Annotated in this window: 37 protein-coding genes, 7 tRNA genes and 2 pseudogenes; 30 read left to right on the top strand and 16 right to left on the bottom strand. The window is 64.7% G+C overall.

Going from position 1 to position 44,652, the window contains the following annotated elements:
* Nucleotides 1-188: 188 nt before the first annotated feature.
* Together KUO17_RS12265 and KUO17_RS12260 are read right to left on the bottom strand one after the other, a co-directional pair.
* Nucleotides 189-1,739 carry an MDR family MFS transporter gene (locus KUO17_RS12265; RefSeq protein ID WP_255263552.1) on the bottom strand — a complete coding sequence of 517 codons (1,551 nt, stop codon included), beginning with the start codon at nt 1,737-1,739 and terminating at the stop codon, nt 189-191.
* Nucleotides 1,729-2,769: an HlyD family secretion protein gene (locus KUO17_RS12260; RefSeq protein ID WP_217975830.1), complete on the bottom strand. Its 1,041-nt coding sequence runs from the start codon at nt 2,767-2,769 to the stop codon at nt 1,729-1,731. The genes KUO17_RS12265 and KUO17_RS12260 overlap by 11 nt, the downstream gene beginning before the upstream one ends.
* Nucleotides 2,770-2,913: 144 nt before the next feature.
* Between KUO17_RS12260 and gltX the strand changes: the two genes are divergently transcribed.
* From gltX to KUO17_RS12210, 10 genes and pseudogenes are all read left to right on the top strand, one after another.
* The gene (gltX, locus tag KUO17_RS12255; RefSeq protein ID WP_217975829.1) at nt 2,914-4,395 is read left to right on the top strand and encodes a glutamate--tRNA ligase; all 1,482 of its coding nucleotides are present in this window, start codon (nt 2,914-2,916) and stop codon (nt 4,393-4,395) included.
* 321 nt (nt 4,396-4,716) lie between these two features.
* Nucleotides 4,717-4,792 (top strand) — tRNA-Ala (locus KUO17_RS12250).
* Between the two features lie 77 nt (nt 4,793-4,869).
* Nucleotides 4,870-4,945 (top strand) — tRNA-Glu (locus tag KUO17_RS12245).
* Nucleotides 4,946-4,998: 53 nt separating this feature from the next.
* Nucleotides 4,999-5,074: transfer RNA gene (locus KUO17_RS12240), tRNA-Ala, on the top strand.
* Nucleotides 5,075-5,118: 44 nt separating this feature from the next.
* Nucleotides 5,119-5,194 (top strand) — tRNA-Glu (locus tag KUO17_RS12235).
* 165 nt (nt 5,195-5,359) lie between these two features.
* Nucleotides 5,360-5,899, top strand: coding sequence for a TetR/AcrR family transcriptional regulator (locus KUO17_RS12230; RefSeq protein ID WP_217975828.1), 540 nt, complete (start codon nt 5,360-5,362; stop codon nt 5,897-5,899).
* Between the two features lie 61 nt (nt 5,900-5,960).
* Nucleotides 5,961-6,270 (top strand): annotated as a pseudogene (locus KUO17_RS12225) (alpha/beta fold hydrolase); the annotation flags it as partial.
* A 44-nt stretch (nt 6,271-6,314) separates the two neighbouring features.
* A complete protein-coding gene (locus KUO17_RS12220) occupies nt 6,315-6,752 on the top strand; it encodes an acyl-CoA thioesterase (protein WP_217975827.1) in 438 nt (145 codons plus the stop codon).
* A 49-nt stretch (nt 6,753-6,801) separates the two neighbouring features.
* A complete protein-coding gene (locus KUO17_RS12215) occupies nt 6,802-7,761 on the top strand; it encodes a tRNA dihydrouridine synthase (RefSeq protein ID WP_217975826.1) in 960 nt (319 codons plus the stop codon).
* 114 nt (nt 7,762-7,875) lie between these two features.
* The gene (locus KUO17_RS12210; protein WP_163951014.1) at nt 7,876-8,319 is read left to right on the top strand and encodes an Hsp20 family protein; all 444 of its coding nucleotides are present in this window, start codon (nt 7,876-7,878) and stop codon (nt 8,317-8,319) included.
* 161 nt (nt 8,320-8,480) lie between these two features.
* Here the strand turns inward: KUO17_RS12210 and KUO17_RS12205 are convergent, their stop codons facing one another.
* Together KUO17_RS12205 and KUO17_RS12200 are read right to left on the bottom strand one after the other, a co-directional pair.
* On the bottom strand, nt 8,481-11,777 hold the full coding sequence (locus KUO17_RS12205) for a PAS domain S-box protein (protein WP_217975825.1): 3,297 nt from the start codon (nt 11,775-11,777) through the stop codon (nt 8,481-8,483).
* Nucleotides 11,778-11,841: 64 nt separating this feature from the next.
* The gene (locus KUO17_RS12200; RefSeq protein ID WP_217975824.1) at nt 11,842-12,720 is read right to left on the bottom strand and encodes a LysR family transcriptional regulator; all 879 of its coding nucleotides are present in this window, start codon (nt 12,718-12,720) and stop codon (nt 11,842-11,844) included.
* A gap of 143 nt (nt 12,721-12,863) precedes the next feature.
* Here KUO17_RS12200 and leuC point away from each other — a divergent pair, with 143 nt between their 5' ends.
* The 19 genes from leuC (at nt 12,864) to KUO17_RS12105 (ending at nt 31,683) form a co-directional block, all read left to right on the top strand.
* Entirely contained in the window at nt 12,864-14,297 is a 1,434-nt protein-coding gene (leuC, locus tag KUO17_RS12195; RefSeq protein ID WP_217975823.1) for a 3-isopropylmalate dehydratase large subunit, read from the top strand.
* The gene (gene leuD / locus KUO17_RS12190; protein ID WP_217975822.1) at nt 14,294-14,938 is read left to right on the top strand and encodes a 3-isopropylmalate dehydratase small subunit; all 645 of its coding nucleotides are present in this window, start codon (nt 14,294-14,296) and stop codon (nt 14,936-14,938) included. Before leuC ends, leuD begins: the two co-directional genes overlap by 4 nt.
* Nucleotides 14,939-15,056: 118 nt before the next feature.
* Nucleotides 15,057-15,824: a class I SAM-dependent methyltransferase gene (locus tag KUO17_RS12185; RefSeq protein ID WP_217975821.1), complete on the top strand. Its 768-nt coding sequence runs from the start codon at nt 15,057-15,059 to the stop codon at nt 15,822-15,824.
* Between the two features lie 54 nt (nt 15,825-15,878).
* A complete protein-coding gene (leuB, locus tag KUO17_RS12180) occupies nt 15,879-16,961 on the top strand; it encodes a 3-isopropylmalate dehydrogenase (RefSeq protein ID WP_217975820.1) in 1,083 nt (360 codons plus the stop codon).
* 65 nt (nt 16,962-17,026) lie between these two features.
* A complete protein-coding gene (asd, locus tag KUO17_RS12175) occupies nt 17,027-18,139 on the top strand; it encodes an aspartate-semialdehyde dehydrogenase (protein WP_217975819.1) in 1,113 nt (370 codons plus the stop codon).
* A 199-nt stretch (nt 18,140-18,338) separates the two neighbouring features.
* A complete protein-coding gene (locus tag KUO17_RS12170; RefSeq protein ID WP_217975818.1) occupies nt 18,339-19,349 on the top strand; it encodes an aspartate-semialdehyde dehydrogenase in 1,011 nt (336 codons plus the stop codon).
* Nucleotides 19,350-19,524: 175 nt separating this feature from the next.
* Nucleotides 19,525-22,248 carry a motility hub landmark protein FimV gene (locus KUO17_RS12165; RefSeq protein WP_217975817.1) on the top strand — a complete coding sequence of 908 codons (2,724 nt, stop codon included), beginning with the start codon at nt 19,525-19,527 and terminating at the stop codon, nt 22,246-22,248.
* Between the two features lie 88 nt (nt 22,249-22,336).
* Entirely contained in the window at nt 22,337-23,212 is an 876-nt protein-coding gene (gene truA / locus KUO17_RS12160) for a tRNA pseudouridine(38-40) synthase TruA (protein WP_217975816.1), read from the top strand.
* A 38-nt stretch (nt 23,213-23,250) separates the two neighbouring features.
* Nucleotides 23,251-23,871: a phosphoribosylanthranilate isomerase gene (locus KUO17_RS12155; protein WP_217975814.1), complete on the top strand. Its 621-nt coding sequence runs from the start codon at nt 23,251-23,253 to the stop codon at nt 23,869-23,871.
* A 262-nt stretch (nt 23,872-24,133) separates the two neighbouring features.
* On the top strand, nt 24,134-25,054 hold the full coding sequence (gene accD / locus KUO17_RS12150) for an acetyl-CoA carboxylase, carboxyltransferase subunit beta (RefSeq protein WP_217975812.1): 921 nt from the start codon (nt 24,134-24,136) through the stop codon (nt 25,052-25,054).
* On the top strand, nt 25,051-26,358 hold the full coding sequence (gene folC / locus KUO17_RS12145; protein WP_217975811.1) for a bifunctional tetrahydrofolate synthase/dihydrofolate synthase: 1,308 nt from the start codon (nt 25,051-25,053) through the stop codon (nt 26,356-26,358). The genes accD and folC overlap by 4 nt, the downstream gene beginning before the upstream one ends.
* Nucleotides 26,342-26,980, top strand: coding sequence for an SPOR domain-containing protein (locus tag KUO17_RS12140; protein ID WP_217975809.1), 639 nt, complete (start codon nt 26,342-26,344; stop codon nt 26,978-26,980). Before folC ends, KUO17_RS12140 begins: the two co-directional genes overlap by 17 nt.
* 98 nt (nt 26,981-27,078) lie before the next feature.
* Nucleotides 27,079-27,633, top strand: a complete 555-nt coding sequence (locus tag KUO17_RS12135; RefSeq protein WP_217975808.1) for a CvpA family protein — start codon at nt 27,079-27,081, stop codon at nt 27,631-27,633.
* A 42-nt stretch (nt 27,634-27,675) separates the two neighbouring features.
* Nucleotides 27,676-29,181 carry an amidophosphoribosyltransferase gene (gene purF, locus KUO17_RS12130; protein WP_217975806.1) on the top strand — a complete coding sequence of 502 codons (1,506 nt, stop codon included), beginning with the start codon at nt 27,676-27,678 and terminating at the stop codon, nt 29,179-29,181.
* Nucleotides 29,182-29,197: 16 nt separating this feature from the next.
* Nucleotides 29,198-30,409: an O-succinylhomoserine sulfhydrylase gene (locus KUO17_RS12125; protein WP_217975805.1), complete on the top strand. Its 1,212-nt coding sequence runs from the start codon at nt 29,198-29,200 to the stop codon at nt 30,407-30,409.
* An 11-nt stretch (nt 30,410-30,420) separates the two neighbouring features.
* Entirely contained in the window at nt 30,421-31,179 is a 759-nt protein-coding gene (locus KUO17_RS12120; protein WP_217975832.1) for an SDR family oxidoreductase, read from the top strand.
* Nucleotides 31,180-31,281: 102 nt separating this feature from the next.
* A tRNA-Val gene (locus KUO17_RS12115) sits at nt 31,282-31,357 on the top strand.
* A 77-nt stretch (nt 31,358-31,434) separates the two neighbouring features.
* A tRNA-Asp gene (locus KUO17_RS12110) sits at nt 31,435-31,511 on the top strand.
* A 95-nt stretch (nt 31,512-31,606) separates the two neighbouring features.
* Nucleotides 31,607-31,683: transfer RNA gene (locus KUO17_RS12105), tRNA-Asp, on the top strand.
* A gap of 103 nt (nt 31,684-31,786) precedes the next feature.
* On the opposite strand, the gene KUO17_RS12100 is transcribed toward KUO17_RS12105, so the two are convergent.
* From KUO17_RS12100 to KUO17_RS27180, 8 genes and pseudogenes are all read right to left on the bottom strand, one after another.
* The gene (locus KUO17_RS12100; RefSeq protein WP_255263550.1) at nt 31,787-33,064 is read right to left on the bottom strand and encodes an OprD family porin; all 1,278 of its coding nucleotides are present in this window, start codon (nt 33,062-33,064) and stop codon (nt 31,787-31,789) included.
* 22 nt (nt 33,065-33,086) lie between these two features.
* Nucleotides 33,087-34,409 (bottom strand): MFS transporter, encoded by a 1,323-nt coding sequence (locus KUO17_RS12095; protein WP_217975804.1) that lies wholly within the window; start codon nt 34,407-34,409, stop codon nt 33,087-33,089.
* Between the two features lie 59 nt (nt 34,410-34,468).
* Nucleotides 34,469-34,993 (bottom strand): gamma carbonic anhydrase family protein, encoded by a 525-nt coding sequence (locus tag KUO17_RS12090; RefSeq protein ID WP_217975803.1) that lies wholly within the window; start codon nt 34,991-34,993, stop codon nt 34,469-34,471.
* A 13-nt stretch (nt 34,994-35,006) separates the two neighbouring features.
* Nucleotides 35,007-36,191 (bottom strand): CaiB/BaiF CoA transferase family protein, encoded by a 1,185-nt coding sequence (locus KUO17_RS12085; protein WP_217975801.1) that lies wholly within the window; start codon nt 36,189-36,191, stop codon nt 35,007-35,009.
* Nucleotides 36,192-36,217: 26 nt separating this feature from the next.
* The gene (locus KUO17_RS12080; RefSeq protein ID WP_217975799.1) at nt 36,218-37,135 is read right to left on the bottom strand and encodes a hydroxymethylglutaryl-CoA lyase; all 918 of its coding nucleotides are present in this window, start codon (nt 37,133-37,135) and stop codon (nt 36,218-36,220) included.
* Nucleotides 37,136-37,325: 190 nt separating this feature from the next.
* Complete coding sequence (locus KUO17_RS12075; protein ID WP_217975798.1) at nt 37,326-38,225, bottom strand: LysR family transcriptional regulator; 900 nt, start codon at nt 38,223-38,225, stop codon at nt 37,326-37,328.
* Between the two features lie 61 nt (nt 38,226-38,286).
* Nucleotides 38,287-39,012, bottom strand: a complete 726-nt coding sequence (locus KUO17_RS27185) for a methyl-accepting chemotaxis protein (protein ID WP_425274852.1) — start codon at nt 39,010-39,012, stop codon at nt 38,287-38,289.
* A gap of 156 nt (nt 39,013-39,168) precedes the next feature.
* A pseudogene (locus tag KUO17_RS27180) lies at nt 39,169-40,119 on the bottom strand (methyl-accepting chemotaxis protein); the annotation flags it as partial.
* Between the two features lie 365 nt (nt 40,120-40,484).
* On the opposite strand from KUO17_RS27180, the gene KUO17_RS12065 reads away from it, so the two are divergent.
* Nucleotides 40,485-41,348 (top strand): DUF2242 domain-containing protein, encoded by an 864-nt coding sequence (locus KUO17_RS12065; protein ID WP_217975796.1) that lies wholly within the window; start codon nt 40,485-40,487, stop codon nt 41,346-41,348.
* Between the two features lie 271 nt (nt 41,349-41,619).
* On the opposite strand, the gene KUO17_RS12060 is transcribed toward KUO17_RS12065, so the two are convergent.
* From KUO17_RS12060 to KUO17_RS12045, 4 genes are all read right to left on the bottom strand, one after another.
* Complete coding sequence (locus tag KUO17_RS12060) at nt 41,620-42,660, bottom strand: AraC family transcriptional regulator (protein WP_217975795.1); 1,041 nt, start codon at nt 42,658-42,660, stop codon at nt 41,620-41,622.
* Between the two features lie 4 nt (nt 42,661-42,664).
* Nucleotides 42,665-43,786 (bottom strand): nitrilase-related carbon-nitrogen hydrolase, encoded by a 1,122-nt coding sequence (locus tag KUO17_RS12055; RefSeq protein WP_217975793.1) that lies wholly within the window; start codon nt 43,784-43,786, stop codon nt 42,665-42,667.
* A 97-nt stretch (nt 43,787-43,883) separates the two neighbouring features.
* Entirely contained in the window at nt 43,884-44,264 is a 381-nt protein-coding gene (locus KUO17_RS12050) for a RidA family protein (protein WP_217975792.1), read from the bottom strand.
* Nucleotides 44,265-44,304: 40 nt separating this feature from the next.
* Nucleotides 44,305-44,652, bottom strand: a 348-nt coding sequence (locus tag KUO17_RS12045) for a hypothetical protein (protein ID WP_217975791.1), incomplete at its 5' end; no start/stop codon positions are given.

Here is a 44,652-nt window from a genome sequence, read left to right as displayed (position 1 = left end):
CGGTCACCGGTGCATGCCCAAAAATACGCTTCTGGCCGGCAGGCCGTGGGGAGCTGGCTTGCCAGCGAACGAGCGCGCAGCGGTCGTAAAACCCCTGCATGCACGGTGCATCAGACACCCCGCGTGCACCAGTTCTACTGCCGCTTCGCACCCGTCCCCAGGCGTGCCTGTGATGCATTCACCGCACACTAATGCGCCTCGCCGGCTTTCAATCCCTGTGGCAGCTTTTTCGTCAACAACACCGCCACCATGCTCACCGCCAAGCCGATCCCCACGAAATGGAAGGCATCGTTGTAGGCCATGATCATCGCCTGCTGATGGGTGATCTCACTCAACTTGGCCAATGCTGCACCTTCGCTGCCCAGCTTCTCTGTCAGCAACGCCAAGCGCTCGGCCACTGCAGCATTGGTCGGCACCACGGCCTCGCGCAGGTAATCGAAATACACCTTGGTGCGCGCATCCAGCAGCGTGGCCAGCAACGCAATGCCAATAGCCCCACCCAGGTTGCGCAGGATGTTGAACAGGCTCGACGCCGAGCCCGCGTCTTGCGGCTGAATGTACGCTGTGGCAATCAGCGAGATGGTCACCATGATCATCGGCTGCCCAAGCGCCCGGATGATCTGGATGTGGTTGAATTGGGTGCCGGCGAAATCCGGGTTCAACACCCCCGAGCTGAAACTCGCCAGTCCGAACAGCCCGAACCCGATCGTGCAAAGGATTTTCGGCGAAATCACCTTCATCAGTTGTGGCACCAGCGGTATCAGAAACAGCTGCGGCACCCCCATCCACATGATCACTTCACCGATCTGCAGCGCGTTGTAGTTCTGGATCTGCGCCAGGTACAGCGGCAGCAGGTAGATCGAGCCATACAGCCCGACCCCCATGCCCAGGCTGGCAATACTCGACAACCCGAAATTGCGGTTCTGCAGGATGCGCAGGTTGATCAGCGGGTTGGGTTTTGAAAACTGCACGATCACGAAGGTAATGAGGCTGACCAGGGCGATGCTGCCCAGGCTGACAATCAGGCCCGACTCGAGCCAGTCCTTGCGGTGACCCTCCTCAAGAAACACCTGCAGGCAGCCGAGCCCGACGCCGAGGGTGACGATGCCGGTGTAGTCGGTGCGCTTGAGCAGTTCCCAGTGGGATGCCTTCTTTTCCAGCCCGTACAGCAAGCCGCCGATCATGATCAGCCCAGGCGGAATGTTGATGTAGAAGATGTACTCCCACCCCCAGTTCTCGGTCAGCCAGCCGCCCAGCGTGGGGCCGATGGAGGGCGCAAAGGTGGCCGTCATGGCGAACATTGCCATGCCCTTGGCGCGATGGTGCTCGGGCAGCTTGATCAGCGTCAGGGTGAAGGCCAGCGGGATCAGCGCGCCGCCGGTAAAGCCTTGCAGGGCGCGGAACACGATCATGCTTTCCAGGTTCCAGGCCATCGAGCACAGCAGCGAGGAGGCCAGAAAACCCGCCGACACCCACACCGCCAGGCGTCTGGCGGACAGCAACTGCACCAGCCAGGCGGTGAGCGGGATCATGATGATCTCGGCCACCAGGTAGGAGGTGGAAATCCACGAGCCTTCCTCCAGGGTGGCCGACAGCGCGCCCTGGATGTCCTTGAGCGAGGAATTGGTGATCTGGATGTCGAGTACCGCCATGAACGCGCCAAGCATCACGCTCATCACCGCGATCCAGTCGCGCCGGCTTGGTTCGCCGGCGGGGCGGATCAGTTGATCACCGGCCATCGGCGCGGATATCGACGGTCGCAGTTACCGACATGCCCGGGCGAATCTTGCCGTGCAGCGGGTTGTCGGCGGCAAAGGTGAGCTTGACCGGGATGCGCTGCACCACCTTGGTGAAGTTGCCGGTGGCATTGTCCGGGGGCAGCAGGCTGAACTGTGCGCCGGAGGCCGCGAACAGGCTGTCGACGCGGCCTTCGATGGGGGTGTCGGGGTAGCTGTCGAACAGAAGTTCGGCGCGTTGGCCGGGCTGCATCCTGCCGATCTGGGTTTCCTTGAAGTTGGCCTGCACCCAGATGTCCTGGTCGGGCACGATCGACAGCAGGTAGGCGCCGGCCTGCACATATTGGCCATTGCGCGCCGCGCGCTGGCCGATCATGCCGCTGATCGGCGCATGGATTTCACTGCGGCTCAGGTTGAGCTCGGCCTGGGCCAGGTCGGTCCGTGCGGTGGCGATCTGTGCGTCCAGGCGCTTGAGTTCGGCAGCCAGCGCATTGACCTGCTGGCGTTGGCCTTGCAGATCCGCCTGCGCCTTGCTCACCTGCGAGCGCGCTACATTGCTTTCGGCCGACAGGGTGGTCACCCGCTCCTCCGAGACGAAGCCGGGTTTGCGCAGCGCCTGGGCTCGATTGAGGTCCAGTTGGGTGCGGCCCAGCGTGGCCTGGTTGGCTGTGACCTGGGCCTGGCCTGCAGCGATCAGGCTGGCCTGCTGGGTCAATCGGCTGTCAGCCTGCAGGCGCTCGGCCTCGCGGGTGGCCAGGGTGGCGCGGGCGCGCTCCACGGCAAAGCTGAAGTCGTCGGCTTCCAGGCGCACCAGCAGGTCGCCCTTGGCCACGTGCTGGTTGTCTTCGACCAGTACCTGGTCGATGCGCGCGCCCAACTGGCTGGATACCCGTGTGATTTCGCCCTGGACATAGGCGTTGTCGGTGCTCTCGTAGAAACGCCCCTTGAAGTACCAGTGGGCGAGGAAGGCGAGGGCGATGAGCAGGACCAGGGTGAGGAAAATCAGCAGGCGACGCTTGAGTTGGGCAGGCATGGGGTACGGTCGTTCTAAAAATGTAAGCAAATTTAACAAGGTTTGGATCCGTTAACACAAGCGCTGATCGTGCCCATTGCTGGAGCAGGGTGGCCCCGTGCTGTTAACATCCAGCCTTTGTTTCATCTCTTGTCCGAGACTCTCATGACCACCGTTCGCACGCGTATCGCGCCTTCGCCGACTGGCGATCCCCATGTCGGCACCGCCTACATCGCCCTGTTCAACTACTGCTTCGCCAAGCAGCATGGCGGCGAATTCATCCTGCGTATCGAAGATACCGATCAGTTGCGCTCCACCCGCGAGTCCGAGCAGCAGATTTTCGATGCCCTGCGCTGGCTGGGTATCGAGTGGAGCGAAGGCCCGGATGTCGGCGGCCCGCACGGCCCTTACCGGCAGAGCGAGCGCGGCGACATCTACAAGCAGTACGCGCAGCAACTGGTCGACCTGGGCCATGCCTTCCCGTGCTTCTGCACCGCCGAAGAGCTGGACCAGATGCGTGCCGAACAGATGGCCCGTGGCGAGACCCCGCGCTATGACGGCCGCGCCTTGCTGCTGTCGCCTGAAGAAGTGCAGCGCCGCCTGGCCGCAGGCGAGCCGCACGTCATCCGCATGAAGGTGCCGACCGAAGGCGTGTGTGTGGTGCCGGACCTGCTGCGTGGCGATGTCGAGATCCCGTGGGACCGCATGGACATGCAGGTACTGATGAAGACCGACGGCCTGCCGACCTACTTCCTGGCCAACGTGGTCGATGACCACCTGATGGGCATCACCCACGTGCTGCGCGGCGAGGAGTGGCTGCCATCGGCGCCCAAGCTGATCAAGCTGTACGAGTACTTTGGCTGGGAGCAGCCGGTGCTGTGCTACATGCCGCTGCTGCGCAACCCCGACAAGAGCAAGCTGTCCAAGCGCAAGAACCCGACTTCGGTGACCTTCTACGAGCGCATGGGCTTCATGCCCGAAGCCATGCTCAACTACCTGGGCCGCATGGGCTGGTCGATGCCCGACGAGCGCGAGAAGTTCTCGCTGGCCGAAATGGTCGAGCACTTCGACCTGTCGCGTGTGTCGCTGGGCGGTCCGATCTTCGACATCGAGAAGCTGTCGTGGCTCAACGGCCAGTGGCTGCGTGAACTGCCGGTACAGGCGTTCGCGGCGCGCGTGCAGCAGTGGGCGTTCAACAGCGACTACATGATGAAGATCGCGCCGCACGTGCAGGGCAGGGTAGAGACCTTCAGCCAGATCGCGCCGCTGGGCGGGTTCTTCTTCGAAGGTGCGTTGAAACTCGATGCCAAGCTGTTCGAGCACAAGAAGCTCTCGGCCGACCAGGTGCGCCAGGTGATGCAGTTGATCCTGTGGAAGCTCGAAGGCCTGCGTCAGTGGGAAAAAGAGCGGATTACCGGGTGCATCCAGGCGGTGGTCGAGGCTCTGGAACTCAAGCTGCGTGACGCCATGCCGCTGATGTTCGCTGCGATTTCCGGCCAGGCAAGTTCGGTGTCGGTGCTCGATGCCATGGAAATTCTCGGCCCGGACCTGACCCGCTACCGTCTGCGCCAGGCGCTGGACCTGCTGGGCGGCGTGTCGAAGAAAGAAAACAAGGAATGGGAAAAGCTGCTGGGCAGCATCGCCTGACAGTGGGCTGCTTGTGCGGCCCTTCGCTGGCAAGCCAGCTCCCACAGGATTTTGCGGCATACACAAAAACCTGTGGGAGCTGGCTTGCCAGCGAAGAGGCCCGTGCAAGCAACCGAGAAACCAGAGTTTCACCCCGCAAAACCGGGGTGTTTCCCTTGGTAAAACGGTAAGTGATTGTTATCTCGGAAATTTCTTTTGGATTTTGTTGAAAATATATTTGACAGGTCTTCAATCCGATCTTAATATGCGCCCCGTCCACAGCGATGAACGAAACGAAGCGCGAAGCACCCAGCCAAGCGATTCAGTTCAACGCGACATTGTGGGGCTATAGCTCAGCTGGGAGAGCGCCTGCATGGCATGCAGGAGGTCAGCGGTTCGATCCCGCTTAGCTCCACCAAATCCCCTATCCGGAGTTGGTGACAACTCAGGATTCAATCTGGCTCCAGCGGCCGGGTTGTCGTGGTAAGAAGGTTCGTCCCCTTCGTCTAGTGGCCTAGGACACCGCCCTTTCACGGCGGTAACAGGGGTTCGAGTCCCCTAGGGGACGCCAGTTTCATACAAGTGATGTTGCAAGATATCACTGGGCCGCGAGGCTAGAAATCTGGGGCTATAGCTCAGCTGGGAGAGCGCCTGCATGGCATGCAGGAGGTCAGCGGTTCGATCCCGCTTAGCTCCACCAATTTTGCCAGGGTTCGTGAAAACGGATCTCTACGAAGGTTACAAGTCCCCTTCGTCTAGTGGCCTAGGACACCGCCCTTTCACGGCGGTAACAGGGGTTCGAGTCCCCTAGGGGACGCCATTTTACCCGCTTTGCGGGATTTCAAGGCTCATTCGCTTATTGAATGAGCCTTTTGTTTTTTCCCCTCCGAAAAGTTTTCTCCTGCAGCGACGGCCTGCAGGAGAAAGTGCTTGTCAATAAATATTACGAGCATAATATTGCCTCCATAATATTTGGAGGCCCGCCATGCTCGACAAAAAAGCCCAGACCCGTGAGCGCATTCTCGATGCGGCGCGTAGCGCCTTGATCCAGAAGGGCCCGGCAGACCCCAGCGTGCAGCAGGTGATGGGCGCTGCCGGGCTGACGGTAGGCGGGTTCTACGCGCATTTCGAAAACAAGGACGCGTTGATGCTCGAGGCGTTCTGCCAGTTGCTCGGCGAGCGCCGGGCGCTGCTGTCGCAGGTAGACCCGGCACTCGATGGCGAGGGGCGGCGTGCCCTGGCGGCGGCGTTCTATCTGTCACGCAAGCACCGTGACGCCACCGATCATGCCTGCCCGTTGCCGGCCTCCCTGAGCGAGATTGCGCACCTGCCGCAGGCGTTTCGCAGCGTGCTGGCCGAGCATATCGAACTGATGATGGCGCAGTTGGCCGATACCCCCGAAGACGCCGACAAGGTGCTGGCCGACCTTGCCCTGATGGTGGGAGGGCTGGCGCTGGCAAGGGCGCTGGGTGGTGATGAGTTGTCTGACCGTGTATTGCGTGCCGCCAAGTCCGCGGTGATCTGATCTGGAGCGATGCGATGAATAGCCTGAGCTGGATTCGTGGCGGTGAGCATTGCCGCGCCGGCACCTGGGCTTGCCGGCGCGTGCGAGCGCCGCGTTCATCCGCCAGGTCGAGCGTGATGTCGGGGTGCCGGTGGCGCGCCTGGACGTGAGCGCCTACCAGTTGGCGCTGCCGGGCTTCATCGTGCATGCCGAAGACGACCCGCTGGTGGCCGTCAGCGAGGCGCGGCTGATCCACCAGGCGTGGTTCGACAGCCAGTTGCTGTTGTTGCCCGAAGGGGGGGCACCAGCGTGTGCTGGCCAACCCGCAACGGGTGCAGGGCGTGCTGGCGCTGCTGCAGCGCAGCGTCCTGCCGGCACGCCAATCGGCCTGAGCATCCGTTACACTCTGCCCGTTCACTTAAGATCGGGAGCGGGCATGAACTGGGATCGGGCAACGCCATTTACCATTGACCTTCAGGTCGGGGCCGAGGACATCGACGGCCTCGGCCACGCCAACAACGCGGTGTACGTCACCTGGCTGGAACGCTGCGCCTGGCGCCACTCGCAGCGCCTGGGCCTGGACCTGGCCGAGTACCGCCGCCTGGACCGCGCCATGGCCGTGGTACGCCACGAGATCGACTACCTGGCCAGCGCCTATGAAGACGATGCCTTGCAGCTGGCCACCTGGATCGTCGACTGGGACCAGCGCCTGAAGATGACCCGGCACTTCCAGCTGATTCGCCCAAGTGACGGCACCACCTTGCTGCGCGCGCAAACCACCTTCGTGTGCATCGAGTTGTCCTCCGGCAAACCCAAGCGCATGCCGGCCGAATTCATCGAAGGCTACGGCGCTGCGATGGCCGGAGCACGGTAGGCTGCGGTTTTTGCTAGACTGCCGGCCTTTTTCGCGCGAGACCCACGCCATGCAAATTGCCCTGGCCCCCATGGAGGGGCTGGTCGACAACATCCTTCGCGACGTACTGACCCAGGTGGGCGGCATCGACTGGTGTGTCACCGAGTTCATCCGCGTGTGTGACCGGCTGTTGCCGGCGCACGTGTACGAAAAGCTTGCCCCCGAGTTGAACCACGGCGCACAGACGGCGGCCGGGGTGCCACTGCGGGTGCAACTGCTGGGCTCCGACCCGGTGTGCCTGGCCGAGAACGCTGTGCTGGCGTGCGAGCTGGGCGCGCCGGTCATCGACCTCAATTTCGGCTGCCCGGCCAAGACCGTGAACAAGTCCCGCGGCGGTGCGGTGCTGCTCAAGGAGCCCGAGTTGCTCCACGCCATCCTGCGCGAAGTGCGCCGGGCGGTGCCGGCGCATATCCCGGTGACGGCCAAGATGCGCCTGGGCTTCGACAGCCCCGATGGTGCGCTGGACTGCGCCCGCGCGCTGGCCGAAGGCGGCGCGGACCAGTTGGTGGTGCATGCGCGCACCAAGGTCGACGGCTACAAGCCGCCGGCGCACTGGGAGTACGTGGCGCGGGTGCAGGAGGTGGTCAAGGTACCGGTGTTCGCCAATGGCGAGGTGTGGACCGTCGAGGACTGGCGGCGCTGCCGCGAGGTCAGCGGGGTCGAGGACATCATGCTCGGTCGCGGGCTGGTGTCGCGCCCGGACCTGGCCCGGCAGATCGCTGCCGAGCGTCAGGGCATCGAGTTCGTGCCGCTGGACTGGCAGGCGCTGCAGCCCCTGCTGCAGGGCTTCTGGCTCCAGGCGCGTGCGCAGATGACCGAGCGCCAGGCGCCGGGCCGCTTGAAGCAGTGGGTGGCGATGCTGACCCGCACCTACCCCGAGGCGACAGCGTTGTTCACCGAACTGCGCCGTGAGACCGACTGCGACCGCGTGGCGCGGCTGCTCGGCGTGCCGGTCAGCGCGGCGGCCTGAAATTTTTTTGCGGTGGATGCTTGAAATGGTCTGGCGGGTCCTTATCTAGGGAGTACGCGATGCCGAAGTCGGGTCGCGCGACAACTGACTCGCTGATCTTTCAGGAGATGTACCATGACTACCGCATTTTCTCTGGCTCCACTGTTCCGTCATTCCGTTGGCTTCGACCGTTTCAACGACCTGTTCGAATCCGCGGCGCGTAATGAGTCGGGTAGCACCTACCCACCCTACAACGTGGAAAAGCATGGCGAAGACCATTATCGAATCGTCGTGGCTGCGGCCGGCTTCCAGGAGCAGGATCTGGACCTGCAAGTGGAAAAAGGCGTCTTGACCGTGACCGGCGGCAAACGTGACAGCAGCGGCGAAAGCGTCACCTACCTGCACCAGGGCATTGCCCAGCGGGCCTTCAAACTGTCGTTCCGCCTGGCTGACCACATCGAAGTGAAGTCGGCGGGGCTGGCCAACGGCCTGCTCAGTGTCGATCTGTTGCGTGTCGTGCCTGAGGAAGCCAAGGCCAAGCGCATCCCGATCAACGGTGACAAGCCTGCGCTGAACTGAGTGCAACTGAGTGAAAACGGGCACCTTCGGGTGCCCTTTTCTGTGCTCGTCTTTCAGGCCCTTTCGCTGGCAAGCCAGCTCCCACAGGTACACCATGCTTCTCAAGAACGGTGGGGGCCCTGTGGGAGCTGGCTTGCCAGCGAAGGCCGCGCCGCGGTCTTTCAGTAATCCGCCGGCGCCTGCAGCAGCATCGCCCTGAACTCGTTCAACGGCAATGGCCGACTGTGCAGATACCCCTGGTACAGATGGCACCCCAACTGCTCCAGAAACTCCAGTTGCTCGGAAAGCTCCACCCCTTCGGCAATCACCGCCAGGTCCAGGCTGCGTGCCATGGCCACGATCGCCTTGACGATCTCTGCGTCGTTGGGGTCCAGCGGAGCATCGCGCACGAACGACTGGTCGATCTTCAGCGCATCCACCGGTAGCCGCTTCAGGTACGTCAGCGACGAATACCCGGTGCCGAAATCATCCATCGCGAAGCTCACGCCCAAGGCTTTCAGCTCGCGCATCTTGCTGATGGTGTCTTCCAGGTTCTGGATCACGATGCCCTCGGTGATCTCCAGCTTGAGCATCGGGTAGGGCAGGCGGTAATCGTCCAGGCTGCGCCGCACCCGCTCGACGAAATCGTTCTGGCGGAACTGGCGCGGGCTGATGTTCACGCACAGGCTGAAGTCCATGGCGTCGATCAGGCCATCCTGCAGCATGCGCGAGCAGGCATCGCAGGCTTCATCAAGGATCCAACTGCCCACCTCCAGGATCAGTCCGCTTTCCTCCAGCACCTGGATGAACTGGCTGGGCGGCTGTTGGCCCAGCAGCGGATGGTGCCAGCGCAGCAGCACTTCGGCGCCGACGATACGGTTGTCACGGGCGTCCACCTGAGGTTGGAAGTGCAGCGCCAGTTCACCGCGGGCCAGGGCCAGGCGCAGGTCGCTCTCCATGCGCAGGCGTTCGCTGGCGGCCTTCTGCATGGTGCTATGGAACAGCTGCGTGGTATTGCGCCCCGAGTCCTTGGCGCGGTACAGCGCGATGTCGGCACGCTTGAGCAGGTCGGCCGGGGTTGAGCCGTGGTCGGGGATCAGTGCCACGCCGATGCTGGGTGTCACCTGCAGGCGCTGCCCATCCAGCGACATCGGCTCGGCCAGCAGCTCGCGCAGGGTATCGGCCAGTTGCCGGACCTTTTCGGTCACCTCGTCGCGGCTGCCTTCCAGGCCGCTGAGCAGCACCACGAACTCGTCGCCGCCCAGGCGCGCCACGGTGTCTTCCAGGCGTACGCTGGCCTCCAGCCGTGCGGTGATGACCTTGAGCACCGTATCGCCCACCGGATGCCCCAGCGAGTCGTTGATGTGCTTGAAGTGGTCCAGGTCCAGAAACAGCAGCGCACCGCGCAGGTTGTGGCGCTTGAGCAAGGCGATCTGCTGGCTCAGGCGGTCCATCAGCAGGGCGCGGTTGGGCAGGTTGGTCAGCGGGTCGTGATAGGCCAGGTGGCGGATCTGCGCCTGGGCGTTCTTCAACTGGCTGACGTCGCGCGCGGTCAGCAGCAGGCACGCGGTTTCGTTGAGCGTGATGGGCTCGACCGAGACCTCCACGGTGAGGATGTCGCCGTGCTTGCTGCGCCAGAGCATTTCGCGATGGTGCACGCGCTCGCGTTCCTGTACCTCGTTGAACAGCAGCACCTGCTGCTTGTCATCGGCCCACAGGTCGATCTGGGCCATGCTCTGGCCGAGCACGCCGTCGGCGCTGTAGCCGGTCAGGCGGCAGAACCCGTCGTTGACCTCCAGGTAGCGCCCGCTGTCGCGCTCGGTGATGGTGATCGCGTCGGGGCTGGAGTGAAAGGCCTTGGCGAACTTCTCTTCACTGGCCTTGAGCGCCGCTTCGGCACGCTGCTGCTGGGTGATGTCGCGCAGGGTGGTGACGCTGCAGGGCTGGTTGTCGACCTTGATCAGGCGGCTGGAGATCACGCAGGTCAGGGCCTGGCCGTCCTTGTGGTTGATCACCACCGCCACATTGTTCAGCGCCTGGTCGCGAATCACCTGTTCGATGCGCCGCGCGCGCGCCGCCGATTCGGCCCACAGGCCCAGCTGTTCGGCGGTGCGCCCCAGCACCTGCTCGGCGCTCCAGCCGAAGGTCTGGGTGAAGGCCTGGTTGATCTCGATGAACTGCCCGGTGTCCTGGCGGGTGACGCAAATGGGGTCGGGGCTGACCTGGAACAGGCTGGCGAACTTTTCTTCCGAGCTGCTCAGGCGCTGCTCGCGCTCGACCTGCTCGGTGATGTCCAGCAGCGTGCCAGCCATGCGCAGCGGGTTGCCGGTGGCGTCGCGATACAGGCGTGCGCGGCTTTCGATGTAGCGCGAGGCGCCGTTTTCCAGTTGTATTCGGTAGGTGATCTGGTAATTGCCCGCCGGGCCTTCGCGCAGGCTGCGGTAGGCTTCGCGCATGCCGCTGCGTTCAAGCTCTGGCACGCCGTCGAAGAAGGCCTCGAACGGCTCGTGAAAGGGCACCGGCTCCAGGCCGTGCAGTTGCGCGGCGCGGGCCGAGCCATAGAGCATGCCGCTGGGGATGTGCCAGTCCCAGGTGCCTAGCTGCGCCGAGTCCAGGGCCAGGTCCAGGCGCTCCTGGCTGTCCTTGAGGGCCTGTTCGGCACGTTTGCGCTCACTGGTGTCGACAAAGGTGCTGAGCAGGTAGACCTCGCCCTCCAGTTCGATGGCCTGGGTACAGAGGATGCCGTCATGGATCTGCCCGCTGCTGGCACGAAACTGCACCTCCAGGGTCACCGGGCCGTCGGTGCTGCGGGTGGCCTCCAGCACGTGCTGGCGTTGCTGCGGGTCGGCCCACAGCCCCAGTTCCAGGGTGGTGCGCCCGATCACCTGGGCGCCCGGCCAGCCCAGGGTCTTCTCGAAGTGCTGGTTGACCTCGTGGATCAACCCGTCCACGCGACGGGTCAGCAGCACCACGTTGGGGCTGAGGTGGAACAGCGTGGCAAAGCGCTTTTCGGAGTTGATCAGCGCGGTCTCGCGTTCACGCTGGCGGGTGATCTCGCGAATCACCCCGATCATCTGCGGCCGGCCATCACGGTCGCGGGCCAGGCTGCCGTTGATCTCCAGCCAGTGCAGGCTGCCATCGGGCCAGCGGATGCGATGGCGCAGGGCCTGTTCGACCGGTTCACCGCTGAGCACCGCATGAAACGCCTGGCGGGTCCGTGCGCGGTCTTCTTCGGGCAGCAGGTCGAGGTAGTCGAGGTCGTTGGGCAGCGGTTGCTGGGGGTCGAAGCCGAACAGTGCCTGGGTGCCCCGTGACCAGCTGATGCGCCCGCTCCCCACGTCCCACATCCAGGCCCCCAGGCGCGCAGCGTTCAGCGCCGCCAGCAGTTGCGGCGCATTCTCCCAGGTTTGCTCCAGCTCTTGAGGGTCTGCCGCAGGGATACGGGGCAGGCGCGGAAAGCGTTTCGCTGATTTGGGCATCGGTACCAGACCTTTGGCGGCTTACGTCCTTTGGGTCAGGCCGCCCGGGGCAGGGAGGGCGGCCTTACGCGTGTCTCGCATGGCTGTCGAGCAGGGCCATGAAGGCTCTGGCCGCATTCGATAGCGTTCGTTCCGTGTGCAGAATGTAGCCTAGCTGGCGCGACAGCTGTACGCCCGGCAAGTCGATGGGTGCAACCTGCTCATCGAGCATAGTCCGTGGCAGCACACTCCACGCCAGACCGATCGAGACCATCATCTTGATGGTTTCCAGGTAGTTGGTGCTCATGGCGATGTTCGGCGTCAGGCCCTGGCCTTCGAACAGGCGCTGCACAATATGGTGGGTAAAGGTGTTGCCACCGGGGAACACCGCCGGGTGATGGGCGATATCGGCCAGGCTCACCGCGCCGTTGCTCGCCAGCGGGTGCTCGGGGGCGGCGACGAAATCCAGCGGGTCGTCCCACACCGGCACGGCGCGCACCAGGCTGTGGGGGTCGGGGGCCAGGGTGATCACCGCGATTTCGGCGCGCCCGTGCAGGATTTCCTCATAGGCCACTTCCGAATCGAGAAACTGGATGTCCAGGGCCACCTGCGGGTACTGCCGGGTAAAGGCGCGCAGCAGCGGCGGCAGGCGATGCAGGCCGATGTGATGGCTGGTGGCCAGGGTGAGGCGCCCGCTGACCTCGCCGGTCAGGTTGGTCAGGGCGCGGCGGGTGTCGTCCAGCACATTGAGGATCTGATACGCCCGCGGCAGCAGCGCCCGCCCGGCCTCGGTCAGGCTTACCTCGCGGCCCAGGCGGTCGAACAGGCGCACGTCCAGCTGTTGTTCGAGGCCGGCGATGCGCTTGCTGATGGCCGGTTGTGTCAGGTGCAGGCGCTCGCCGGCACCCGAGAAACTGCCGGTTTCGGCGATGGCGATGAAGGCGTTGAGGTTGGCCAGGTCCACAGCTAGAGATCCCCGTACTTCAGATTCCTGAAAGTTATCCAAAGCATAAAAATTATGAATTTGAGTTATTCAATCTAACCCCATAGCATCGTCCGTACAAGCCAAGGGGTTATTGGCATAGAAAGACTGATGAGGAAAGTCTGATGGCTGGCAAAACGCTCTACGACAAGCTCTGGGATTCGCACTTGGTCAAGCAGCGCGACGATGGTTCGGCGCTGATCTACATCGACCGTCACATCATTCACGAAGTGACGTCGCCGCAGGCCTTCGAGGGGCTGCGCCTGGCCAATCGCAAGCCCTGGCGCATCGATGCCAACATCGCCACGCCCGACCACAACGTGCCGACCACGCCTGAGCGCAAGGGCGGCATCGAGGCCATCGCCGACCAGGTGTCGCGCCTGCAGGTGCAGACCCTCGACGAGAACTGCGATGAGTACGGCATTACCGAATTCAAGATGAACGACGTGCGTCAGGGCATCGTTCACGTCATCGGCCCGGAGCAGGGCGCGACCCTGCCGGGCATGACCGTGGTCTGCGGCGATTCGCACACCTCCACCCACGGCGCCTTCGGTGCGCTGGCGCACGGCATCGGCACCTCCGAGGTCGAGCACGTGCTCGCCACCCAGTGCCTGGTGGCCAAGAAAATGAAGAACATGCTGGTGCGTGTCGAAGGGCAACTGCCGTTCGGCGTGACCGCCAAGGACATCGTGCTGGCTGTGATCGGCAAGATCGGCACCGCCGGCGGCAACGGGCATGCCATGGAGTTTGCCGGCAGCGCGATCCGCGATCTCTCGGTCGAAGGCCGCATGACCATCTGCAACATGTCCATCGAAGCGGGCGCACGGGTAGGCCTGGTGGCCACCGACGAAAAAACCGTGGCGTACGTCAAGGGTCGCCCTTATTCGCCCAAAGGCGAGCAGTGGGACCTGGCCGTCCAAGCCTGGAAAGACCTGGTGTCCGACAGCGACGCGGTGTTCGACACCGTGATCGAGCTGGACGCGGCGCAGATCAAGCCACAGGTCAGCTGGGGCACCTCGCCCGAGATGGTCCTGGCGGTTGACCAGCGTGTGCCGGACCCGGCGGCCGAAGCCGACCTGGTCAAGCGGGGTTCCATCGAGCGCGCCTTGAAGTACATGGGCCTGAACGCCAATCAGGCGATCACCGATATCCAACTCGACCGCGTGTTCATCGGCTCGTGCACCAACTCGCGGATCGAAGACCTGCGCGCTGCGGCGGTGATCGCCAAGGGTCGCAAGGTGGCCTCGACCATCAAGCAGGCGATCGTGGTACCGGGCTCGGGCCTGGTCAAGGCGCAGGCCGAGCGGGAAGGGCTGGACAAGATCTTCCTCGAAGCCGGTTTTGAATGGCGTGAGCCGGGCTGCTCGATGTGCCTGGCGATGAACCCGGATCGTTTGGAAAGTGGCGAGCACTGCGCGTCCACCTCCAATCGCAACTTCGAAGGGCGCCAGGGCGCCGGTGGACGTACCCACCTGGTGAGCCCGGCGATGGCGGCAGCTGCCGCGGTAACCGGTCGTTTTGTCGATGTACGCGAGTTGATCCAAGGGAGCGCAGCATGAAAGCCTTTACCCAGCACGCCGGCCTCGTCGCGCCACTGGACCGTGCCAACGTCGACACCGACCAGATCATCCCCAAGCAGTTCCTGAAGTCGATCAAGCGCACCGGTTTCGGTCCGAACCTGTTCGACGAATGGCGTTACCTGGATGTGGGCCAGCCCTACCAGGACAACAGCAAGCGCCCGTTGAATCATGATTTCGTGCTCAACCATGCGCGCTACCAGGGCGCCAGCGTGTTGCTGGCGCGGGAGAACTTCGGCTGCGGCTCGAGCCGCGAGCATGCGCCGTGGGCGCTGGAAGAGTATGGCTTTCGCAGCATCATCGCGCCGAGCTATGCCGATATCTTCTTCAACAACAGCTTCAAGAACGGCCTGTTGCCGATCATCCTGGAGGACGCCGAGGTCGATGAGCTGTTCAAGCAGGTCGAAGCCGACCCGGGCTATCAGCTGACCATCGACTTGCAGGCGCAGACCGTGACCCGCCCTGACGGCAAGGTGCTGGGCTTCGAGATCGATGCATTCCGCAAGCACTGCCTGCTCAACGGCCTGGATGACATCGGCCTGACCTTGCAGGATGGCGATGCGATTGCAACGTTTGAAGCCAGGCACCGTGCCAGCCAGCCCTGGTTGTTTCGCGACGCCTGAATGATGCAGTGAATGTGCCGACGCCTTCGCCGGCACGCCGGCTCCCACAGGGTCGGTGTTGCGCCACAAAACCCTGTGGGAGCTGGCTTGCCAGCGAAGCAGGCACCGGAGATCCATGATGACCCGCACCACCGCCCACACCGAAGTCGTCCAGCGCCAGTTCGGCGAGCAGGCCTCGGCCTACCTGAGCAGTGCCGTGCACGCCCAGGGCAGCGAGTTCGCCCTGCTGCAGGCCGCGCTGGCCGGGCAGGGCGGCGCACGCCTGCTGGACCTGGGCTGCGGCGCCGGCCATGTAAGCTTCCACGTTGCACCGCTGGTGGCCGAAGTGGTTGCCTACGACCTGTCGCAGCAGATGCTCGACGTGGTCGCCGCCGCCGCTGCCGAACGCGGCCTGAACAATATCGTCACCGAACGCGGCGCCGCCGAGCGCCTGCCGTTCGCCGATGCTTCGTTCGACTTCGTCTTCAGCCGCTACTCGGCGCATCACTGGAGCGACCTTGGCCTGGCATTGCGCGAAGTGCGCCGGGTACTCAAGCCCGGTGGCGTAGCCGCGTTCGTCGACGTGATGTCGCCGGGCAGCCCGTTGCTCGACACCTACCTGCAAAGCGTCGAAGTGCTGCGCGACACCAGCCACGTGCGCGATTATTCTGCCGGTGAGTGGCTGGCCCAGGTCAGCGAAGCCGGCCTGTACACCCGCAGCCATACCCGTCAGCGCCTGCGCCTGGAATACACCTCGTGGGTGGAGCGCATGCGCACCCCCGAGGCGATGCGCGCGGCGATCCGCCAATTGCAGCAGGCGATGGGCGAAGAAGTACGGCAGTATTACCAGATTGAAGCCGATGGCTCCTTCAGCACCGACGTGCTGGTGCTGTGGGCCGAACGCTGAGCTTTTTCCGGTGGGCCATCGCGGCACGCCGCTTGAATTGAATAAGAGGACCCCATGAGCAAGCAGATTCTGATTCTCCCAGGTGATGGCATCGGCCCGGAAATCATGGCCGAAGCGGTCAAGGTGCTGGAACTGGCCAACGACAAGTTCCAGCTCGACCTGAGCCTGTCCCACGACGTGATCGGTGGCGCGGCCATCGACAAGCACGGCGTGCCGTTGGCCGACGAGACCCTGGAGCGTGCGCGCCAGGCCGATGCAGTGCTGCTGGGCGCCGTAGGCGGGCCGAAGTGGGACAAGATCGAGCGCGACATTCGCCCCGAGCGCGGCCTGCTGAAGATCCGTTCGCAACTAGGCCTGTTCGCCAACCTGCGCCCGGCGATCCTGTACCCGCAACTGGCCGATGCGTCCTCGCTCAAGCCTGAAATCGTTGCCGGCCTGGACATCCTGATCGTGCGCGAACTGACCGGCGGCATCTACTTCGGCGCCCCGCGCGGTACCCGCGAGCTGGAAGGCGGCGAGCGCCAGGCCTATGACACCCTGCCGTACAGCGAAAGCGAGATCCGCCGTATCGCCCGCGTCGGCTTCGACATGGCCCGTGTGCGCGGCAACAAGCTGTGCTCGGTGGACAAGGCCAACGTGCTTGCCTCCAGCCAGCTGTGGCGTGAAATCGTCGAAGACGTGGCCAAGGACTACGCCGATGTCGAGTTGAGCCACATGTACGTCGACAACGCTGCCATGCAACTGGTACGTGCACCCAAGCAGTTCGACGTGATGGTCACCGACAACATGTTCGGCGACATCCTGTCGGACGAGGCTTCCATGCTCACCGGTTCCATCGGCATGCTGCCGTCGGCCTCGCTGGATGCCAACAACAAGGGCATGTACGAGCCGTGCCACGGGTCGGCGCCGGACATCGCCGGGCAGGGCATCGCCAACCCGCTGGCAACCATTCTGTCGGTGTCGATGATGCTGCGTTACAGCTTCAACCAGCACGCCGCCGCCGAGGCCATCGAGCAGGCCGTGAGCCTGGTGCTGGACCAGGGCCTGCGTACCGGCGACATCTGGTCGGCCGGCTGCAGCAAGGTAGGCACGCAGCAAATGGGCGACGCAGTAGTCGCAGCGCTGCGTAATCTGTAATCTCTCGGGCCCGCCGCTGATTTTCCGTCAGGCGGCGGCCCACTTTTAGCGAAGGTGTAGTTGCGATGAAACGTGTAGGTCTGATCGGTTGGCGCGGTATGGTCGGTTCCGTGCTCATGCAGCGGATGCTCGAAGAGCAGGATTTCGATCTGATCGAGCCGGTGTTCTTCACCACCTCCAATGTCGGGGGCCAGGGGCCGTCCGTGGGCAAGGACATTGCTCCGCTCAAGGACGCTTACAGCATTGACGAGCTCAAGACCCTCGATGTGATCCTGACCTGTCAGGGTGGCGACTACACCAGCGAGGTGTTCCCCAAGCTGCGTGAGGCCGGCTGGCAGGGTTACTGGATCGATGCCGCCTCCAGCCTGCGCATGCAGGATGACGCGGTCATCGTACTCGACCCGGTCAACCGCAAGGTCATCGACCAGCAGCTCGATGCCGGCACCAAGAACTACATCGGTGGCAACTGCACCGTCAGCCTGATGCTGATGGGCCTGGGCGGGCTGTTCGAAGCCGGCCTGGTCGAGTGGATGAGCGCCATGACCTACCAGGCGGCCTCGGGCGCCGGTGCGCAGAACATGCGTGAACTGATCAGGCAGATGGGCGCCACCCATGCCGCCGTGGCCGATGACCTGGCCAACCCGGCAGCAGCCATCCTCGACATCGACCGCAAGGTCGCCGAGGCCATGCGCAGCGACGCCTACCCGACCGAGAACTTCGGCGTGCCGCTGGCCGGCAGCCTGATTCCGTGGATCGACAAGGAACTGCCCAACGGGCAGAGCCGCGAAGAGTGGAAGGCCCAGGCCGAGACCAACAAGATCCTGGGCCGCTTCAAGAGCCCGATCCCGGTCGATGGTATCTGCGTGCGCATCGGTGCCATGCGTTGCCACAGCCAGGCGCTGACCATCAAGCTGAACAAGGACGTGCCGATCGCCGACATCGAAGGGATGATCAGCCAGCACAACCCATGGGTGAAGCTGGTGCCCAACCAGCGCGAGATCAGCATGCAGGAGCTGAGCCCGACCAATGTCACCGGCACGCTGAACATCCCGGTGGGGCGTCTGCGCAAGCTGAACATGGGGTCGCAGTACCTGGGCGCGTTCACTGTAGGCGACCAGCTGCTGTGGGGCGCGGCCGAACCGCTGCGCCGCATGCTGCGCATCCTGCTGGAGCGCTGATCGCTGCTGTGCAGTAAACCAGGCCCCCTCGTCTTGCGACGCAGGGGGCTTTTTCATGGCGGCTGTGATGCCTTCGCCGGCAAGGCAGCGCCGCATCGGCAGCGCCTGCCCATGCTGTCGTACCCGCAGGCGTCGGGTGGCCTCGAGGGGGCAATCCGAGTAAAGTGCCGCTCCCCCCGTTCTGCCAGAGGCACAGCCCATGACCCAGACTTTCGATATCGCCGTGATCGGCGCCACCGGTACCGTCGGCGAGACCCTGGTGCAAATCCTCGAAGAGCGCGATTTCCCGCTGGGAACCTTGCACCTGCTGGCCAGCAACGAGTCGGCGGGCAGTTCGGTGAATTACCGCGGCAAGAACCTGCGTGTGCGTGAAGTGGATGCCTTCGACTTCAGCCTGGTCAAGCTGGCGTTCTTTGCCGCTGGTCCGGCAGTCACCCGCAGCTTCGCCGCCAAGGCGCGCGCCGCCGGCTGCGCGGTGATCGATCTGTCGGGCGCGCTGTCGGCCGAGCAGGTCGCCGCGGTGGTGCCCGAAGCCAACCCGCAGGTCATCCAGGGCTTGAGCAAGCCTGCCCAACTGGTCAGCCCGAGCGCGGCTGCCGTGGCCCTGGCCGTGGTGCTGGCACCGCTCAAGCACCTGCTGGAACTGGAGCGGGTCAACGTGACCGCGTGCATGGCGGTGTCGGCCCAGGGCCGTGAAGCGGTGGGCGAACTGGCCCGGCAAACCGCCGAGCTGCTCAATGCGCGCCCGCTGGAGCCCCGCTTCTTCGACCGCCAGATCGCCTTCAACCTGCTGGCCCAGGTCGGTGCCAGCGACAGCGAGGGGCATGGTGCGCTGGAGCGTCGCCTGGTCAGCGAGTTGCGTGAAGTGCTGGGCTTGCCTTCACTCAAGATTTCCGTGACTTGCGTTCAAGTCCCGGTATTTTTTGGCGATAGCTACACTGTGGCCGTGCACAGCCGCACGGCGGTCGATGTGGCGGCGGTCAACGCGGTGCTGGAGGCTGCCGACAGCGTCGAGCTGGTGGACGCCGGCGATTACCCGACCCCGGTTGGTGACGCGGTGGCGCAGGATGTGGTCTACGTTGGGCGGGTGCGTGGCGGTATCGACGAGGCCGAGCAACTGAACCTCTGGCTGACCACCGACAATGTGCGCAAAGGCGCGGCCTTGAACGCTGTGCAGTTGGCGGAGCGGTTGATAAAAGACCTTGCGTAAAAGATACTTGCCGACGATTTGCATCATGTTTCTGAAATGCTGGAAGTGAGCTGCCGTGTGGCGCTTGCGGGGCATCTTGCCAACATGGCCCCTGCGGTCATGCCAGTCAGTGCCTCACGGCGGTTTTTCACTTTCTTCTCGGTAGCCGGGGAAGGTTCATACAAAGGATGAGGACATGCTTCGAATTCGCAAACTGGTGTTAGCAATAGCCGCGGCATCGGCGCTGTCCTCCGGTATGGCGCATGCCCTGGGCCTGGGCGAGCTGACCCTGAAGTCGGCGCAGAACCAGCCCCTGGATGCCGAGATCGAATTGCTCGATGTGCGCGACCTGACCGCTGCCGAGGTGGTGCCAAGCCTGGCGCCCGTCGAAGAGTTCAGCAAGGCCGGTGTGGAGCGCCAGGCGTTTCTCAACGACCTGACCTTCACCCCGGTGATCAACCCCAGCGGCAAGAGCGTGCTGCGGGTGACCTCCAGCCAGCCGCTGCCGGCACCGATGGTCAAGTTCCTGGTGCAGGTGATGTGGCCCCAGGGCCGGCTGCTGCGCGACTACAGCGTACTGATCGACCCGTCCAAGTTCTCTCCCGAGGCGGCCAAGGCTGCCGCGGGCGTCACCCCTGCGGTGACTGCAGCGGGCCAGCACACCACCGTGCGCCGCGACACCCTGTGGGAAATCGCCGCCAAGGCACGCCAGGGTGGTTCGGTGCAGCAGACCATGCTGGCGATCCAGGCGCTCAACCCCGACGCCTTCTTCAACGGCAACATCAACCAGCTCAAGGTCGGCCAGGTGTTGCGCCTGCCCGACGCGCAACAGGTCGCCGCCATACCCCAGGGCCAGGCCGTCAAGGAAGTGGCCGAGCAATACGCCGCCTGGCGTGAAGGCCGGCGCCTGGGGCCGCGTGCGCGCCAGTTGGATGCCACGCGGCGTGCCGCAGCCGCAGCCGCGCCTGCGCGCATCGCCAACCAGGACAACCTCAAGCTGGTGGCGCCCGGTGGCAAGGGCGCGGCCGGTGACAGCAAGGCGCTGGCCGACAAGCTGGCCATGACCGAAGAAAGCCTCGACACCACCCGGCGCGACAATGCCGAGCTGCAAAGCCGCGTGGCCGACCTGCAAAGTCAGCTGGACAAGCTGCAACGCCTGATCGAACTGAAAAACGACCAGCTGGCGCGTCTCGAAGCCCAGAGCGCTGCGCCGGCCAGCGTGCCGGCACCCGAGCAACCCGCCATCAACGCCCAGTTGCAGCAGCCGGTGGCCAGCGAGCCTGTGGTGACCCCGGCGCCTGCGGCCGTCGATACCGCGCCTGTACCCGAAGAGCCGCCGGTAGTGGCCACAGCGCCGAGCGACTCGGACAAGATGCTCGACGACCTGCTTGGCAACTCGTGGTTGCTGGCGGCGATTGCCGGCTCGACCTTGCTGGTGCTGCTGTTGCTCCTGCTGCTGTTGGCGCGCAAGCGGCGTGCCCAGCAGGAGTCCGAGAAACACATGCGCATGGCGCGCGCGCTGGCCGAGGAAAGTGACCTGGGCCCGGACCTGGAATTGCCGCAAAGCAGCTTCGAAGGCCTGGAAGTGTCGGCGCCGACCGTGACCCTGGCGCCTGGCGTGGTCGCCGCCTCTGCTGCTGCGGCCACCGCTGCCGAGCTGCCACCGGTCTATGAAAAACCGGTGCCGCCTGCGCCTGAGCCCGAGCCTGCCCCGCTGATCGTGCCAGAGCCAGAGCCCGTCGTGGTCGCGCCGGTCGCGGCCCCTGTGCCGGCCACCGACACCCTGTTGGCAGAAGTGGAGCAGAGCATTGCGCAAGGCCGCCTGAACCATGCGGCCGAGCTGCTCGAGCCTGCCGTGGAGCAGGCGCCGGAGCGTAGTGACCTGCGCCTGAAGCTGATGGAGGTGTACGCGCGCCAGGGTGATCGTGACGCGTTTGTCGGTCACGAGCGCCAACTGGTCGCCAATGGCCAGAACCATGCCGACGTCGAATCGCTCAAGGAGCGCTTCCCGGCCATGCTGGGCGTGGCTGCGGCGGGCGTCAGCGCTGCGGCGCTGGCGGCCGAGCTGGACGCCCAGTACGTGCAGGAACTGCTGCAGGATGATCTGGAGCCAGACCCGGAGCCTGAGGCGGAGCTTGCCGCCTTGCCGGGCGACGACGACCTGGACAGTGCCTTCGACCTGAGCCTGGATGACCTGGAGGGCCTCGAAGGCCTGGAAATGGATGACCCGCAGGCGCCGCAAGCCACGCCGCCCGCCGATATCGCGGCGCTCGACGACCTTGATTTCGATACCCTGCTGCAAGAACAGACCCAGGCACAGGCCGAGCCGCAGCCTGAACCGCAGCCCGAGCCCCTGGCCGCGCCTGCGCCTGCCGAGGTGCCAGTGGAGGCTGCTGTCGAGCCTGCACCGACCCTCGATGACCTGGCCGACTTCGACCTGGACATGGGCCTTGAGCCTGCGCCCGCGGCGGCCGAGCCTGAGCCTGACGCGCCCCTGGATATCGAGGCCGAGCTTGCCGCGTTCGACGAGTCGCTGGGGCTGGATGACGGCTTCCCCGACCTGGCCCTGGCCGACGATTTCGACCTGTCGCTGGCTGACGAGCCGGACCCGCTGGCCGACAGCTTTGCCGCCGAGCTGGACGACGTCAACGCCGAGCTCGAAAAGCTCTCGGGCAGCCTGGAGCAGCCGTCCATCGCGCCGCACTTCACCGCCGATGACGCGGCCGACCTGCTGCTTGACGAGCCGGAGTTCGACTACCTGGCCGGCACCGACGAGGCGGCGACCAAGCTCGACCTGGCGCGTGCCTACATCGACATGGGCGACAACGATGGTGCCCGTGACATCCTCGACGAGGTCATGAAGGAAGGCACCGAAGCGCAACGCAAGGAAGCCATCGACCTGCGCTCGCACATGAGCTGAACCCGCTCCTGAAAGGCCAACGGCAGCCCTTGTGGCTGCCGTTGTCGTTATAATCTGCGCCATTGTGCATATCGACAGGCTGTATCCCTTGGAAATCATTGATAACGCCGCTGCTGAAGCGGCGGCCGAAGGCTATTTCAGAATCGCGCTGGGCGTGGAATACAAAGGCACCCGCTACCGCGGCTGGCAGCGCCAGGCCAGTGGCGTGCTGAGCGTGCAGCAGACCCTGGAAGAGGCGTTGTCCAAAGTGGCCGACTCGCCGGTGTCGCTGCACTGCGCCGGGCGTACCGATGCCGGCGTGCATGCCAGCGGCCAGGTGGTGCACTTCGATACCCAGGCCGTGCGCAGCATGAAAGCCTGGACCATGGGCGCCAACATCAACCTGCCGCACGATGTCAGCGTGTCCTGGGCGCAACAGATGCCGGCGCATTTCCATGCGCGCTTCAAGGCCATCGCCCGGCGTTATCGCTATGTGATCTACAACGACCAGATTCGCCCTGCGCACCTGGGTGACCAGATCACCTGGAACCACCGCCCGCTGGACGCCGAGCGCATGGCCCAGGCCGCAGCCTACCTGGTCGGCACCCACGACTTCAGCGCCTACCGTGCCGGCCAGTGCCAGGCCAAGTCGCCGGTCAAGCAGATCCACCACCTGCGCGTGAGCCGGCACGGACGCATGATCGTGCTGGACATCCGCGCCAGCGCCTTCCTGCACCACATGGTGCGCAACATTGCCGGGGTGCTGATGACCATCGGCGCCGGCGAGCGCCCGCCCGAGTGGGCGCTCGAGGTGCTGCAAAGCCGCGTGCGCCGCTCCGGCGGTGTGACCGCGCACCCGTTCGGCCTGTACCTGGTGCAGGTGGAGTACCACGACGAGTTCCAGTTGCCCGAGCGTTTCATCGGGCCCCACTTCCTCACCGGCTACGAGTCTTTGACGGCTGACGGCCCGCAAGGCATTTGCTAACATCCGGGGCTTTCCGGTTCAGCTGAGGTTCACAGGCCATGTCCGCTGTTCGCAGCAAGATCTGCGGGATTACCCGTATCGAGGATGCGCTGGCCGCGGTCGAGGCGGGGGCCGACGCCATCGGCCTGGTGTTCTATGCCAGGAGCCCGCGCGCGGTGACCGTGCAGCAGGCGCGGGCGATCATCGCCGCCTTGCCGCCGTTCGTGACCACCGTGGGGCTGTTCGTCAATGCCAGCCGCTGCGAACTGACTGAAATACTCGAGGCGGTGCCCCTGGACCTGCTGCAGTTTCATGGCGATGAAACCCCGGCCGAGTGCGAAGGGTTCAACCGGCCGTGGATCAAGGCCCTGCGCGTGCGACCGGGCGACGACCTGGAGGCGCAGTGCAGGCACTACGCCAATGCCAGCGGTATCCTGCTCGACACCTATGTGGCCGGCGTGCCGGGCGGCACCGGCGAAGCCTTCGACTGGTCGCTGATCCCCGAGCGCCTGAGCAAGCCGATCATCCTGGCCGGTGGCCTGTCGGCCGACAATGTCGGTGCGGCCATCGCCCAGGTGCGGCCGTATGCGGTGGATGTCAGCGGCGGGGTAGAGCAGGCCAAGGGCGTCAAGGATCCTGCACGTATCGCGGCGTTCATGCGTGCGGTGCGCCAGGCATGAAGGGCGGCTGCATGGCCGATGTGACGGCTGGCGGTGCGCCATCGTCCATAGCTTTCGCAGCCCGTTGCTGCCGGAAATTATCGGGTGGCGCCGCAGGCGTCGCCTTTACAGGTTGGCGATCGAGCGAGACCGGGGTGGTACAGCGCTGAACGCGCATCACCGGGTCCGCTTGATCATCGCGTCATACACGAATTGAGCTCAAGGGCATACGCGCGACCTGGCAACTTTTGCCTGCCGGTCGCCGCTACTGGAGAAAGAAAGCATGAGCAACTGGTTGGTAGACAAACTGATCCCTTCGATCATGCGTTCCGAGGTGAAGAAGAGTTCGGTACCCGAAGGCCTGTGGCACAAGTGCCCGTCCTGCGAAGCCGTACTGTATCGTCCGGAGCTGGAAAAGACCCTGGATGTGTGCCCCAAGTGCAACCACCACATGCGCATCGGCGCACGTGCACGCATCGACATCTTCCTGGATGCCGAAGGCCGTCACGAGCTGGGGGCAGAGCTGGAGCCGGTCGACCGTCTGAAGTTCCGCGACGGCAAGAAGTACAAGGACCGCCTGGTCGGCGCGCAGAAGCAGACCGGCGAGAAAGATGCCCTGATCTCCATGAGCGGTACCCTGTTGGGCATGCCGGTGGTGGTCAGCGCCTTCGAATTCTCCTTCATGGGGGGGTCGATGGGGGCCATCGTTGGCGAGCGTTTCGTACGGGCCGCCAACCATGCCCTGGAACACCGTTGCCCGATGATCTGCTTCTCGGCGTCCGGTGGCGCGCGCATGCAGGAAGCGCTGATCTCGCTGATGCAGATGGCCAAGACCTCGGCCGTGCTGGCGCGTCTGCGCGAAGAAGGCATTCCGTTCATTTCGGTGCTGACCGATCCGGTCTACGGCGGCGTTTCGGCCAGCCTGGCGATGCTGGGCGACGTGATCGTCGGCGAGCCCAAGGCGCTGATCGGCTTTGCCGGGCCACGCGTGATCGAACAGACCGTGCGTGAAAAACTGCCCGAAGGCTTCCAGCGCAGCGAGTTCCTGCTGGAGCACGGCGCGATCGACATGATCATCGCCCGTTCCGAGCTGCGTCCGCGCCTGGGTAACCTGCTGGCACAGATGATGGGCCTGCCGACGCCCACGTTCGTCGCCCCGGTGATCGAGCCGATCGTGGTGCCGCCGGTGCCTGCCAACGTATGACCCAGCGTACCCTGGGCGAGTGGCTCGCCTACCTCGAGCAGTTGCACCCGTCGGCGATCGACATGGGCCTGGAGCGTTCGCGCCAGGTCGCAACACGGCTCGGGCTGGGCCAGCCGGCGCCTCGGGTAGTGACCGTGACCGGCACCAACGGCAAGGGGTCTACCTGCGCCTTCGTGGCCAGCCTGATGCGGGCCCAGGGCCTGCGCGTCGGCGTGTACAGCTCGCCGCACCTGCTGCGCTACAACGAGCGCGTGCAGATCGACGGCGTCGAGGCCAGCGATGCACAGCTGTGCCTGGCGTTCGAAGCCGTCGAGGCGGCCCGTGGCGAAATCTCCCTGACTTATTTCGAAGCCGGCACCCTCGCGGCGTTCTGGCTGTTCAAGCAGTCGGCACTCGATGCGGTGGTGCTTGAGGTGGGGTTGGGCGGGCGCCTGGATACGGTCAACCTGGTGGATGCCGACCTTGCCGTGGTGACCAGCATCGGCGTGGATCACTGCGACTTTCTTGGCGACACGCGTGAGTCGGTGGCGTTCGAGAAGGCCGGGATTTTCCGCGCGGGCAAGCCGGCGCTGTGCGGCGACCTGAACCCGCCGCAGCCGCTGCTGGACAAGGCCAAGGCCTTGAACTGCCCGTTCCTGCTGCGTGGTCGTGACTTCGACCTGGCCAGTACCGATACGCACTGGCAGTGGCGTGGGGTCGATGCGGCGGGCAATGCCGTAGCGCTGCATGACCTGCCGTTGCTCGACCTGCCCATGGAAAACGCCGCGCTGGCCTTGCAGACCTACCGGTTGACCGGCCTGGCGTGGGAGCCTGCGCGTATCGCCCAGGCCTTGCGCGATACCCGCATCGTCGGGCGTCTGGACCGTCGCACGTTCACCTGGCAGGGCAAGCGCCTGAGCATTCTGCTCGATGTCGGCCATAATCCTCATGCAGCCCAGTACCTGGCCCGGCGTCTGGCCTCGCGGCCGGTGTCGGGCAAGCGCCTGGCGGTGTTCGGCCTGCTGGCCGACAAGGACCTGGCCGGGGTGATTGAGCCGTTGCATGCGCAGGTAGCCAACTGGGCGGTTGCCCCGCTGGACACCGCGCGCAGCCGGTCGGCCACTGAGTTGCAGTCGGCGCTGCAGAACCTTGGCGCGCAGGTGCAGTCGTATGCAAGCGTCGCCAGCGCCCTCGAGGGCCAATGCGCGCAAGCGGCGGCAGGCGATGAGATTCTGCTGTTCGGATCATTTTTCTGTGTCGGTGAAGCCTTGCAGTGGCTGAGCCGGCAGACCATGGAGGACGGGGCAAATGGCGTTGCTGGATAAAGTCGTCAAGCAGCGGATGGTGGGTGCGCTGGTGCTGGTGGCACTGGCGGTGATCTTCCTGCCGATGCTGTTCACCCGTGAAGACGAGTTGCGCCAGGTGCAGGTCGAGGCGCCTGCCGCTCCGGCCGTGCCGGCCTTGCCGCAAGTGCAGGTAGAACCGGTTGCGGTGCCCGAGCCCCAGGTCATCCCGGACGAAGCGCTGGCTGCCCAGCAGCCGTCGGCGCCGAGCACGCCGATCGCGCCTGCGCCGGTGGTCGAGCCGGAACCGGCCCCCGCGCCGGCAGCCCCGCAGGCCCAGCCTGCCACGCCGGCCCCGGCCAAGCCTGTGGCAACGCCACCCAAGGCCGCGGCCACCGCGCCGTCCAAGGTCGACGTTAACGGTCTGCCGGTGAGCTGGTCGGTGCAGCTGGCCAGCCTGTCCAATCGCGCCAATGCCGAGAACCTGCAGAAGACCCTGCGCAGCCAGGGTTACAACGCCTATATTCGTGCCGCCGACGGCACCAATCGGGTGTTCGTCGGGCCGCTGATCGAACGTGCCGAGGCCGAGCGCCTGCGCGACGTGATCAACCGCCAGCAGAAGCTCAAGGGCTTCGTGGTGCGCTTCCAGCCCGAGCGCAGCTGAAATCCGCCGTCCGACCGCTACCGGACGGCAAATCACCGCTTACCGATAGCCCATCGCTCTGGTAAAATGCGCCGCCTTATCCGTTTGCAGGCAACACTGTGGCATTTACCTGGGTCGACTGGGCGATATTCGCGATCATCGCCGTTTCATCGCTGATCAGTCTCAAGCGCGGTTTCGTGAAGGAAGCCTTGTCGCTGCTTACCTGGATCATTGCCGGCGCCGTTGCCTGGATGTTCGGTGGCGGTATCTCGCAGTACCTCGAAGGTTACATTCAGACGCCATCGGCGCGGGTGATAGCCGGATGCGCCATTCTTTTCGTCGCCACCTTGCTGGTGGGGGCCATGATCAATTTTCTGATCGGCGAGCTGATTCGCGTCACCGGGTTGTCCGGGACCGACCGCTTCCTGGGCATGGCGTTTGGCGCTGCCCGTGGGGCTCTGCTCGTCGTGGTAGCGGTCGGGCTGCTGAGCCTGGGGCCGGTACAACAGGACCCGTGGTGGCAGGAGTCTCGCCTGCTGCCACAATTTCTATTGGTGGCTGACTGGTCGAAAAACCTCATTCTGGGGCTGACCAGCCAGTGGCTAGCCAGCGGGATCAGCGCACCGGCTGATCTCCCGTTCAAAGAACAGCTGCTTGGGCCCAAAACGCCCTGAGTGGCTGATCCGTCAAGTTTCATAATGTAGGGGTTGCGTCGCATGTGTGGCATCGTCGGTATCGTCGGTAAGTCGAACGTCAATCAGGCGCTGTATGACGCGCTAACCGTGCTTCAGCACCGTGGGCAGGATGCTGCCGGTATCGTGACCAGCCATGATGGCCGGTTGTTCCTGCGCAAGGACAATGGCCTGGTGCGTGACGTGTTCCAGCAGCGTCACATGCAGCGTCTGGTCGGCCACATGGGCATTGGCCATGTGCGTTACCCGACGGCGGGCAGCTCGACCTCGGCCGAGGCCCAGCCGTTCTACGTCAACTCGCCGTATGGCATCACCCTGGCGCACAACGGCAACCTGACCAACGTCGAGCAGTTGGCCAAGGAGATCTACGAGTCCGACCTGCGTCACGTCAACACCAACTCGGACTCCGAGGTACTGCTCAACGTCTTCGCCCATGAGCTGGCGGTGCGCGGCAAGCTGCAACCGACCGAAGAAGACGTGTTCGCCGCCGTCACCGACGTGCACAACCGTTGCGTGGGCGGCTATGCGGTCGTGGCGATGATCACCGGCTACGGCATCGTCGGTTTCCGCGACCCGAACGGCATCCGCCCGATCGTGTTCGGCCAGCGTCACACCGACGAAGGCGTGGAATACATGATCGCCTCCGAAAGCGTCTCGCTGGATGTGCTCGGCTTTACCCTGATCCGCGACCTGGCCCCGGGCGAAGCGGTGTACATCACCGAAGAAGGCAAGCTGCACACCCGCCAGTGCGCCATCGCGCCAAAACTCTCGCCGTGCATCTTCGAGCACGTCTACCTGGCACGCCCTGACTCGATCATCGACGGCGTTTCGGTGTACAAGGCGCGCCTGCGCATGGGCGAGAAGCTGGCCGACAAGATCCTGCGCGAGCGTCCCGAGCACGACATCGACGTGGTCATCCCGATTCCGGACACCAGCCGTACTGCGGCACTGGAACTGGCCAACCACCTGGGCGTCAAGTTCCGCGAAGGTTTCGTCAAGAACCGCTATATCGGCCGTACCTTCATCATGCCCGGCCAGGCCGCGCGCAAGAAATCGGTACGCCAGAAGCTCAACGCCATCGAGCTGGAGTTCCGCGGCAAGAACGTGATGCTGGTCGACGACTCGATCGTGCGTGGCACCACCTGCAAGCAGATCATCCAGATGGCCCGCGAAGCCGGCGCGAAAAACGTCTACTTCTGCTCGGCTGCACCCGCGGTGCGTTTCCCTAACGTCTACGGCATCGACATGCCGAGCGCTCATGAACTGATCGCCCACAACCGCAGCACCCAGGATGTCGCCGAACTGATCGGTGCCGACTGGCTGGTCTACCAGGACCTGCCAGACCTGATCGAGGCGGTTGGGGGTGGCAAGATCAAGATCGAGCATTTCGATTGCGCGGTATTCGATGGCCAGTATGTGACTGGCGACATCGACGCCGCCTACCTGGACAGGATCGAGCAGGCGCGCAACGACGCCTCCAAGGTCAAGAACCAGGCGGTCAGCGCGATCATCGACCTTTACAACAACTGACAAGGGGAGCAACGGCATGACACAGGAATGGGATGCCGGGCGCCTGGACAGCGACCTCGACGGGGTCGCTTTCGATACGCTGGCGGTACGTGCCGGCCAGCATCGCACGCCGGAAGGTGAGCACAGCGACCCGCTGTTCTTCACCTCCAGCTACGTGTTCCGTACGGCGGCCGATGCCGCCGCGCGGTTCGCCGGCGAAGTTCCAGGCAACGTCTATTCGCGCTACACCAACCCGACCGTACGGGCCTTCGAAGAGCGCATCGCCGCCCTCGAGGGCGCCGAGCAGGCGGTCGCCACCTCCACCGGCATGTCGGCCATCCTGTCCATCGTGATGGCCCTGTGCAGCGCCGGCGACCACGTGCTGGTGTCGCAGAGCGTGTTCGGTTCGACCATCAGCCTGTTCGAGAAGTACTTCAAGCGCTTCGGCGTGCAGGTTGACTACGTGCCGCTGGTGGACCTCGCTGGCTGGGAACAGGCCATCAAGCCCAACACCAAGCTGCTGTTCGTCGAGTCGCCGTCCAACCCGCTGGCCGAACTGGTGGACATCAGCGCGCTGGCCGAGATCGCACACGCCAAGGGCGTGCTGCTGGTGGTCGACAACTGCTTCAGTACCCCGGCCTTGCAGCAGCCGCTGAAGCTGGGTGCCGACATCGTCATGCATTCGGCGACCAAGTTCATCGACGGTCAGGGCCGTTGCATGGGCGGCGTCGTGGCCGGGCGCAGCGAGCACATGAAGGAAGTCGTGGGCTTCCTGCGTACCGCCGGCCCGTCGTTGAGCCCGTTCAACGCGTGGATCTTCCTCAAGGGCCTGGAGACGCTGAACCTGCGCATGCGCGCGCACTGTGCCAACGCCCAGGCGCTGGCCGAGTGGCTGGAGCAGCAGGACGGCATCGAGAAGGTGCACTACGCCGGCCTGCAGAGCCACCCGCAGCACGAACTGGCCAAGCGCCAGATGCGTGGCTACGGCGCGGTGGTGAGCTTCGAGGTCAAGGGTGGCAAGGAGGGCGCCTGGCGCTTCATCGACGCCACGCGGCTGATCTCGATCACCGCCAACCTGGGCGACAGCAAGACCACCATCACCCACCCGGCCACCACCTCCCACGGCCGTCTGGCGCCGCAGGAACGTGAAGCGGCGGGGATTCGCGACAGCCTGATCCGGGTTGCCGTGGGCCTGGAAGATGTGGCCGACCTGCAAGCCGACCTGGCGCGCGGCCTGGCGGCGCTGTGATCGACTGGTCGGTGAGCGAAAGCAGCCACAACGGTCGTGTGGCGCTGGTGACCGGCGCTGCACGCGGGATCGGCCTGGGCATTGCGGCCTGGCTGATCAGTGAAGGCTGGCAGGTGGTACTCACCGACCTTGACCGGGCACGTGGCGCGACAGTGGCCAGGGTGCTCGGTGACAACGCCTGGTTCATTGGCATGGATGTGGCCGATGAAGCCCAGGTGATCACCGGGGTGGCCGAGGTGCTGGGCCAGTTCGGGCGCCTGGATGCGCTGGTGTGCAACGCGGCCATCGCCGACCCGCACAACATCACCCTCGAAAGCCTCAGCCTGAACCACTGGAACCGCGTGCTGGCGGTCAACCTGGGCGGGCCGATGCTGCTGGCCAAGCACTGTGCGCCTTACCTGCGCGCGCATTGCGGGGCCATCGTCAACCTGGTGTCGACCCGTGCGGCGCAGTCGGAACCCGATACCGAGGCCTATGCGGCGAGCAAGGGCGGGCTGCTGGCCCTGACCCATGCCCTGGCCATGAGCCTGGGGCCGGAGATCCGTGTGAACGCTGTGAGCCCCGGCTGGATCGATGCACGTGATCCGTCGGCACGGCGTGCCGAGCCGTTGAGCGAAGCCGACCATGCGCAGCATCCGGCGGGCAGGGTAGGGACCGTGGAGGACGTGGCGGCGATGGTGGCGTGGTTGCTGTCCAGAAATGCAGGGTTTGTCACCGGCCAGGAGTTCGTGGTGGACGGCGGCATGACCAAGAAGATGATTTACACCTGAGCGATACGTTGAGGTTTTTTCGACTTTTTGAAAAAAACTTCAACACTGGTATTGACTTAGGTTCGATACCTGCGTAAATTTCACCACCTCAGCGAAGCACACGGGTGATTAGCTCAGCCGGGAGAGCATCTGCCTTACAAGCAGAGGGTCGGCGGTTCGATCCCGTCATCACCCACCACTTCCTGAGATGTTCCTGGCTCGACACAATCGAAAGAGCGTGTTACCAGAGAGGAACGGGACGCAAGTCCACTATGCGCAGCGGTAGTTCAGTCGGTTAGAATACCGGCCTGTCACGCCGGGGGTCGCGGGTTCGAGTCCCGTCCGCTGCGCCACTTTTCTCCAGATCGGTTTAACCACCGGTTTGAGGTCCGAAGCTCAGGCTTCTGGCCAGATCCCAGTTTCAAACAGGCGAAAGTCTGTGCGATACGCAGCGGTAGTTCAGTCGGTTAGAATACCGGCCTGTCACGCCGGGGGTCGCGGGTTCGAGTCCCGTCCGCTGCGCCATATCCGCCTCGAGGCCCTTGAACTCCTCGAAGCAACAAAGAAAGCGACCTTCGGGTCGCTTTTTTTGTGCCTGCACAAAAGCTTCGCCGGCAAGGCCGGCGCCTCAGAACCCGATGCTGTAACTCACGATCACCCGGTTCTCATCGGCTCCCTCGGCATAATTCGAGCGCGCTGTGGCATTGCGCCAACGCAGCGAGAGGTTCTTCAGTGGCCCGCCCTGCACCCCATACGCAATGTCGGTGGTGCGTTCCCACTCCCGGCCTTCGCTGCCCCTGGCGCGCGCCAGGGCCGCCTTGCGACCGCTCACGCGCTGCAGGTCGACGTTGTCGCCCGTCACATAGCGAAAGGTGAAGCTCAGCCCCGGTATGCCCAATGCCGCAAAATCGTAGTCGTACCGCCCATGCCAGGCACGCTCGTCTTTCTGCGCAAAGGCATACACCTGCTGTTCGCTGAACAGGTAGGTGTCGGTGCCGCCCAGATAGGCGTAGGCGGTATTCCCGGCAATGCGCTGATACCCCCCGCTGAGCCGATGTGCGCCCAACTGGTAGCCCAGGTTGCTGCTGATCACGCGGTTGTCCACAACGCCGATGTGCTCGGCCCCGGTCTGCTTCGCGCTGAACAGGCGCAGTTCGCCCAGCAGGGTGCCAGGCCCTGACGGCTGGCGCAGCTGCGCGCCGAGAAACCCGCGCCGGTAGAAGTCCTGCAGTTCGCTGGCATGCGCACTCAGGGTCAGCGCCTTGAACGGCTGCACGTCGATGCCGCCATAGGTGTAGCTGTCGCTGGTCAGTGCACCCGACCAGGCGCCCATCTGCGCCATGGTGGTCAGGCCCTCGCTGTCGGTGGAGTCGCGCTGCCTGACCCTGTCGACCCGGCCCAGGTGCAGCGTGACCTTGTCCAGGTCCCGCGAGATCAACTGGCCGCCATTGAAGTACTGCGCGAACAGGCGGCTGCTGTTGGACGCGATCAATGGCAGCACCGGGCTCAGCCCGCCGTAGCGCAGCTCGGTGTCGCCCAGCTTGAGCTTGGCGGTGGCCAGCAGCTTGGCGTAGTCGTCTGCGGCGCGCCCATCGGCGCCACGTGGCAGCAGGCCGGTGCCGCCGCGCTCGGGGCCCGCGTCGAGCTTGACCCCGAGCATGCCCACGGCGTCCACGCCAAACCCGAGCGGGCCCTGGGTGTAGCCCGATTGCAGATTCAACTGCAGGCCCTGGGCCCATTCCTCACGTTTGGACTGGCTGGGAAAACCATCGCGAAAATCGCGACTGAAGTAGAAGTTCTTCAGCTCCAGCTTGCCGCGGAACTCACTGAAACCGTCGGCGAAAACGCCGGGTGCGCACAGGCCGATGCCCAGCGCCAGGCCCATGCGGGCCGGTCGTCTCATCATGGTCTTGTACCTGGCGAAGGGCTTAGTGGCTGCGCGGCGGGTTCTTCACGAACACGGCGATCAACACCACGCTGAGCAGAATCAGCGGGGCGATCGACAGCATGCCCATGTAACTGATGCCGGTGAGGTCGTTGATATAGCCCACCATGGCCGGCGCCACGATGCCGCTGAGCTGGCCCAGCGAGTTGATCGCCGCCGTGCCGGTGGCGATGGCCAGGCCCGAGAAGGTCGATTGCGGCAGCGTCCAGAACAGCGGGATGGCGATGAACGTACCCGCCGTCGCCAGCACCAGCGCACCCATCATCGCCACCGAGTTGTCGGCGTAGAAGCATGCCAGCAGATAGCCCAGCGCCGAGGCGATCATGCAGCCGAGCAGGTAGCTCTTGCGATCGCCGCTGCGGTCCGACAGCCGCGTCACCACGATCATGCCGACGCAGGCAATGATGTACGGCGAGGAGGTCAGCAGGCCGATCAGGGTCGAACCGTTCACGCCCGACTTCTCGATCAGGTGCGGCATCCAGAAGTTGAGCCCGTAGCTGGCCGACTTGATCACGAAGTAGATCATCGCGAATATCGCCACCTCGCGGGTCAGCAGCACGTTCCACAGCGAGCCGTGCTTGCTGTCGCCGGGTTTACGGTCACTGTCCAGGTTGCGTTGCAGGGTGCGCTTCTCTGCATCGCTGAGCCAGCGCGCCGAGGCGATGTCGTTGTCCAGTTTCCACAGCACCAGCACCCCGAGCACGATGCACGGCAGCCCCGAGAGCAGGAACAGCCAGTGCCAGCCGGCCAGCCCCGCCACGCCGTGCATGCCCTGCAGGATCAACCCTGCGGCGGGGGCGCCGATTGCGCCTGCCAGCGGCACCGCCAGGAACCACAGGCCGTTGACCCGCGCCAGGTACTTCTTGGGGAACCAGCACGCCAGGTAGAACAGGATCGCCGGGCCGAAACCGGCCTCCATCACGCCGATCAGAAAGCGCAGGAAGTACAGCGTGTACTGGGTGTAGGCGAACACCAGGGCGGCGGTGGCCAGCCCCCACGACACCATGATCCGGCAGATCCACGCCGGCGCGCCGTACTTCTTCAGGCCCCAGCTGCTGGGCACCTCGAACAGGACGTAGCCGATGAAGAACATGCTCGCGGCCAGGCCGTAGGCGGCATCGCTCAGGCCCAGCTCGGCCTGCATCTGGGTCTTGGCGAAGCTGATGTTGATACGGTCGAAATAGGAGAACAGGAAGCAGATGATCGCCAGCGGCATGATGCGCCAGGCGACGCGGCGGTACAGCAGCAGTTCATCGAGCTGTGCAGGGGTACTGACAACCCGGGTGGCACCAAGGGTCGAACTCATGTCGTACATCTCCATTCTTATAGTTGTCGGAGAAGCGGTGGGGCAGGGGCTGGCTGCGCTCAGCCGATACGCACCAGGGTCTGCCTGTGACGCTGGGCATGCTCGATGTAATGGCGGGCGTTGTCGCGCAACGCGGCGATGGCCTGTTCATCCAGCTCGCGCACCACCTTGGCCGGGGCACCGAGAATCAGCGAATTGTCGGGGAACACCTTGCCTTCGGTGACCACCGCGCCGGCACCGACCAGGCAGTTGCGCCCGATCACCGCACCGTTGAGCACCACCGCCTGGATGCCGATCAGGCTGCCATCACCGACCGTGCAGCCATGCAGCATGGCCTGGTGGCCGATAGTCACCTCGACGCCCACCTGCAGCGGGAAACCGGGGTCGGTGTGCAGCACCGCGCCTTCCTGCACATTGCTGCCGGCGCCGATCATGATCGGTTCATTGTCGGCGCGCAGTACGGCCTGGGGCCATACGCTGCTGCCCTGGGCCAGGTTCACCTGGCCGATCACGGTGGCGTCTTCGGCGATGTACACGCTGTCGTGCCAGTGTGGCCGCAGGCCGTCGAATGCATAGAGTGCCATGGGGTGGTCCTTGTCAGTGGTCGGTGCGCAATACGCCGGCGGCTGCCAGCGCGTCGATCTGGGCCAGGCTGTAGCCCAGGCCCTGCATCACCTCGCGGGTGTTTTCGCCAATGCGCGCAATGGCCCGGCGCGGCCCCAGGCGCTGGCCGTCGAGGGAGAAGGGCAGCAGCGGCATCGCGGTGTGGCTGCCGTCCTCCAGTTGCAGCTCGCTCAGGCCGCCGCTTTGCAGCAGGTGCGGGTCGTCGAACAGTTGCTCGGGCGTGCAGATGGGCGCGAACGGGATGCCGTTGGCCTCCAGTTGCGGTGCCAGGGCCTGCGCGTCCATCGTGGCGAACACCTCGGCCAGGTGCGCCAGCAGGCGCGGGCGTTGCAGCACCCGGTCGTTGTTGCTGGCCAGGCTCGGGTCGGCCATCAGGTCATGCTGGCCGAGCAGTGTGCACAGCGTGCGCCACTGGCTGTCGCCGGTGGCGGCAACGAACATCTGCTCGCCGCCGGCAAAGCTGAACACGTCGTAGATGGCCCAGGCACTGATGCGGTTGGGCATGGGCGCGGCGGCTTCACCGGTGACCACGTACTGCTGCATGTGCTGGGCGGCCAGCAGCACGCAGTTCTCGTACAGCGCGCTCTGCACCTCGCGCCCGCAACCGCTGCGCTGGCGCTCGGTAAGGGCGGCGAGCACGCCGATGGCACCGAACATGCCGCCCATGATGTCGTTGACCGAGCTGCCGGCGCGCAGCGGGCGGCCCACCGGGCCGGTCATGTAGGCCAGGCCGGCCATCATCTGCACCACCTCGTCCAGCGCCAGGCGCTTGTCGTAGGGGCCGGCAAGGAAGCCCTTGTGGGTGGCGTAGATCAGCCGCGGGTTGCGCTGGCTGAGAGCGGTGTAGCCAAAGCCCAGGCTGTCCATGCGCCCCGGCTTGAAGTTCTCGATGAACACGTCGGCACGGTCAAGCAGCTTGAGCACCGCCTCGCGGCCGGCCTCGCTCTCGACGTCCACCGCCATGCTCTGCTTGTTGCGGTTGAAGGTGCGGAAGAAGCCGGCGCCGGCGCCGAGCAGGCGGCGGGTACCATCACCCTTGGTCGGTTCGATCTTGATCACTTCGGCGCCCAGGTCGCCGAGGATCATGCCGCAGGTGGGGCCCATGACCATATGGGACATTTCGACGACACGAATGCCGTCCAGTGGGAGGTTGGACATCAGCTGTACTCCGCTGCAAAGGCGATTCAGGCGAGTGGGGCGTGCGTTGGCAAGCCCGCGCGGGCGATGTAGCCGTACAGGGTTTCACCCGGCAGGCCGGTCTCGAGCACCGTGCGCGAGGCGATCAGTGCCGGCAGGTCGATGCCGGTGGCAAAGCCCGAGCCATGCAGCATGAACACCAGGTCTTCGGTCACGGTATTGCCCGAGGCGCCGGGGGCGAAGGGGCAACCGCCCAGGCCGGCGAGCGAGGCGTCGAGTTCGCGAATGCCGTGCTGCACCGCCACCAGGCTGTTGACCAGGGCCAGGCCGCGGGTGTCGTGAAAATGCGCCGCGTGCAGCGTGTCACCGGCGATCAGGCGCACGGCATCGACCGTTTCAGCGACCTGGCCGGGTGTGGCGTAACCGGTGGTGTCGCCGAGCGAGACCTGATCGCAGCCGGCCTCCAGCACCAGGCGGGTGAGGTCGCACAGGTCACTCAAGGGCACTTCACCCTGGCGCGTGCAGCCGAAGGCGGTGGACATGCCGGCGACCATGATCACCTCGGGGCGCCCGGCGCTATTGCGCAGGTCGCACATACGGGCGAACTCCTCGACCATCTGCTGCGGGCTGCGGCGCACGTTGGCCTGGCTGTGGGCCGCGCTGACCGAGATGGGCGCGATGATGCGGTGGGCGCCGCTGGCCAGGGCATTTTCGGCACCGCGCAGGTTGGGCGCCAGCACGCTCACCTGCAGGCCGGGGTAGGTCAGGGCGTGGGCCACCACGGCATCGGCATCGGCCATTTGCGGCAGCAGGCGGGCAGGCACGAAGGAGGCAACTTCCATATGGCGGATGCCGGCGGCGTAGGCGGCGTCGATCCAGCGCAGCTTGTCGGCGGTCGGCATGCTGCGCTGCAGGCTTTGCAGGCCATCACGCAGGCCCACTTCATTGATCGTTATTGTTGTCATGGTGGTCTCGTTCAGGCTTGGGGCTCAGGCAAGACTAGGAGGGTGGGGCGGGGTGGAAAAGACGTTTTTGGCGGGCTTATCCATCGTGGATGGCGATGGATGGAGGTGGCCCCTTCGCTGGCAAGCCAGCTCCCACAGGGTCTGCAGTCCAACCTTGTGGGAGCTGGCTTGCCAGCGAAGGGGCCTGCAGCTACACCACCGGTGCCCGCGCCAGCAGATGATTGAGCAGCCGCCGCGCCGCGAGCGACAGGCTCTCGACATCGCGCACGCAGATGACGAACTCCCCCAGCGCCCAAGCATCCAGCAGTGGTATCACCCGCAGGTCGAACAGCCGGGCGTAGCGGCTGACCGCCTCCATCGGCAGGATGGTCTGCCCCAGCCCGGCCTTTACCAGGCTGTAGGCACCATCGAACGTGGACACATACGCGCGAAAGCGCAGCTCGCGCCCGGCTTGGGCGGCGGCATGGTTCATGAAGCTGTTGAGCGTGGCAAAGGCCGACAGGCCAATGTGGTCATAGTCCAGGGTGTCGCTGAAGCGCACACTCTGGCGCCCGGCCAGCGGATGTGCGGCATTCACCACCAGTGCCAGGTGGTCGCGGCGATAGGGCAAAAACTCCAGGTTGCCCACCGCCATCGATTTGCGGCAAACACCCAGGTCGGCCTGGCCCTCGAGCACCCCGCGCACCACATCCGGGCTGAAGCGCTCTTCGATATCGACCTGAATGTGCTCGTTGGCCAGCATGAAGTCCGACAGCTCTTCGGGCAGAAACTCCATGATCGAGGAAATGTTGGCGAGGATCTTCACCTGCCCACGCCCACCTTCGGCGTACTCGCTCAGTTCGCCCTGCAGGCGCTCCATGCTGCGCATCAGTTGCCGCGCATGGCGCAGCAGGGCCTGGCCGGCAGGGGTCGGTACTGCACCGCGCTTGCTGCGCGACAGCAGGGGCACGCCCACGTCGGCCTCGATGTCGGCCATGCGCTTGCTCACCGCCGACGGCGCAATGAACTCGCGCTCGCTGGCGCGGGCAATGCTGCCTTCCTCGCACACGGCGATGAACAGACGCAGCGAAATCGGGTCGATGTGCCACATGGCAGTCACTCACTTTCAGGCTGGGCTCGGCCTGCATGGTGCCAGACTGCGCGGCGTTGCATCAGACCCGGAAGCGCGAAAGCAGCCCCTGCAGCTCGCTGCCCAGGCGTGCCAGCTCACCTGCAGAGGTGGCGGTCTGGGTCGAGGCGGTCGATGACTGCTCGGCTACATCCCGCACATTCAACACGCTGCGGTTGATCTCTTCGGCCACTGCACTCTGCTGTTCGGCGGCGGTGGCGATCTGCACGTTCATGGCCTGGATGCTGGTGACGGTGGCGGTGATCGCCTGCAGTTCGACACTGGCCTCGTTGGCCAGCCCCACCGTGGTACCGACCATGCCGTGGCTGGCGTGCATGCGATCGGCAGCCTGCAGTGCGCCATGCTGCAGCGAGCTGATCAGGGTCTCGATTTCGGCGGTCGATTGCTGGGTGCGCTGGGCCAGACCGCGCACCTCGTCGGCCACCACGGCAAAGCCGCGCCCGGCCTCCCCGGCGCGTGCCGCCTCGATGGCTGCATTGAGCGCCAGCAGGTTGGTCTGCTCGGCGATGGCATTGATCACCGTCATCACGCTGCCGATCCGTTCGCTCTCATGGGCCAGTTGGCCCACCGCCTCGGCCGACGAGCCGATGTCGTCGGCCAGTTGGCCGATCTGCTGCAGCGTGCGCTGTACCACCCGGTTGCCTTCATTGGCCTGGCTGTTGGCCTGGTCGGTCGCGGCGCTGGCGGCTTCGGCATTGCGCGCCACCTCCTGCACGGTGGCAACCATCTCGCTCATGGCGGTCGCCACCTGATCGGTCTCGACCTTCTGGCTGTTGACCCCGGCGCTGGTCTGTTCGGTGATGGCCGACAGTTCTTCGGCAGCCGCCGACAGCTGGGTGGTCACGTTGCCCACCTGGCTCAGCACGCCACGCAGGTTGTCGCCGCCCAGCGACAAGGCCTCCAGCAGATGGCCAAACTCATCGCGGCGCGGTGTACTGGCGCTGTCGGTCAGGTCGCCCTCGCCGATGCGTCGTGCTATCTGCACCGCTTGCTGCAACGGCTGGGTGATCTGGCGGGTGATGACCCAGCCGATCAGCGTGCCCAGTATCACGGCCAGCAGCAGCAAACCGAGCATCAGCGCGCGGCTTCGCCCCGACTCCTCGGCACTCAGGTGGTTCTGCCGGGCGATCAGGTTGTTGGTCGCTTCCAGGCTGCTGTCGATGTCCTTGATCAGTACGGTGCGGTTCTGTGCCTGCTGGGCGACATCCTTGCCATAGCGCTCGGCCAGTTGCAGATACTGGGTGAACTCGCCCGCCAGCGTGCGCAACGCCGCCTGGCGATTGTCTGACAGCTGCGTGCCCAGCTGTTGCAAGCTGGTGTTGGCGCGTGCCTGTGCATCACGCACGTTGCCCAGCCGGTTGGCGCTACCCTCGCGCATCATCGCCAGGTTGTTCTGGCGCAGGTCACTCAGTGCATTATTGAGGTGGCCGAGCGCCGGTTGCACGGCACTGACTTCATCGCGCAGCAGGCCCTGGGTCAGTTCGCGCACGCCCTCTTGCAGTGCCTCGCCCAGGCGGTCGGCGTCGGTCTGGATGCGCCCGATGTCCTGCTGGGCCAGTTGCAGTTGCTGGAACTGCTCCATGTAATCCTTCATGTGCTCGAACACGGTTTCAAGGTGCTGCCTCGATTGCGGGTCCTGGATGCGCTGGCGATTCAGTTCGATCAGCGGCACCAGCGCGTTGTACGACGCTTGCAACTGGGTGGCATATGTCTGATCGCCATGGTGTTCGAACGACAGCCGTGCGGCACGGATATCGTTGGTGTGGTCAAGCAGGTGGTTGACCGACACCAGGCGATCGGCGCGGGTTGTCAGGGTGCTCAGGCTGTTGATGCCGATGACGGCCAGTAGCGCCATCACCAGCAGAATGCTGGCGAAACCGAGGGCCAGCTTCACCCTCACCGATATGTCTTTCACCTTGTGTGCTCCCCGGAGGTTGATGGTCTGTGGCTGCATTGGTGGCGTATTGCCATATTGCGAGTGAGTCCGGGAAGTATTGATTGGGTTATCACGCTGGGAGTAGGCAGGCGCTTCCCTAAATCCTGTGGGAAAAGGGAATAGCTAATGAGTGAAAAAAGACGCGACCAATGGTTGGATGCGCTGCAAAACCCCGGTTCATGGGGCGCGCACGTGAAAATTTGCGCAGGATGAGGCTGCTATGGTTTCAGTCCTTCGCGGATGTGATGCACAATAGGCGCCGACCGTTTTCCTCAGGATTTGCAATGTCAAAGTCAACCGTCTTCAGTGCGCTCGGGCTGGCCCTTGTGCTGGCGGGTGTTGCCGGCTGTTCGTCAAAGAAGGCCGCGATCTACGAGCACGAGAATTTCGACGACTCGGGCACGTTTTCGCGCAGCTTTGCGGTCAGCGAGGCGGGCACCTGCGAAGCGGCGCGGCGTGCCTTGCTCAGCCAGGGCTACATCATCACCACCAGTGAGCGCGGCCAGGTCAATGGCAACAAGAGCTTCCAGCAGACGGGCGATTCGCACCTGCAGATCAGCTTCAACGTGGTGTGCGCCGATGACAGCGGTTCGGGTCAGCGTTCGACCATGTTCGCCAATGCCCTGCAAGACCGCTATGCCCTGAAAAAGTCCAATACCTCGGCCAGCCTGGGCGTGGGGGTATTGGGGTCGGTGTCGATGCCGATCGGCTCCTCGGACGACTCGATGGTCAAGGTGGCCAGCGAAACCGTGACCTCGCCCAAGTTCTACGAGCGTTACTTTGCGCTGGTCGAAAGCTTCCTGCCCAAGCCGAGCCAAAAGGCCAAGGCCGAACCGCCCAAGCCTGCGGTGGACCTGGGTGTGCCTGAGCCGGCGCCTGCCCCAGCCCCGGCCGCCCTGAGTGCGCCGGTGGCTGCGCCTGTCGAAGCGGCGCCCGCCGAAGCGCCGGCGCCGGTGCCGGCTGCCGAAGTGGTGGCCGCCCCGGTGGTCGATGACAGCAAGAGCTCGCAACCGGTCGCGCCGCCGCAGGATGCGGCGCCCATCAGTGTCGAGCAGCCGGCACCGGCAGCCGAGCCTGCACCGGCCCAGACCACGCCGGTGGTCACCCCCGAGCCTGCCCCCGCCCCGAGCGAGCCTGCGCCACTCTGACGCAGCGGATAAATCGTCCGTGACCTGCTACGTTGTTTACCTGTAGGAGCCGGCCTTGCCGGCGAAGGGCGCACCGCGCTCTTTCAGGCGAGTCATGCGCTTGTCATTTTTTCTTCATCCGGGCACTTTAGGGTGAAGGTCGAATCAATGAGATGAACGCGCATACAAGGAGCAGGCAATGGACGACTATCAAGAAGAACTTCTGGAATACCACGCTTTCGAACTCGACCCGCTCGAGCCTGCCGACGACGCTACCGAACTCTGAGGTGGCTCAGGCGCTACGCCGCTGGCTGCGCCGGAACGCCCCTGGCGTGACCCCGCTCCAGCGCTTGAACGCGCGCTGGAAGGCTTCGGCCGAGGCAAACCCCAGCAGGTAGGCGATTTCCCCGAATGCCAGCTCGGTGTCCCGGATGTAGGTCATTGCCAGGTCACGCCGCGTATCGTTGAGGATCGCGCGAAACTGAGTGCCTTCTTCGGCCAGCTTGCGCCGTAGCGTCCAGCTCGGCAGTTGCAGGTGCGCTGCCACTTCCTGCAGGTCCGGCTCGCGTCCGCCATTGAGCAGCGGCCCCAGCAAATGCGCAATGCGCTCGGCCAGGCTGCGCATGCGCGTGCGTTCAGCCAGCTGCTGTTCACACAGCTGCAGCAGGTGCTGCCAGGTGCTGGGGCAGTGTGCGGGGTTGCGCAGCGCCAGGCTGGCGCGGCTCAGGCGCAGTTGATTGGCCGGTGCATCGAACGCTACCGGGTGGTTGCTCAGGCCCTGGTAAAGGGCGGCGTAGGCGGGGGGTGAAAACTCGATTTCGACGCGTTCTGCCTGCAAGGGCGCGCCCACCAGCCCACCCAGTTGCGTCAGCCAGCCGGCCAGTACCGAGTCGACCACAAAACGGTTGTAGTCGTTGTACGGGCTGATCGAGTAGAAGCGTAGCCAGGCGCCCTGCTCATCCTCTTCGAAGCGCGATTGCCCGCGGTAGTTGGCCGCGTACAGCGGTTCGAAACGCAGCAGTGCGCACGCTGCGTCACCCAGGGTCGGCGCCTGGGCCGCAGTGACCCCGGCCAGGCCGGCCTGGCTCAGGTGGCTCAACCGCCCCATGTGCAACCCCAGTGCCGGCGTGTGGCTGAGCAGGATGGCGGCATGCCCCAGGTGCATGTAGCGCGGGATCGACAAGCGTGCGCCCGCTTCGGCCAGCCGCGCAGGTGTCAGGCCGTAGCGTTCGAGCAGGCCGCCAGGGTCATGGCCCAGTTGCTGCAGGGCCTGGGCCAGGCTCTGCACGAACCCCACCGACAGATCACCCAGGCGTACCCGTGGCCGGCTCACGCGGCTACAGCCATTGGTTGAGCAGGCGCGCGCCCGGGTGCGCGCTGGCGCTGAGGGCCTGGCCATCACGGCTGACGAAGCCCAGACCGTCACCGGCGACCTCCCAGAACTGCCCTCGCAGGAACACACTCAACAGGGTGGTGTCCGCTGTCTGGCCATGGCGCACCAGTTGCTGCCAGGCCTGGCCCTCATCCACGTCGCCGGCCTTGAGCGGCAGGCTCACGGCCATGGGCTGGTGGCGATTGCCACGCCAGGGGGCGCCCCAACTGCCCTTGCCGTTGACGAAGGCAGGCACGGCGATCACCTGCACCGCCTGCGCGGCCAGGCGCTGATAGTTGGCCGGGTACCAGCTGTCGCTGCCCACCAGCACGCCCAGGCGACCGGCGGGGGTTTCCAGCACCTGCAACGGGTAGGCCTCGCCGCTGCGAATGAAACGACGCACTTCGCTGTCGGGGTATTGCTGGCGTTGCGGTTGGCCCAGCACCTTGCCGTTGCTGGCGAACACCACACTGTTGTTGTACAGCGCGCCATTGCCACTGTGCAGGATGCCCTGCTCGACATAGGGTTCGGGCAGCACGATGGAGCCGGCCACCAGGGTCACCCCGAACTCCTTGGCCAGGCCGCCGAACAGCTGTTGATAATCGGCGGCCATTTGCGTGGCCTTCATGCGCAGGTGGGCGTCGGAACGGCGATCGTCGCCTTCGGCGTTGAGCATGGCCAGGCCGTAGCGCAACGGGTTGCTCAGTTCCAGCCATTGCCAGGCTTCCTGCAGGCGGGTGACCTGGTACAGCTCTTTCTTCTCGCCACGGGCCCATAGCCAGGTGCCGATATGCTCGGGCAACACCACGATGGTGCGCGGGCCCACCAGGCCCTGGCTGCGAGCCTGTTCGAGGTAGGCGGCGAGTTTGCGGTGCAGGCGGGTGAGGTCCTGGTAGTCGCCGGGGTACAGCAGCGGCTCGATGCCCAGCAGGTTGCCCTTGTCGGCGGGCACCCCTTCGCTCAGCGCCAGCTCCACACGCAGGTCGGACAGGTAGTGGCCGGCCGGGCGCTGTTCGGTCCACAGGCCGTAGCCGCAGAGGATGGCGATGACAACAAGCGCCAGGGCGCCGAGCAGAAGTCTTTGCATGAATAAGGTGTGCGTCCGGATTTGCGTCGAGCGTACTGCAAACAAGGGGCAGGCGAAACACGTCGCGACCTTGTGGCGCACGCCAGGGGCCGTGACTTCAGCCTTTGGCCGCCATGGCCGTGACTTCCACCCGCATGCCTTCGACCGCCAGTGCGGCCACGCCGACAGCGGCGCGTACTGGCCAGGGCTTGGCGAAAAAGCGCTGGTAGACCTCGTTGAACGCGGCGCGGTCGGCCATGTCGGTGAGGTAGATGGTCAGGTGCATGACGCGGTCCATCGAGCTGCCGGCGCGTTCCAGCGCGACCTTCAGTGCTTGCAGTGTGCACTCGCTCTGCAGGGTGATGTCGCCCAGCTCCAGGCTGCCGTCGGCACGGGTCGGGATCTGGGTGGACACCAGCACGCCGGCGAAGCCGACGACGTCGGAGGAGATGGAGTCTGCATCGGGATCGGGAACGAAGGTGAGGTCGTGGTTGGCCATGGGGTGCTCTTGTTCGGGGGAATTGAAGTCGGCCGACAGCTTACCGTGTCATGGCGCACGAGGTGGGGTGGCGGGTGTATTCAGTCGCTCGATTGACGCTGTTCGATGGCTTTTGGTTTTTCCGACAGATGGTCGCGAATGTTGCCAGCCGCACGGCAAATCGCCCACCGTGATTGGGTGGTTCCATGGATTTATCGATATTGCAATACTCAAAAATCGATTCTTCGATTTTTACCCACTGCGCAACTTCTTGCGCACTCAAATGTGGATAACCCTGTGCATACATTGCTGCAGGCCATGTGGGTTGCCATGTACAGACGAGTGCGCAACTTCTTGCGCAGTACTGCGCAAGAAGTTGCGCACTTTTTCGGGTTTTTTCAGACAAAAA

Source organism: Pseudomonas aegrilactucae (genome assembly GCF_019168305.1).
Lineage (GTDB): Bacteria > Pseudomonadota > Gammaproteobacteria > Pseudomonadales > Pseudomonadaceae > Aquipseudomonas > Aquipseudomonas aegrilactucae.
This window is presented reverse-complemented; position numbering and strand designations above follow the sequence as displayed.

Bases quoted from the DNA above. Each gene is read 5' to 3' on its own strand.
- purF (WP_217975806.1), top strand. From the start codon at position 27,676: ATGTGTGGCATCGTCGGTATCGTCGGTAAGTCGAACGTCAATCAGGCG.
- leuD (WP_217975822.1), top strand. From the start codon at position 14,294: ATGAAAGCCTTTACCCAGCACGCCGGCCTCGTCGCGCCACTGGACCGT.
- folC (WP_217975811.1), top strand. From the start codon at position 25,051: ATGACCCAGCGTACCCTGGGCGAGTGGCTCGCCTACCTCGAGCAGTTG.
- leuC (WP_217975823.1), top strand. From the start codon at position 12,864: ATGGCTGGCAAAACGCTCTACGACAAGCTCTGGGATTCGCACTTGGTC.
- KUO17_RS12100 (WP_255263550.1), bottom strand. From the start codon at position 33,064: ATGATGAGACGACCGGCCCGCATGGGCCTGGCGCTGGGCATCGGCCTG.
- accD (WP_217975812.1), top strand. From the start codon at position 24,134: ATGAGCAACTGGTTGGTAGACAAACTGATCCCTTCGATCATGCGTTCC.
- KUO17_RS12260 (WP_217975830.1), bottom strand. From the start codon at position 2,769: ATGCCTGCCCAACTCAAGCGTCGCCTGCTGATTTTCCTCACCCTGGTC.
- KUO17_RS12055 (WP_217975793.1), bottom strand. From the start codon at position 43,786: ATGCAAAGACTTCTGCTCGGCGCCCTGGCGCTTGTTGTCATCGCCATC.
- KUO17_RS12080 (WP_217975799.1), bottom strand. From the start codon at position 37,135: ATGACAACAATAACGATCAATGAAGTGGGCCTGCGTGATGGCCTGCAA.
- KUO17_RS12165 (WP_217975817.1), top strand. From the start codon at position 19,525: ATGCTTCGAATTCGCAAACTGGTGTTAGCAATAGCCGCGGCATCGGCG.
- KUO17_RS12085 (WP_217975801.1), bottom strand. From the start codon at position 36,191: ATGTCCAACCTCCCACTGGACGGCATTCGTGTCGTCGAAATGTCCCAT.
- KUO17_RS12220 (WP_217975827.1), top strand. From the start codon at position 6,315: ATGAACTGGGATCGGGCAACGCCATTTACCATTGACCTTCAGGTCGGG.
- KUO17_RS12185 (WP_217975821.1), top strand. From the start codon at position 15,057: ATGACCCGCACCACCGCCCACACCGAAGTCGTCCAGCGCCAGTTCGGC.
- KUO17_RS12125 (WP_217975805.1), top strand. From the start codon at position 29,198: ATGACACAGGAATGGGATGCCGGGCGCCTGGACAGCGACCTCGACGGG.
- KUO17_RS12075 (WP_217975798.1), bottom strand. From the start codon at position 38,225: ATGTGGCACATCGACCCGATTTCGCTGCGTCTGTTCATCGCCGTGTGC.
- KUO17_RS12050 (WP_217975792.1), bottom strand. From the start codon at position 44,264: ATGGCCAACCACGACCTCACCTTCGTTCCCGATCCCGATGCAGACTCC.
- leuB (WP_217975820.1), top strand. From the start codon at position 15,879: ATGAGCAAGCAGATTCTGATTCTCCCAGGTGATGGCATCGGCCCGGAA.
- KUO17_RS12265 (WP_255263552.1), bottom strand. From the start codon at position 1,739: ATGGCCGGTGATCAACTGATCCGCCCCGCCGGCGAACCAAGCCGGCGC.
- KUO17_RS12170 (WP_217975818.1), top strand. From the start codon at position 18,339: ATGACCCAGACTTTCGATATCGCCGTGATCGGCGCCACCGGTACCGTC.
- KUO17_RS12210 (WP_163951014.1), top strand. From the start codon at position 7,876: ATGACTACCGCATTTTCTCTGGCTCCACTGTTCCGTCATTCCGTTGGC.
- gltX (WP_217975829.1), top strand. From the start codon at position 2,914: ATGACCACCGTTCGCACGCGTATCGCGCCTTCGCCGACTGGCGATCCC.
- KUO17_RS12140 (WP_217975809.1), top strand. From the start codon at position 26,342: ATGGCGTTGCTGGATAAAGTCGTCAAGCAGCGGATGGTGGGTGCGCTG.
- asd (WP_217975819.1), top strand. From the start codon at position 17,027: ATGAAACGTGTAGGTCTGATCGGTTGGCGCGGTATGGTCGGTTCCGTG.
- KUO17_RS12095 (WP_217975804.1), bottom strand. From the start codon at position 34,409: ATGAGTTCGACCCTTGGTGCCACCCGGGTTGTCAGTACCCCTGCACAG.
- KUO17_RS12215 (WP_217975826.1), top strand. From the start codon at position 6,802: ATGCAAATTGCCCTGGCCCCCATGGAGGGGCTGGTCGACAACATCCTT.
- KUO17_RS12230 (WP_217975828.1), top strand. From the start codon at position 5,360: ATGCTCGACAAAAAAGCCCAGACCCGTGAGCGCATTCTCGATGCGGCG.
- KUO17_RS12090 (WP_217975803.1), bottom strand. From the start codon at position 34,993: ATGGCACTCTATGCATTCGACGGCCTGCGGCCACACTGGCACGACAGC.
- KUO17_RS12065 (WP_217975796.1), top strand. From the start codon at position 40,485: ATGTCAAAGTCAACCGTCTTCAGTGCGCTCGGGCTGGCCCTTGTGCTG.
- KUO17_RS12155 (WP_217975814.1), top strand. From the start codon at position 23,251: ATGTCCGCTGTTCGCAGCAAGATCTGCGGGATTACCCGTATCGAGGAT.
- KUO17_RS12205 (WP_217975825.1), bottom strand. From the start codon at position 11,777: ATGCCCAAATCAGCGAAACGCTTTCCGCGCCTGCCCCGTATCCCTGCG.